The organism is Streptomyces sp. NPDC045695 (genome assembly GCF_056432025.1).
The window spans coordinates 230,687-286,160 of the sequence record NZ_JBWKJU010000010.1 but is presented as its reverse complement, the minus strand read 5'-3'; the positions used below and the strand labels follow the sequence as shown (position 1 = coordinate 286,160).

The window sequence follows — 55,474 nt, the reverse complement described above, 5'->3', positions numbered from 1 at the left end:
GCTATCGCGCGGGCCACTTGGACCGCGGCCAGCGCGTCGGCCCCCGCGTCGTGGGCGTCCTCCAGGGTGACCCCGTACACCCCGCAGACCGCCTCCAGCGTCCGCTTGCCCCGCCGGTAGCGGTCGACGGCGCGGTCGATGGTCAGCGGGTCCACCACGGGCCCGGTCTGCGCCCCGCCCAGCCGGTCGGCCAGTGACGGCAGCCCGTGCCGGGCCAGTTCCGCCGAGAGCAGGGTCAGGTCGAAGGCCGCGTTGTACGCGACGACCACCGCGCCGCGCCGCCAGTGCCCGACCAGCGCCCGCGCGACCTCGTCCGCGACCTCGCGCACCGGGCGGCCCTCGGCGACCGCCCGCTCCGTGCTGATCCCGTGGATCGCCGAGGCCTCGCGCGGGATCGGTATCCCCGGATCCGCGAGCCAGCCGCGCCGCTCGCCGACCACCGCGCCCCGCACCTCGACCAGTGCCGCCGTCACGATCCGCGACTCCCCCGGCTCCGTGCCGGTCGTCTCCAGGTCGAACCCGATCAGCACACCGCCGTGCCAGTCCTCCACCCCGTGCCCCTCCCCCGTACCCACCTCGTCAACGGCTTTCAGCCTGCCACGGGGCACTGACAAGCCGGACGACGCCCCCTCACGACACCGGGCGGGAGTCCTCCCACATCGACTCGAACTCCTCCCGGTACGTCGTGAACAGCCCGTGGTCCGCGTCCTTCGGCACACCGCGCCCGCCCCCTCGCAGCACCAGGACCGGGGACTCCATGCCGCGCGCCCGCCGCAGGTACGACTGGACCACGGCGATGCCCGAGGACTCACCCTCCACCAGGTAGGCGGTGAAGCGGGGCGTCTCGTCGAAGACGTGGATCTCGAACCGGGAGGGGTCGCGCAGGCCCGCCCGGACCCGGCGGACGTGCAGGATGTTCATCTCGACCGAGCGGCTCAGCTCGCCCTTGCGCAGCCCGAGCTCCCGTTCGCGCCGCTTGACCGCGCTGCTCGCCGGGTTCAGGAACAGCAGCCGCACCCGGCAGCCGGCCTCCGTGAGCCGGACGAGTCTTCGGCCCGAGAAGTTCTGGACCAGCAGGTTGAGCCCGATGCCGATGGCGTCGAGCCGCCGCGCGCCCCCGAAGAGGTCCTCCGCCGGGAGCTGGCGCTGGAGCCGCACCCGGTCGGGGTGGACCGAGATGACGTCGGCGTACCGGTCGCCCACCAGGTCCTCGACGGCGTCGATCGGCAGCCGGTCCGCCGAGGGGCTGCCGGCGCCCGCGTCCAGCACCTCCAGCAGCCGCGCCGAGGCCCGCTCCGCCTGCTCCAGCACCGGGCGTGACAGCGCCCGGTTGCGGGAGACGACGTTGCGCGTGACCTCCAGCTCGTCCAGGGCCAGCTCGATCTCGCGCCGGTCGTCGAAGTACGGCTCGAAGCACGGCCAGTGCTGGACCATCAGCTCCCGCAGCTGCGGCAGGGTCAGGAAGCTCAGCACGTTGTCGTCGGCGGTGTCGAGCAGGTAGCCCTTGCGCCGGCTGACCTCGCGCACGGCCACCGCCCGCTGCACCCATTCCTGTCCGGCGGGCCCGGCGGCCGCGACCACCCAGTCGTCGCCGCCGTGCACCGGCTCGTAGATGGGCCGCAGCACCGCCCCGACCACCGACCGCAGCCGTTGTTCGATCAAGTTCAGCCAGATGTACGCACGGCCCGCGCGCTGGGCCCGCGTACGGACCTCGACCCAGGCCTCCGCGCCCCAGTCCAGCTCGGCGCCCGCGGATCCCGGACCCCGCGCGCTGCCGGGCGCCGCCGTACCGCCCGCCAGGGAGACCGCCCCGGCGGCGATCCCCACCGGTGCCCCCTCGGGGGCACTCCCCGGTGCGTCCGCCGGGCCACCCTCGTGACTGCTGTCACCAGGGGGCAGCTCCAGACCTCCCGAGCTCACCCGTGCACCGCCTCCTGCGTCTGGACGCCCGTCTCCAGTGATCACGGAAGGGTACTCCGCGCGTGCGGCCCGCTGCAGCCCGATGGTCCGCACGCCGACTGCCCGTTGACCCATTATCGGATGCCCGGACAGTCCGTTGACCCGCCTATCGGCTCTGCGGGTCACCCGGTAGGACCCCTGCCAAGTCCGCGACTGGCAGCCCTCTTTCGGGGAAGATCTGCCAGTGACGTGGTCCACGCCGGATCAGCCGGGCCATCCGACAACCAGGAAAGAGTCATCGTCTATGCAGGTCTGGCCGGGACAGGCGTATCCGCTCGGTGCCACGTACGACGGCGCCGGCACCAACTTCGCGGTCTATTCGGAGGCCGCCCGACGCATCGAGCTGTGCCTCCTGCACGACGACGGATCCGAGTCGGCCGTGGAGCTGCGCGAGACGGACGCCTTCGTCCGCCACGCGTACCTGCCCGGCATCATGCCGGGCCAGCGCTACGGCTTCCGTGTCCACGGGCCCTACGAGCCCGAGCGCGGACAGCGCTGCAACGCGGCGAAGCTGCTGCTCGACCCGTACGCCCGGGCCATCAGCGGCAGCGTGGCCTGGGGCGAGCAGGTGTACGGCTACCACTTCGGGCGCCCCGATTCGCGCAATGACCTGGACTCCGCCCCGCACACGATGAGTTCGGTCGTGGTGAACCCGTACTTCGACTGGGCCAACGACCGGCCGCCGCGCCACGAATACCACCACACCGTGCTGTACGAGGCCCACGTCAAGGGCCTGACCATGAACCATCCGGACCTTCCCGAGGAGCTGCGCGGCACCTACGGGGCGCTCGCGCACCCCGCGGTCATCGGCCACCTCGTCAAGCTCGGCGTGACGGCGCTGGAGCTGATGCCGGTGCACCAGTTCGTCAACGACCACCGCCTGGTCAACGACGGGCTGAGCAACTACTGGGGCTACAACACCATCGGCTTCTTCGCCCCGCACAACGGCTACGCCTCCGGGGACCGGGGCCAGCAGGTGCTGGAGTTCAAGTCGGCGGTGCGGGCCCTGCACGAGGCCGGGATCGAGGTGATCCTGGACGTGGTCTACAACCACACCGCCGAGGGGAACCACCTCGGCCCCACGCTGTCCTTCCGCGGGCTGGACAACGCCTCGTACTACCGGCTGGCGGACGACCCCCGGCACTACATGGACACCACGGGCACCGGGAACTCGCTGCTGATGCGCTCCCCGCACGTGCTCCAGCTGATCATGGACTCGCTGCGGTACTGGGTCACCGAGATGCACGTGGACGGCTTCCGGTTCGACCTGGCGGCCACGCTGGCCCGCCAGTTCCACGAGGTGGACCGGCTGTCCTCGTTCTTCGACCTGGTCCAGCAGGATCCGGTGGTCAGCCAGGTGAAGCTGATCGCGGAGCCCTGGGACCTGGGCGAGGGCGGCTACCAGGTGGGCAACTTCCCGCCCCTGTGGACCGAGTGGAACGGCAAGTACCGCGACACCGTACGGGACTTGTGGCGCGGGCAGCCGCGCACGCTCGCGGAGTTCGCGGGGCGCCTGACGGGCTCCTCGGACCTCTACCAGGACGACGGGCGGCGCCCGCTGGCGTCGATCAACTTCACCACCTGCCACGACGGTTTCACGCTGAACGACCTGGTCTCGTACAACGAGAAGCACAACGAGGCGAACCGGGAGGGCAACCGGGACGGCGAGAGCCACAACCGTTCCTGGAACTGCGGGGTGGAGGGTCCGACCGAGGACCCGGAGATCCTGGAGCTGCGCGAGCGCCAGATGCGCAACTTCACGGCCACCCTGATGCTGTCGCAGGGGGTGCCCATGCTCAGTCACGGCGACGAGTTCGGCCGCACCCAGGGCGGCAACAACAACGCGTACTGCCAGGACAACGAGCTGTCGTGGGTGCGCTGGCCGGAGCCCGGCAAACCGGCGCCGTCCCTGCTGGAGTTCACCCGGCGGATGGTGTGGCTGCGCCGCGACCACCCGGTGTTCCGGCGGCGCCGGTTCTTCCACGGCCGCCCGGTGGAGGGCACGCACGACGAGCTCTCCGACATCGCCTGGTTCACCCCGCACGGCGAGGAGATGCGGGCGCGGGACTGGCAGGCGCAGCACGCGCGGGCCCTGACCGTGTTCCTCAACGGGGAGGCGATCTCCGAGCCCGGCACGCGCGGGGAGCGGATCACCGACGACTCGTTCCTGCTGATGTTCAACGCCGGCGCGGAGCCTCAGGACTTCACCGTCCCGGCCGGGCACGGCGCGCAGTGGCGGCTGGTGGTGGACACCGCCCGGGCGGACGTACTGCCCCCCGGCACGGGGCCGCAGTACGCGGCCGGTGACCGGGTGGCGCTGACGGGACGGTGTCTGGTGGTGCTTCAGCGCCCGGCGTAGGAGGCGCCGCTCTCCCCGGCCACCGGCGCCGCGGCCCCGCCGGCGGCCGGGCCGGGGAGGGAGGCCTTGACGGTGTGCGTACGGGCGGCGGGCACCCTGGTCACCAGGGCGAGGGTCAGACAGAGCGCGGCCGCCCCCACGGCCACGGCGAAGGCCCCGGCCGGGCCGTACGCCTCGGCGAGGCGCCCGCAGACGACGAGCGCCACGGCCTGCCCGGCCACCAGGCAGCTGGCCGCGAAGGCCATCGACGCGGAGAGGCGGGCCGGCTCCACGGCGCGCTCGGTGAGGGCGAAGGCGGTGATCAGGTGGGGGGCGTAGGCGGCCCCCAGCACGGTGACGACGGCGTACAGCGGCCCCAGGCCGTCGGTGACCAGCAGCGGCGCGGAGAGCACCAGGGCCGCGCCGGTCGCCACCCGCCAGCGCAGCCGCAGGCCGAAGCGGGCGGGCAGCGCGCCGAGGCCGAGGCCGACGACCGCGCTGACGACGCCCATCGCGGAGTAGACGACGGCGGCCTGGTCGGGCACGCCCAGCCGGACGGTGAGCGCGGTGATGCCGGCCTGGCAGGCTCCGAACATGGCGCCCTGGAGGGCGAGCGAGCCGCGTACGGCGTGGACGACGCCCGGGGGCCGGGCCCGGCGCCCCGGGCCCCGGGGCGGCGCGGGCGACCCGGCCGTGACGGCGGCGGTCGGGTGCAGCGCGTAGACGGTGCCGAAGACGGCGACGAGTCCGGCCGCGCCGGCGAGGGCGACGGCAGGGTGCGCGAAGAGCGCGGCGAGCCCCACGAGGGCGGGCCCGAAGACGAACGAGACCTCGTCCAGGGTGCCTTCGAGTGCGTGGACGGCGCCCACGACGCTCTCGTCGGACCCGGCGCGGCGGGCCAGGGCCACGGAGCGGGTGCGGGCGAGCGGCCCGATCAGCGGTACGGAGGCTCCGGTGAGGGCGCCGATCGCGGCGAGCGGGACGGTGGCCAGGTGGCCGAGCGCCCCGGCGACCAGAGCGGCGGTGGCGACGGCGTTGACGGCGGCCGCGGCCAGGACCACGGACCGCTGCCCGTTCCGGTCGGCGAGCCAGCCGAGGACCGGTCCGCAGAGGACTTGGCCCAGGGAGAGGGCGCCCGCGACCACACCGGCGGTGGCGAGGGAGCCGCTGGTCCGGGCGACCAGCAGGAAACTGCCGAACTGTGACATCGCGACGGGCAGTCGGGCGAGGAAGGAGACGAGGGGGAGGAGGGGCCCGGTCAGGGCGATGACTCTTCGATAGGTGTAGACGGTTCCAGCCACTTGATCGACGATAACCGGGTGCAGTCACCCGGATGCATGGGGTAATGGCACGGAATCCGGCAGGCTGGGTACGTACGTTCTCATGAGCCAGCCGCACTCGACCACCGAATCGGAATCTGACCTTCCGGCATCTGTCACCCCCGCGTCGACCTACCGCCTCCAGCTGCGTCCGGAGTTCCCCTTCGCGGCGGCCGAGGCGGCCGTACCGCACCTCGCCTCCCTCGGCGTGTCGCACGTGCACCTCTCCCCCGTCCTGGAGGCCGTCCCCGGATCGGCCCACGGGTACGACGTCACCGACCACTCCCGCGTCCGGGCCGAGCTCGGCGGTGAGCCCGGGCTGCGGTCCCTCGCCGCGGCCGCCCGGGCGCACGGGCTCGGCCTGGTCCTCGACATCGTGCCCAACCACATGGCGGTGCCGACGCCGCTGCGCCTGAACCGGCCGCTGTGGGAGGTGCTCCGGGACGGGCCCGGCTCGCCGTACGCCCGCTGGTTCGACATCGACTGGGAGGCCGGCGGCGGGCAGGTGCTGCTGCCCGTGCTCGCCGGACCGGTGGAGTCCTGCGAGCTGCGGGCCGACGGCGAGGTGCTGCGCTACGGCGAGCAGGAGTTCCCCCTGCGCGAAGGGACCGCGGGGATGGCGCTGCCCGAACTGCTCGCCGCCCAGTGGTACCGGCCGGCCTGGTGGCGCGAGGCCCGCATCGGCCTCAACTACCGCCGCTTCTTCACCATTTCCGATCTGATCGGGGTCCGGGTGGAGGACCCGGAGGTGTTCACGGCCACCCACGCGAAGGTGCTGGAGCTGGTCCGGGACGGGGTCGCGCAGGGACTGCGGATCGACCACGTGGACGGGCTCGCGGACCCGGAGGAGTACCTGCGGCGCCTGCGGGCGGCGGCCGGAGACGGCTGCTGGGTGGTGGTCGAGAAGATTCTCGCCCGCCACGAACGGCTGCCTTCCACATGGCCGGTGGCGGGCACCACCGGATACGACGCGCTCCACCGGGTGGACGGGGTCTTCACCGATCCGGCGGGCGCCGCCGACCTGGCCGACCGGTACGCGAAGTCCACCGGCCTCCCGCCGTGGGCGCAGACCGCCCGGGCCTGTGCGCGGGAGGTGCTCACCGGCGACCTCGCCGCCGAACTGCGGACGCTGGAACGCCTGGCCGGTCCGGAACTGGCCCATGCGGTCCAGGAGTTGCTGATCGCCTACCCCGTCTACCGGCCGTATCCCGGCGAGCCGGAGCCGGACCCGCAGGCCCTGGAGCAGGCCGCCGCGCTGGCCGGTCCGGACGCGGTGGCCAGCGTACGGGAGCTGCTGCTGCGCGATCCGGCCTTCGCGGCCCGCTTCGCCCAGACCTCGGCCGCCCTGCGCGCCAAGTCCCTGGAGGACCGGGCCTTCTACCGGTACGCGCCCCTGCTGTCGGCCACCGAGGTCGGCGGGGCGCCGGGGCAGCCGGCGGTGTCCGCCGCGGAGTTCCACGCGTACTGCGCCGCCCTGGAGCGGGACTGGCCCGCGGCGGGCACGGTGCTGTCCACGCACGACACCAAGCGCAGCGCGGACGTCCGGGCGCGGATCGCGGCGCTGTCGCAGGCGCCGGAGCTGATGGACGCCCCCGCCGGCCCGGACCCCCACCTGGCCTGGGTGGCCCGGCAGACCGCGCTGGGGCTCGGCCCGGTCCCCGACGTCGTGCCCCGGCTGACGCAGGCCCTGCTCAAGTCGGTCCGCGAGGCCGCCCTGCGCACCAGCTGGACCGACCGGAACGAGGACTACGAGGCGGGCGTCCCGGCGTACGCACGGGCCCCCCTGGACCTGCCGCCGGAGCTGGCGCGGGCCGCCCGGGCCAACCTGCTCGGCATGACCGTCCTGCACCTGGCGATGCCGGGCGTCCCGGAGGTCTACCAGGGCGCCGAGACGGAGCACCGGGCCCTGGTCGACCCCGACAACCGGCGTCCGGCCCACTTCCCGCGCCGGGAGCTGGCCCGGCTGGACGCGGGGGCCGCCCCCGACGGCCCGGCCGAGGAGAAGCTGGCCCTCACGGCCGGCCTGCTGCGGCTGCGCCGCGACCGGCCGGAGCTCTTCCGGGGCTACACCCCCGTCCGGGCCAGGGGCCCGGCCGCCGATCACCTGGTGGCCTTCACCCGGGCTCCCGGCCTGCTGGTGGCGGCCACCCGGCTCTCGCACCGGCTGGCCGGTGCGGGCGGCTGGCGCGACACCGTCCTGCCGCTGCCGCCGGGCCGGTGGATCCCGCCGGAGGACGGGCCCCCGCACCGGTCCTACGAAGGCCGGACCCTGCTGTCCGAACTGCTGGCCGCCCGGCCCGTGGCGGTCCTCCTGCGCGAGGAGTAGCCGGGGGCCCACGGCTGCGGCGCCCCCGCGGGGGCGCCCCAGCCGGCCGAGGCCTTGGCCAGGGATTTCCTCCCGAGATTCGGTGAACTGCGGGGCGCGCACAGCAGTAGGGGCCCGGCCCGGCGGGCATGGCATCCCTTGTGACTCTCCTCCGTGACATGCGCTACCCCACACCGCAGGAGCTCGGGCTGTCGGCCCGTGCGCTGGCGGACGAACACCCCGGCGCGGCGCGGCTGCGCCAGGCCGGCACCTCCCGGGCCGGGCAGCCGCTGTGGGTGCTCTCCGTCGCCCCCGTGGGCGCGGGCACCCGCAACGTCCTCGTCGTCGCCGGGGCACACGCCAACGAGCCCGTGGGCGGCGCCACCGCGCTCTCGCTCGCCCGGCGCGTCCTGGGCGACCCGGCGCCGCGGGCGGGCTGCGGCTGGCACTTCCTGCTCTGCGCCGACCCGGACGGCGCGGACCTGCACCGTACGCCCCGCCCGTACTCGCTCCTGGACTACCACCGGAACTTCTTCCGGCCGCCCGGCCCCGAACAGCCCGAGTGGGCGCCGTCTTTACTGCCCCCGGACCGGCTGCCGCCCGAGACCCTGGCCCTGACCGCGCTCATCGACGAGCTGCGGCCCGTCCTCCAGGTCTCCTTGCACGCCACCGATCTCGGCGGCTCCTGGGTCCAGCTCACCCGTGACATACCGGGCCTCGCCGAGCCGTTCGCCAAATCGGCCGCGGAGCTGGGCATCCCGGTGGAGAACGGCGCCTCCGACGCCGCCGGCTGGCCCTCCCCAGGGCCGGGGATCTTCGTGATCCCGCAGCCGGGGAGCGAGGCCGCCGGGGCCTTCCACCCCGAGGACACCCGGCTCAGCACCTGGTACCACGCGCACCGGTACGCGGGCACCACCGCCGTCGTCGAAGTCCCCATGTGGGCCTCCGACCTGGTGGACGATCCGGCCCCGCACCCCGATCCGCGCAGGGCCCTGCGGATGATGGCCGGGCGGCTCACGGCGGACGCCGCGCTCGTCGCCGCCGTGCGGGAACGGATTCGGTCCGGTTCGCTGCCGTACGAGGACCCGGCCGCGGGCCCGCTGCTGCGCGCGGTGGACTGGACGCTCGGCCTGATCCCCCGGATCACCGTCGAGTGGACCGGCGACGGGGCCCCGGCGGACGCCACGGCCGCGTACATCGCCAGCATCGACGCCTTCGGGCGGCGGATGTCGCTGCGCGCCGCCGCGATGCTGCTCCGGGTGCTGCGCGCCCAGGGGCATCCGGCGGCGCCCGGGCTGGACCGGCTGGTCACCGGCTGGTGCGAGGAGTTCGCGGCCCGCTTCGGTGCCCGCTGGGTCCCGGTGGCCACCCAGGTCGAACACCAGGCCCGGACCGTCCTGGCGGCCTACGAACGGCTCGTGGCGGCCGGAGGGTAGGGGGCGTGGCGTGGCTCACGGGGAGAGGCCGTCCCAGAACGCGCACGCGTGTGCGGAGTACGCGTCGACGGGCTGGATCCCGCCCGGTCCCGGAGCCAGCGACTGCACCGGCGGCGCGTGGGGCGACGCCGCGCGGAGGCCGGGCCAGAGCGGGGCGTCGGCGCTGTTCGGGTCGCCGGTGCGGGCGAAGTGCGTCCAGTAGCCGACCATCCGGTCCGAGAGGGCGCGCTGCCCGTCGTTCAGCGGCTGCTCGGTGGGGACGGAGGTGAACAGGAACGGCATCTCGAAGCCGTGCGCCGCACCGTAGGGGAAGCCCGGGTTCGCCGGCAGGCCGGCGAGGACGGGGGCGTCCGGGCCGTTGAACTCATAGCCGTACAGGGGCAGGCCGGGGGCGTGCGCCGCGAGGGCCCGGCCGGCGGCCAGCGTGGTGCACACGAAGGACCGGTCGGTCAGCGCCGCCGCCCAGGCCAGCGCGGGGGAAGGATGCCGCGCTGCCGGATACCGCGCCTCGACGGCCGGGGCCGCAGACCCGAAGGCCTCCGCCAGACGGGCGCGGTAGTCGCCCTCGGTGCTGATCGGGAACGCCGCGAGCGACAGGCCGACGAACATCCGCATCTCGTCGTGGTTGGTGCCCAGGACGACCGGTACGCGGTGGAAGCGTCCTGACGCCAGCGCCCGGCCGGGCGCCTCGGGCAGCAGCCCGTTGCCGAAGGCGGGCCGGTTGAAGGACTGCATCAGCTGCGGGGTGGCGAGACGGTCCGTGCTCTGCCCGCGCAGGCACGCCAGCACCTCGTCCCCGTCGCCCTCCGTGCAGCCCAGCTGCCGGGCGGCCTGCGCACCGGCCGTCTGGACATCGGCCTGTGCGGCGAACGGCTCGTACGCCGGTGTTCCGGGACCGAGCGCCCCGCGCGGGAAGGACGTGAGGCAGGAACCGCTCTGGAGGACGGCCCGCTGGAAGAGTCCGGCGGCCGTCGGCGAGGTGAGGTGTGCACAGATGCTGAGGGCGCCCGCGGACTCACCGAACAGCGTGACGCTGCCCGGATCGCCGCCGAAACGCGCGGCGTTCCCCCGCACCCAGCGCAGGGCGGCCTGCTGGTCCGCCAGGCCGGACGGCGGGGCGGCGCCCAACGCGGAGTGGCCGAAGTAGCCGAAGACGCCCAGCCGGTAGTTGACGGTGACGACGACGGCGTCGCCCTGGACGGCCAGCCGTTCGGCGCTGTAGTCACTGCCGGAACCGCCCAGGAACGCACCGCCGTGCAGCCACACCAGCACGGGCCGCTTCTTCGCGCCCGGCTTCGCCGTCGGCACCGTGACGTTGAGGTAGAGGCAGTCCTCCGAGCCGGTGACCGCGCCCGCGCCGGGGGCCGGCATCTGCACACAGCGTTGGGCCGGCCTCGTGGCGTCCCGGACGCCCTGCCACGCGGCGGCGGGCACGGGGGCACGCCAGCGCAGCGGTCCGGTCGGCGGCGCGGCGTAGGGAATGCCGTCGAAGGTGGTGTACGCGTCGTGGGACAGGCCGCGCACCAGGCCCCGGTCGGTCCGTACGACCGTACCGCCCTGTCTCTCGGAGTCAGGGGTTCCGGGGCCCGCGCCCGCCGCGGGTACGGCGGTGGCCGAGAGCAGGGCCACCGCGCACAGCAAGGTCAGGAGCGCCATGCGGAGTCCGGCTTTCGCGGAGGGAAGCGGCGCGGGTGCTGTCGGGGTCTGGGTCAGGGTCGGGGGCATGTCCACCACCGTTCTCGGGGGTCGGGGAGGGCGCGGGACGCGGCGGTGCGCGGCCGCACGGTCCGGTCGGGCCGGAACGAGATCTGAGCTGCGAGAACGGTCCGGACCGACCCGTCAGTGATCCCTACGCTAGGACCTCCCCCGCACTGGAGGTTCAAGGGACTGTGACGCACGACACGTGGAGCATCGGTGAACTCGCGGCCGGCACGGGCGTGCCCGTCAAGACGCTCCGCTACTACTCGGACAGCGGTCTGCTGCCCGTGGCCTCCCGCAGCACCGGCGGTCACCGCCGCTACGGCCCCGAGGCGTGGGAGCGGATCCGGCTCATCAGACGCCTGCGGGCGCTGGACACCCCGATCGCGACCATCACGCAGGTGGTCACGGGTGAGCGCACGCTCGGCGAGCTGGTGTCGACCGAGCTCGAAGCGGTGCAGGAACGACTCACCGAACTGCGGTGGCGCGAGGCCACGCTCAGGTCACTGGACGACTGCCCGGGCGAGGAACGGCTCCGGCGCCTGGAGACGCTCTCCCGCGTGCAGCGGCTCCCCGAGGCGCACCGCACGCTCACCGACCACTGGTACCGCGAGCTGTCCGCGGCCCTGCCCGAGCGCCGGCTCGACATCATGGTCGCCATGCTGGCCCCCGCCCCGCCGCAGGACCCCGTCCCCGCCACGGCGCTGGCCTACGCCGAGCTGCACCTGCTCATCGCCACGCCCGGTTTCACCCGCTGGACCCAGGACCACGACGAGGAGATGAGGCAGGGCCCGGCCTTCTACGCGGAGATCGACGAAGCCGCCGCCCTGACGGCCGCCGCTGTGGCCCGGGGCCTGCCGCCCTGCGCCGGGGACGCGGTGGACGCGTTCGTGTCCGCCCACGCGCGCGCCCGGCGGGAGTCGGACACCCCCGCCTTCCGCGCACACCTGCACGGGGTGGTGTCCCGGTCGTCCGGCTTCGACCCCCGCCTGCAGCGGTATTGGGGCCTGGTCGCCGCCGCTACGGCCGGGCGGGTGCTGAACATGACGGTGGCGCATCGATGGCTCACCGACGGGCTGTCGCTCTCGATCGCCACAGCGAACGGCCGGGGCGGCTCCGGGGGCCGCGCTCAGGACCCCGCGGGGGTCACGGGCAGGGCGTAGCGGCGCTTGGGGTGGGCGGTGGCGCCGAGCCGGTCGTAGAAGCGGATCGCGCCCTCGTTCCAGTCGGGGGTCTGCCACTGGACCTGGTCCATGCCGAGCTCGCGGGCCAGGCCGGTCACGCCGTCCATCAGGGCGGCGCCGAGGCCGAGGCCGCGGGCGTCCTGCGCCAGGTAGAGGCAGTCCATGTGGAGGTAGTGCCGGGCGTCCCAGAAGGAGAACTCGGCGGAGCAGGAGGCGTATCCGGCGACCACGCCGTCCGGGGTCGCGGCGAGCAGCACCCACAGCCGCGCCTCCTCGGCGAAGAGCTGGGGGCCGAGCCGGCCGGCGAGGTCCGGCGGGCGCGGCGCCGACTTCTCGTACGCGATGTGCTCGTGCATGAGCTCGACCAGGCGGGGCAGGTCCCCGACCCGTGCACGGCGGATGACGCAGGCGTGTTCCATGGCCTCCATCCTGCGCCGTGCCTCCCGGCGGCCAGTCGGCGGGTCCCGCCGGGACCTATCCCGCGGACAGCCGGAAGGTCATCTTCCCGAAGCTGATCTGGTCCCCGTCCCGGACCACCGCGGAGCCCGTCACCCGGCGCCCGTTGACGGCGGTCCCGTTGGTCGAGCCGAGGTCCCTGAGCACCCACACCCCGTCCCGCAGGCTGAGTTCGGCGTGCGCCCGGGAGACGGTCTCGTGGCTGAGCCGCAGCCCGTTGCCGGGGTCGCGCCCGATCCGCAGGGCTCCCGAGCTCGGGTGCGGGAGCAGCAGCTTGGGCAGTTTCTCGGCGGCCCAGGCCTGCCGGACGCCGACGGACACCGCCGAGGCCCGGCCGACCCAGCCGAACAGCCGCCGGGTCCACGGGCTTTCGGCGCCCTGCCTGGCCTGGAGGTCGGCCGTGAGGACGGCGAGGTCCTCAGAGCGGCGGGCGACCAGGGCGAGTTCCATGCGGCGCAAGAAGGTGTCGTGGGACAGCTTGCCGAGGGCGGCCCCTTCCCTGAGCTGGCCCAGCGCCCGGTCGCGCTCGGCGTCGGACAGCCGCGGCGCGGGGAAGGCGGGAATCTCGAAACTCGACGTCACAGGGTGATTGTCGGCCCGTCGGGGCCGGAGTGTCCAGAACTCCCCCGCCGCGCCCGGAATGATGGGCACGATACGCATGCTGGACACCGCCGCAGACGAGGGGACCGTCCGTGCAGTTCGAGGTGTGGGCACCGCTGACCGGTCGGGTCGCCGTGCGACTCGACGACGCCACCTACGAGATGGCGCGCGATCCGGACCGGGACGGCTGGTGGACCGCGCAGGCCCCGGCCGCCGACGGAAGCCGCTACGGGTTCCTGCTGGACGGCGACCCGGACCCGCGGCCCGACCCCCGCGGCCGGCGGCTGCCGGACGGGCCCGACGGCCTGTCGGCGGTGGTCGACTTCGAGGCGCTCGCCCCGCGGCGCACACCGCCGCGCACCACGCTCCAGGACGCCGTCCTGTACGAGCTCCACATCGGCACCTACACCCCCGAGGGCACCTTCGACGCCGCGGCCGCCCGCCTCGGGCACCTCGCCTCCCTCGGCGTCACGCACGTGGAGCTGATGCCCGTCTGCCCCTTCCCCGGCCGGCACGGCTGGGGCTACGACGGGGTGGCGCCCTGGGCGGTGCACGAGCCGTACGGCGGCCCGGCCGGTCTGGCCCGCTTCGTGGACGCCGCGCACGGCGCCGGACTGGGCGTGGTGCTCGACGTGGTCCACAACCACCTCGGCCCGTCCGGCAACCACCTGCCCGCCTTCGGGCCGTACTTCACCGACACCCACCACACCCCCTGGGGGGCTGCGGTGAACCTGGACGCGGCCGGCTCCGACGAGGTGCGCGCGTACCTCCTGGGCAGCGCGCTGGCCTGGCTGCGCGACTACGGGATCGACGGGCTGCGGCTGGACGCCGTGCACGCCCTGGCCGACGACCGGGCGCTGCCCTTCCTGGAGGAGCTGGCCGCGGCCGTCGACGAGCTGGCGGCGGACACCGGCCGGCCGCTGTTCCTGATCGCCGAGTCCGACCGGTGCGACCCGCGCACCACCACCCCCCGCGCGGCCGGCGGCCTGGGCCTGCACGCCCAGTGGAACGACGACTTCCACCACGCCCTGCACTGCGCGCTGACGGGCGAGTCCCATGGGTACTACGCCGACTTCGCCGCCGCCCCGTTCGCCGCCCTCGCCAAGACCATGACGCGGGCCTTCTTCCACGACGGGACCTGGTCCTCCTTCCGCGGCCGCAGCCACGGCCGCCCGGTGGACCGCCGTCGGACCCCGGCCCACCGCTTCGTGGGCTACACCCAGACCCACGACCAGATCGGCAACCGGGCCCTCGGCGACCGGCTCTCCGCCTCGCTCTCCCCCGGCCTCCTGGCCTGCGCCGCGACCGTGGCGCTGACCGGGCCGTTCGTGCCGATGCTGTTCATGGGCGAGGAGTGGGGCGCCGGCACCCCCTGGCAGTACTTCACCGACCACCCGGACCCGGAGCTCGCCGAGGCGGTGCGCAGCGGCCGGCGCCGGGAGTTCGCGGCGCACGGGTGGAAGGCCGTGGAGATCCCGGACCCGCAGGACCCGGCCACCCGGGACCGCTCCTGCCTGGACTGGTCGGAGCCCGAACGGGCGCCGCACGCACGGCTTTTGGACTGGTACCGCACCCTGATCGCGCTGCGTCGCAGCCACCCCGACCTGCGCGACCCGGACCTGGCGGCGGTCCGGGTCGTCCACGACGAGGAGCGGCGCTGGCTCACCTTCCGTCGGGGCGACGTACGGGTGTGCGTGAACCTCTCCCCGGAGCCGGTGACGATCCCACTGGGCCGCAACGGCGTACGGGTACTGGCCCGTTGGGAGCCGTTCGACCCCCCGGCCCAGGACGGACGGATCCGGGTACCGGGTGAGTCGGCGGTGGTCCTGGGCCCGTGACGCCCATGACGCCTGCGACGCCTGCGCCGCCTACCCACGCTATTCGACGATCGCGAGCTCGCGCGGGGCGTTGTTGAGGCGGCGCCCGCCGTCCTCCGTGACCGTCACGATGTCCTCGATCCGGACGCCGAAGCGGCCGGGCAGGTAGATGCCCGGCTCCACGGAGAAGCACATGCCGGGGATGAGGGGCTGCTCCTCGCCCTCGATCATGTACGGCGGCTCGTGGGTGGTGACCCCGATGCCGTGGCCGGTGCGGTGGATGAAGCGGTCGCCGTAGCCGAACTCGGTGATCACCGCACGGGCCGCGCGGTCCACCTCCTGGCAGGCGACGCCCGGCCGTACCGCCGCCACGCCGGCCTGCTGGGCCTCGCGGACGATGTCGTGGACGCGCTGTTCCTCGGCGCTGGGCTCCCCGACGTGCACGGTGCGGGAGATGTCGGAACCGTAGCCGTACCTCAGGCCGCCGAAGTCGAGGACGACCATGTCGCCGTGCCGGATGACCCGCTCGCCGGCCTCGTGGTGCGGATCGGCTCCGTTGGGGCCGGAGCCCACGACGGTGAAGTCGACCTGGGAGTGGCCGTGCGCCCGCAGCAGCCCGGCCAGGTCCTCGGCGACGTCGGTCTCCCGGCGGCCGGCGAAGGGCACGTGGAGGATCTGCGCGTACGCGGCGTCGGCGGCCTCTCCCGCCGCGGCCAGGCGCTCCAGTTCGCGCGCGTCCTTGACCGCACGGAGCATGGGCAGGCAGTCGGTGAGCGGCGCGTACGAGGTGGCCGGCAACTCCCGCTGGAGCCTCAGCAGATGCAGGGCCCAGGTGTTGTCACTCACCCCGAAGCGCCCAGCGGCGTCGAGCAGGGGCGCGGTCACGCCGTACGGGTTCTCGCCGTCGGCCCAGTCCCGCAGGGTGAGCGCGGCGGCGCCGGCGGCCTTGGCCGCGTCCGCCGCCTCCAGCGCGGGCACGACGAGCACCGGGTCCTGCCGGGCGGCCAGCACGAGCAGGGTGAGCCGCTCGGTCTCGGCGGTGGGCCGGTAACCGGTGAGGTGCGTGAGGTCCGGTCCGGGGGCGATCAGCAGCCCGGCCAGGCCCGCGTCGGCGGCGCTCCGCGCGGCCTCGGTCATCCGGGCGGCGTAGTCGTCGGCGGTGAAGGGGGCCGGGCCTTCAGATGTGGCGTCACGTGTCATACCGGCGATCCTGCCGTGAGCCGTGCGGCGAGGGCGGCGGCCGCGCCGGTCGGACGGCCCGGCGAGAGGAGCTCCGTACGGTGCACCAGGCGCGGCGCGGACACCGGGACGGCGACCCCCGCTCCGGCGGCGTCGGCCACCCGGCGCGGCAGCAGGACGAGGCCGTGCCCGGCGGTGGCGAGGGCGCACAGCGCCAGCAGATCGGTGCCCTCGTAGCGCACGGAGGCACGGGCGGCGGTGAGCGGCAGCCCCACGCCGGGGGCGTCGAGCCAGCGCGCGTCGGCGAGGTCGTCCAGCCGGACGGCGGCCCGCCCGGCGAAGGGGTGCCCGGCGGGCAGCAGGACGGCCAGCTCCTCCTGCGCCACGCCCGTCACGGTCAGCGGGGCCACGTCGGGCAGCCGCAGCGGATCGCTGGGCGCGGCCGGACCGTCGACGAGGCCGAGGTCGCAGCCGCCGGTGGCGACGGCGGCGGGCACCTCGGTCGCGGGCAGCACCCGCAGGGTGACCCCGGTGGGCGGCAGCGCGGCGAGCAGCGCGGGGCCGACGGCCAGCGGGGAGGCGGCGAGCGTGACCCGGCCGGGCGGCGCGGCGGCCAGCCGCAGCACGTCGGCGCGGGCGGCGTCGAGCCGCAGCAGCAGCGGCCCGGCGTGTTCGAGCAGCCGTGCGCCGGCCGGGGTCGGCGCGACGGGCCGGCGGGTGAGCAGCTCCGTGCGCAGGTCCCCTTCGAGGGCGGCGATGTGCTGGGAGACGGCGGACTGGGTGTAACCGAGCTCGCGCGCGGCCGCGGAGAAGGAGGAGAGCCTGGCGACGGCGACGAAGGTGCGGAGCAGGTGCGGATCCATGGGCATCAGGATCACTTATCGAAGGTGCAGGGACAATCGTTGGCGCTGAAGGCGGGCGCGCCCCCAGGATGATCTCCATGACCACCGCCGCACCCACTCCAGCCAGCAGCTTCACCACACCGGCCGCGAGGATCGCGAGGATCGCCCTCGTCGGCGACCGCTCCCCGCACGTGAAGTCCCACACCCGCGTCCCGCTCCTCCTCGACGCCCTGGCCTCCCGCGACGGGCTCGTCCTCGACGCCTACTGGATCCCCACCGCCGACGCCACGGCGCAGGCCGCCGCCGGCACCCTGGCCCGCTTCGACGCGGTGTGGGTGCTGCCCGGAAGCCCGTACGCCAGCGAGGCGGGGGCGCTGGCCGCGATCCGGGTGGCCCGCGAGGAGGGCATCCCCTTCCTCGGCACCTGCGGCGGCTTCCAGCACGCCCTGCTGGAGTACGCCCGGACGGTCTGCGGGCTGACCGGGGCCGCGCACGCCGAGAACGACCCCGGGGCCCAGGACCTGCTGATCGCTCCGCTCGCCTGCTCGCTCGTCGGGCACGAGGGCCTCGTACGGGCCGAGCCCGGCTCGCTCGCCGAGTCCGCGCTCGGCGCCGAGCGGTCGATGGAGCGCTACCACTGCAACTACGGGCCCGCGCCCCGCCACCTGCCGGCCCTCACCGCGCACGGCCTGCGCCTGTCGGGGCACGACGAGGACGGGCAGGTGCGCATCGCGGAGCTGCCGGGGCACCCCTTCTTCCTGGCCACGCTGTTCCAGCCCGAGCTGCACGGGGACGGGACGCGGCCGCACCCGATCGTCCGGGCCCTCGCCGTGGCGGCCGTCGCACGCGCCACCCGGCGCACGGAGGGCTCCGGCGACCGGTTCGCCGCCGCCCTCGCCGCCACCTTCGCCGGCAGCCGGTCCGCCGGATAACGCGTCGCGGGACCACCCTTCTGATCGGCTATGCTGTGCTTGCACATCGAACGGGCGGTCCGCCGCCCTTCGTGGTGGGTGTAGCTCAGTTGGTAGAGCACCTGGTTGTGGTCCAGGTGGCCGCGGGTTCAAGTCCCGTCACTCACCCTGTTGATCCCGTGAGGGGTACGAGGTTTCCTCGTACCCCTCACGGGCGTTTCCGGGGTTCCGACGCGCGCAGGAAGGCCTCGACCTCGGTCGCGAGGGCCACCGGGGTCTCGTGCGGCGGGTAGTGGCCGGCGCCGGGGAGGGTGTGGATCCGGCAGTGCGGGTACCAGACCTGCCAGGTGGCGCGCATCACGTCGGCGGTGAGCGCGAGGTCGTACTCCCCGACGAGGACCAGCACCGGGACGGTGTTGCCCTTCACCGCCGGGGACAGGTCGAGCGCCTGCCAGCTCTCGAGGTAGGCGGCGAAGGCCTCGGGGCGGGAGGCCTCCAGGGAGTGGGCGACCATGCGCTCCAGCCAGTAGCGGCTCGCCCGGTGGCCGGTGACCAGGTCGAGGATGGTCCGGCGCTTGCCGGGGTCCTGCGCGGCGCCGTAGAAGAGGGCGTGGGTCGCGTCGTCCATCGCGTAGGGCCCGGCGGGGACCGGGTTGATCCCGACGAGCTTCTCGATCCGCTCGGGGGCCCGGACGAGGACCTGCTGGGCCGCCTTGCCGCCCATGGAGTGGCCGAGCAGGGAGAAGGTGTCCCAGCCGAGCTGATCGGCGAGTTCGAGGACGTCGTCGGCGATCTCGGGCAGGCTGTGGCGGCCGGGGACGTCACGGCGCTCGCCGTAGCCGCGGTAGTCGAGGAAGGCGTACGAGAACCCCTCGGGGTCCAAGTAGTCGAGCACGGAGCCCCAGTTGGCGGTGGTGCCGAACCAGTCGTGCAGGACGATGACGCGGACGGGTCCGGTGCCGATCCGGCGGTGGGCGATGGCCATGCGTTCTCCCTCGGTGACGGGGGGCGGTGCAACCGACGCCGTACGTTCTGCCCGCCGGCCCGGCGGTCACACCTGCCGCCCACCGCGCCCGCGGCCACCGCCCCGCGGACCTCGCGGCCCTCGGAGCGACGGCTGCCGAGCGCGGCGGGAGAGCAGGTCAGACGGTCCTGATCGCCGGGTCGGAGACGCCCGGCGCTCCCGTCTCGACGTGGCCCGCGAAGCGGCGCAGGAAGGTGCTGTCCGCGTCGGAGACGACCTTCACGTCGTACCAGCGGCCCGTGGCGGCCAGGTCCGCCGTGTACGCGGCCGTACCGCCCGCCGCGACCCGCAGGGTCTGGGTCGCACCGCCGTAGGAGTTGGTCACCGTGAGGTTGACCGCGGTGGAGCCGGAGTTGGTCAGGGTCAGCCTGAGGTTTCCGGTGGCCGCGTCGTGGCGGGCCGTGACCTCGGGGCCGGCCTTCTTCGCCGGGCCCTTCCAGGTGCGCAGGAAGCCGTTGGGGCCCCACACCGTCAGGTTGATCTGGTTGCCGGTGGAGCTGCTGGTCGACCAGGTGTCCGAGAGGGTCTTGCCCGCCTCGACCGTGTACGGCCAGGGGCCGTCGGTGCGGTTGCCCGAGGTGCTGTGGAAGTGGGCGCCGAGGGCGGGACCCGACGCGAAGGTCAGGGTGAACTTGCCCGTGGAGGTGGTGGCCCTGCCGTCCACGTACGGCTGGTAGCCCAGCGCGCGGGTCGGCTTGGAGCCCGCCTCCTGCTTCGGCAGCGTGCCGGTCGCCGGCGGGGTCGGGTGGTAGGAGGGGTGGCGCTCCTTGTCCGGCGGGACGTACCCGGCCGTGGACGGCAGCGCGGCGGGCACGGCGTCGGCCCGGGTGAAGTCGAACGCCGAGGTGAGGTCGCCGCACACGGCGCGGCGCCACGGCGAGATGTTGGGCTCCTGCACCCCGAAGCGCTTCTCCATGAAGCGGATCACCGAGGTGTGGTCGAAGGTCTCGGAGCAGACGTAGCCGCCCTTGCTCCACGGGGAGACGACGATCATCGGGACGCGCGGGCCGAGCCCGTAGGGTCCGGCCGCGTAGCCGGCGCCCCCGTTGTAGAGGTCGCCGGTGACGCTCGCCGTGGACAGGCCCCACGCCGAGGAGGCCGGCGGGTACGGCGGCACCACGTGGTCGAAGAAGCCGTCGTTCTCGTCGTAGGTGAGGAACAGGGCGGTCTTCGCCCACACCGCCGGGTTCGCCGTCAGCGCGTCCAGGACCTGCGAGATGTACCAGGCGCCGAAGTTCGTCGGCCAGTTCGAGTGCTCGCTGAAGGCCTCGGGGGCGGCGATCCAGGACACCTGCGGCAGGGAGCCGTTCACCACGTCCGCGCGCAGCCGGTCGAAGTAGCCCTCCCCGGCCTTGACGTCGGTGCCGGTGCGCGCCTTCTCGTACAGGGCGCTGCCGGGCTGGGCGTTGCGGTAGTTGTTGAAGTACAGCAGCGAGTTGTCGCCGTAGTTGCCGCGGAAGGCGTCGTTGATCCAGCCCCAGTGCCCGGCCGCGTTCAGGCCGTCGCCGACGTCCTGGTAGACCTTCCACGAGACCCCGGCGCTCTCCAGTCGCTCGGGGTACGTCTTCCAGCCGTAGCCGGCCTCCTGGTTGCCGAGGACCGGGCCGCCGCCCACGCCGTCGTTGCCCGTGTAACCCGTCCACATGTAGTAGCGGTTGGGGTCGGTGGCGCCGATGAAGGAGCAGTGGTAGGCGTCGCACACGGTGAAGGCGTCGGCGAGGGCGTAGTGGAAGGGGATGTCCTTGCGGGTCATGTACGACATGGTCGTGGCGGTCTTGGCCGGCACCCACTTGTCGTACTTGCCGTTGTTGTAGGCCTGGTGGCCGCCGGCCCAGTCGTGGTCCAGGCCCTCCAGGAACTGCATCCCGAGGTCCTGGACCTGCGGGTTGAAGGGCAGGACGTCCTTGGTCCCGTTGGACTGGTAGAAGACCGGCTTGCCGTTGTCCTGGATGACCGGCCGCGGGTCGCCGAAGCCCCGGACGCCCTTCATCGCGCCGAAGTAGTGGTCGAAGGAGCGGTTCTCCTGCATGAGGACCACGATGTGCTCGATGTCCTGGATCGTTCCGGTGGTGCCCTGCGCCGGGATGGCGGCGGCCCGCGCGATGCTGTCGTTCAGCATCGTGAGGGCGGCCGTGCCGCCGGCTATCTGCAGGAACCTGCGACGGTTGAGTTCTGCCATGGCGTGACGACCTCTGCGGGTGAGGGGGGAGGCGAGGGGGCGCCCCAAGGACAGCGGTCCCGGGGGACCGGACGGAGATCCTTGTCCGACACCTGGCCGTACAGCCGGAGAACGAAAGGTCGCTCCTCCACGGCCCACGCGTCTGGCGAAGACGGTAGGCGAACCACTCACCGCACAACAGCCCCTGTCGGCACGCTCCTTCGAGGTCAGGGGGGCCGGTCGGGGTACTCATCCGGCCCGTGCGCCCATCTGAGCATCCGTACTCATGCCCGCAAGGTGGCGGCTTGTCATCGTGTGGGCATGTCCTTTCAGCCAAGTGAACCGCGGCCGCGCGCCGGGATAACCGCCGTCGGCAGCCTGTTGCCCGACGACGCGCTGTCCTCGGACGCCCTTCAGCGGGAGGTGACGCGCGGCAGTGGTCTGACGCTGCCGCCGAGACTGCTGACGCAGGCGACCGGAATCGTCTCCCGCCGCGTCGCCGCCGAGGGGGTGTACGCCTCCACGCTGGCCGTGGGCGCCGCCCGCCGGGCCCTGGCCCGCGCCGGGCTCGGCCCGCTCGACCTCGACCTGCTGGTCTTCGCCTCCGCCTCCCGGGACATGGTCGAGCCCGCCACCGCGCACATCGTGCAGGAGCGGCTGGGCTCGCGGGCCCACGCCCTGGACGTCACGAACGCCTGCAACAGCTTCGTCAACGGGATCGACCTGGCCCGCTCCATGATCCTCGCCGGGCGGGCGCGGCGGGCCCTGGTGGTCACCGGCGAGACGCCGAGCCGGGCCGTGCGGCGCACGCCCGCCGACCTGGCGGAGTTCCGCAGCGGCTTCGCCGGCTACACCTTCGGCGACGCGGGGGCGGCCGTCGTCGTGGAGGCCGTGGAGCGCGGCGGGATCCTCGACGTGGACACCGAGACCCACTCGGAGCACTGGGAGGTCGGGGGCATCCCGGGCGGCGGGTCCCGGCACCCGCGCGGGGACGCGTACACCTACTTCCGCGGCGACGGCCACGAGCTGCGGGGCGTCTTCGAGAAGGTGGGCACCGCCGTCATCGACCGGACGCTGCACCGCACGGGGATGGACTGGGACGGCTTCGCCAGGGTGCTGGTGCACCAGGTGACGGTGCCGTACCTGGAGCGGTTCGCGGAGCTGACGGGGGTGCCGGCGGAGAAGCTGGTGGTGACCGTGCCCGAGCTCGGCAACGTCGCGAGCGCGAGCATCGGCGTCCAGCTGGACCGGGTGTTCGACGAACTGGAGCCGGGGGAAAAGGTGTTGTTCGTCGGTCTGGGCGGCGGCATCAGCATCATGACGATGGTCTGGGAGAAGTCGTGAGCCGGATGTGGGTAGTGGTGCCCGCGCACGAGGAGGAGGCCCGGCTCGCGGACACGCTGCGGGCCCTCGCGGCCCAACGGGACGCCGACTTCACCCTGTTGGTCGTCGACAACGCCTCGACGGACCGGACCGGGGCGATCGCCCGGGAGTTCGCGGCGGCTGCGCCCTTCCCGGTGGAAGTGATCGAGGAGCCGGAGAAGGGCGTCGGCTCCGCCGTGGACACCGGCTTCCGGTACGCGATCGGCCGGGGCGCGGCCCTTCTCGCCCGCACCGACGCCGACTGCCTTCCAGGGCCCGGCTGGACGGGCGCCGCGCGGGCCGCGCTCACGCACAGTCCCGGACTGGTCTGCGGGCGGATCGTGGCCCGCCGCGACGAACACGGCCCGCTCGGCCGGGCCGGTTTCCGGCTGCTCGTGGCGCTCGCCGCGCTCTTCGGGCGGCTGCGGCCGGCGCACTCACGGCGGGGCGGCTACCGGGCCCCCTACCGCATGCACGCCGGGAACAACATGGCGATCACCGCCGAGCTGTACCTGGCCGTCGGCGGCATGCCCCGGCGTCCCTCGCCGACCGACCGGCTCTTCCTCAACGCCGTACGCCGCCACACCGACCGGATCGCGCACTGCCCGGCGATGGTCGTGGAGAACTCCACGCGGCGCCTGCGGGCCTACGGGCTCGCCGGCACCGCCCGCTGGTACCTCGACCAGGGCAGCGGCCGCCACGGAACGGACCCCCGCTGATGCTCGACCGACTCGACCACGCCCTGCGCAGCCGTCCCGAGCGGCCCGCCGTCCTGGCCGCCACCGCCACCGGCGCCACCCGGGTACGCGCCACCCGCGGCGAACTCGCCGAGCTGGCCGACGCCTTCGCGGCCGCGCTGCACGCGCGCGGGTTGCGCGCCGGGGACACCGTCGGCGTCGCGGTGCGCCCCGGGCCCCGGGCGCTGGCCGTGCTGCTCGCCCTGTGGCGGCTCGGGCTGCGCGGGGCCGTCCTGGACCCGGGCGCGGGGCCCGACGTCCTGCGGGCCCGCCTCGCGCTGGCCCGGCCCTCGCTGGTGCTGGCCGACGCGGCCGCGCAGGCGGTGGCGGGCTGGGCGCGGCCGCTGGCCCGCCGGGCCCGGCTCGCGCTGCCGGACCTGGCCGAGCTGGGTCCGGTGGCCACGGTCGGGCCGCGGCTGCCGGGCTGCGCCCCGGCGCTGGACCTGGCGGCGCCGCGGCTCGGCGTGCCCGCCCGCGCCGAGGTGGACGGTGACGCCGACGCGGTGATCGTGTTCACCTCCGGGACCACCTCGCGGCCGCGCGCCGTCGTGCACACCCGGGCGAGCCTGTCGGCCGGGATGGCGACGGTCTCCTCCCTCTTCGACGCCAGCGGGGACCGGCCCGTGCTCGGCGGCACCTTCTTCGTGCTGGTGCCCTCGCTGACGCGGGGCGCGCCCGTCGCCCTCCCGGCCGGCCACCCGCGCGTGCTGGCCAGGCAGTTGGACCGGCTGCGGCCCCAGGACACCTATCTGACCCCGCCGCGGCTGCGGGACGCCCTGGCCGCGGGTGCCCGCTTCCACGGCCGGGTGTGGACGGGCTCGGCCCCGGCCGGCGCCGGGCTGCTGGAGCGCGTGCGGACCGCGGGCGCGGCCGAGGCCTGGGGGGTGTACGCGCTCACCGAGCTGTTCCCGGCCGCCGCGGTCGAGGCGCGGGAGAAGTCGGCCTTCGACGGCGCGGGCGACCTGGTCGGCGCCCCGCTGCCCGGTGTGCGCGCCCGGACCGACGCGGACGGCCAGCTGCTGCTGGCCGGGGCCGCGGCCCGCCACCGCTACCTGGGCGAGGAGCCCGACCCGTGGGTGCGTACGGGCGACCGGGCGCGCCTGGACGGCGCCGGCCGCATCGTGCTGGGCGGCAGGTGCAAGGACATGGTGCTGCGCCGGGCGGAGAACATCTACCCGGGGCTGTACGAGCCCGCCCTGCACGTGCCCGGGGTGGAGTTGGCCGTGCTCGTCGGGATTCCCGCGGGCGACGGCGACGAACGGCTGGTGGCCGTCGTACAGCCGCAGCGCGGCGCGGACGAACCGGCCCTGCGCGCCGCTCTGGCCGAGCCGGTCGGGCGGATGGGCACGGCTCGCCCGGACGAGGTGCTCCTCGCGCGGATCCCGCTGTCGGGGCGCTCGCGCAAGCCGGACCGCGCGGCGACCGCCGCCCTCGCGGCGCGGCGCCTGGGGGTGCCGGCATGACCGCCGGGTCCCACGCACGGGCGCGCCGCCGCGACCGCCGGGTCTATCTGGGCAGCCATCCCCTGCTGTTCGGGCTGCTCGCCGCCACCCGCGGGCGGCCCGTGCGCCGCCTCGGCGGCACGCTGCTGGTCCACGGGGCGGACGCCTACCGGGAGGCGCTGACGCGGCTGCCGCTCGACCGGACGGCGGCCGGTACGACGGGCGCCGCCGCGCGCTCCGCCCTGCGCGGCGGCGGGGGCGTGCTGTTCGACCAGGAGGGCGGCGGGCACCGGGCGGACCGGCGGGACCTGGCGGGCGGGCTCGGCGCGGCCGGGGTGGAGCAGCTGCGGGCGGGCTGGCAGCCGTTGCTCGTACGCCGCCTGGCGCCGCTGTCGCGGGACGGCGAGGTCGACCTCGTCGACCTGGCGCGCGAGCTCGCCGGGTCGGTGGTGTGCGAACTGCTGGGCTGCGCCGCCGATCCGCGGGACGTGGCGCGGGCCGCCGCCGAGGCCGCGGCCGCCTCCGTACGCAGTCACCTGCCCGGGCCGCGCCGGCCGCGCGCCGAGGCGGCCGCGGCCCGGGCGGCCGACCGGCTGCGGCGGCTCCTGGGCCCGGCCGAGGAGGCGCGGGCCGCGATGGTGGCGGTGGCCGCGGTCAACACCACCGTCGCCGCGCTCCCCCGGGCCGTGGCCTGGTGCGCCGACGCGGGTCTGTGGGGGCAGGCGGCGGACGGGGCGCTGCGGCCGGCGCTGGCCGAGGAGCTGCTGCGGGTCACCGCGGCCTCGCCGCTGCTGCCGCGGGTGGCCGCGGCGGACGGCGCGGTCGGCGGCTGTCCGGTGCGCGGCGGCGAGCGGCTGCTGCTGGTCGCCCGGCATGCGGCGCAGGCGCACCGGCGCGACCCGGACGCCGCCCGGCCCGCCGGCCCGGCCGCGGCCGGGCTGGTGTTCGGGGCCGGGCCGCACGCGTGCCCGGGGGCCCGGCTGGCCCGCGTCCAGCTGGCCGACGTGCTGGCGGCGCTGGCCCCGCACCGGCCGGTGGTGACGCGGGCCCGCGTGGACCGGGGGGCGGCGCTGCCCGGCTGGCGTTCCCTGACCGTCCGGGCGGGCTCGTGAGGGCCCGGGTCGCGGTGACCGGGGCGAGCGGTTTCTGCGGCGGGCACGTGGCCCGGGCGGCCGCCGCGCGCGGGGCGGAGGTGGTCTGCCTGGGCCGCAGGCCCGGCCCGGTGGGGGAACACCGCTTCTGGGACGCCGCGTACGGGGAGCCGGATCTCGCCGGGGCGGACGTGGTCGTGCACTGCGCGGCGGCGGTCGGTGATCCGGCGCCCGGCTCACCGGCGGAGGCACACATGCGCGAGGTCAACGTGGACGGCACCCGGCGGCTGTTCGCGGCCGCCGGCGGGCGGCCCGTGGTCTGGGTGAGCAGCGCCAGCGTCTACGACCCGCGCCTCGACCGGAGCCTGGTCGGCGAGGACCATCCCCGCGCCGGCCACCTCAACGCCTACGGGCGGACCAAGGCGGCGGGCGAGGCCCTGGCCTTGGCCGCGGGGGCGGTGGTGCTGCGGCCCCGGGCCGTCTACGGCCCCGGTGACACCCAGTTGCTGCCCCGGCTGCTCTCCCGGGTCCGGGCCGGGACCCTGCTGCTGCCGGGCCCGGACGTGCGCCTGAGCCTGACGGCGGTGGAGAACCTGACCGAGGCGTGTCTGCTGGCCCCGGGATGGGCTCCGGGGGCGTACAACATCGCCGATGCCGAGCCGTACGCCCGTGACGACGCGGTCCGCGCGGTCCTGCGGGCCCACGGCGTGCGGGCCCGGATCCGCCACCTGCCGCTGGGCGTGGCCCGGGCGGCGGCCCGCGTCGCGCAGGCCGCGGCGAGGGGCGAACCGGCCCTCAGCCGCTACGCGGTGGACCAGCTGGCCCGCCCGGTGGTCCTGGACCTCACCCGGGCCCGGTCGCGGGGCTGGAGTCCGGGCCGGAACCTGGCGGACTACCTGGCGTCGGTGGCCGCGGCCGGCCCGGGGGTCAGCCGCTGACGGCCGCCGGGACCCCGGACCGCACGATGAGCAGGTCCAGGAGCGCGAGGAGGGAGGCGCGGACGTCCGTGCGGGAGCGGGCGTCGAGCATGAGGACGGGCGTGTTCGGATCGCGCAGGTGCAGGGCCGCACCGATCTCCTGCGCGGTGTACGGCTGTTCGCCGTGGAAGCAGTTCGCCGCGACCACGAAGGGCAGTCCGCGGCTCTCGAAGAAGTCGACGGCCGGGAAGCTGCGGTCCAGGCGCCGCGTGTCGACCAGGACGATCGCCCCGAGCGCCCCGGACAGCAGGTCGTCCCACATGAACCAGAAGCGTTCCTGGCCCGGCGTGCCGAACAGGTAGAGGACGACTCCGGCGTCGGTGAGGGTGATCCGGCCGAAGTCCATCGCCACGGTGGTGACCGTCTTGGACTCGATGCCGTCGAGGTCGTCGACGCCGACCCCCGCCGCCGTCAGCCTCTCCTCCGTACGCAGCGGCTCGATCTCGGAGATCGTCTCCACCAGGGTCGTCTTGCCGACTCCGAATCCGCCGGCGACGAGGATCTTGACCGGGGCCGGTTCCTGGGGGGCGGGCGTGTCATATCCGGGCAAGGTTGTCCCTGATTCTCATGAGCAGGTGGACGTTGGTGGTCTCGGCGCCCTCCAGGGGCGGCCGGTGGTGGACCAGCCCGCGGTCGGCGAGTTCGCCGAGGAGCAGCGTCATCGGGGTGAGACGGATGTTCATCCGCGCCGCTATCTCGGCGACCGCACGGCCGCCCGGCGGCGCGCACAGGGCGAGGACGTCCTGCCACTCGGTGGGCAGTCCGGCGTCGGCGTCCGCGGCGACCGCCGCCGTGATCGTGGTGTCCATGGTGAGGACGGTGTGCGGCACGGCCGTACGCCCGTCGGTCAGGGCGTACAGCCGTGTCCGGCGGCCGCTCGCGGGCTGGGGCTCGTCCTGCGGCATCAGGCGTTCGGCACCTGGGCGCGCTCGGGGGTGCCCAGCCACTCGCCGAGCGCCTGGGCGGTCCGTACGGCCTCGCCGCCGAGCTCCCCGAGCCGCGCCTTGCGGGAGGTCACCACGATGAGCGTGCTGCCCTCGCCGCATCCGACGATGCAGAGGTACCGGTCGTCCATCTCGACCAGCTGGCGGATGACGCGGCCGCCGTCGATCTCCCGGGATATCGCCTTCATCGTGGCCGCGATGCCGGAGGCGGCGGCCGCCATCCGCTCGGCCTGGGGCTCGTCCAGCAGGTAGGCGCTGAGTTTGATGCCGTCGTTGGACAGGAGCACCGCTCCCTGGATGCCGGCGATCCTGCTCAGGTTGTTGTCCAGCACGCTGTAGATCATGTCGTTGGATGCCGCGGTGTTCGGTGAAGTAGTCATGGCTGATCCCGTCGGAGCTCTTCTTCCACTGTCTGGGTCCCGTGTTCGTAGTCCGCCCAGGCGTCGGCCACCTCTTCGGGTGTCTCCGTGTCCGGCCGGACGGCGGCCTGCGGTACGCGGGGGGCGCGCAGCTGTTCGGCGATGTGGGTCTGCGGCACGCGCTCGGGGAGGGCCGGTCGCGTGGGACCGTCCGCCGGGGCCGGCCGGACGGCGGGCTCGGGCGCGGGCTCGGGCGCGGGCTCGGGCGCGGGCTCGGGCACGGGCTCGGGCGCGGGCTCGGGGGGCGCGGGCTGGGCCGCGGGCGCCGTCGGACGGCGGCTCGGCAGCCCGGCGGCCGTGTGCAGGACCAGCTCGGGCGCCCGTTCCTCGCACGCGTCCGGGGCGGCGGTCGGCGCGGGCACCGGGGGCGCTGCCGGGGCCGGGGTCGGGGCCGCGGGCGCGGGATCGCGCGGTGCGTCCCCTTCGGTCGCCACCAGCAGCTCCCCGGGGATGATCACCACGGCGGAGGTCCCTCCGTACACCGAGCGGCGCAGGGTGACCGTCGCCCCGAGCTGGTCGGCGAGGTGGCCGACCACGAAGAGCCCGAGCCGGTGCGCGTTCTGCGCCAGGACGGAGTACGGCGGGGCTTGGTGCAGGCGCCCGTTCATCTCCTCGTACCGCTCGGCGCTCACGCGTGGCCCGCGGTCCTCGATCTCCACCGACAGCCCGTCCGCGACCACTTCGGCGCGGATGACCACCTTCGAGCGCGGCGGGGAGAAGCGGGTGGCGTTGTCCAGCAGCTCGGCGAGCAGGTGGCTGACCTGGCTGATCACCCGCGGTTCCACGCTGGTCTCGTCCAGGGCCTGCCGCTCGATGCGCCGGAAGTCCTCGACCTCCGCGGCGGCTTCGCGCAGCAGGTCGGCGATGCGCATGGGCTCGGTGTGCGGGTCGGGGACCTCGCCGCCCGCCAGGATGAGGAGGTTCTCGATCTGCCGCCGCATGCCCACCGTCAGCTGGTCGGACCGCATCAGCTGGGCGAGCAGCGCCTCGTCGTGGCCGAAGGCGTCCTGGATGTCCTCGGTGAGGCTCAGCTGGCGGCTGACCAGGTTTCCGGTGCGCGAGGCGATGCCCGAGGCGAACAGGCCGAACCCGTGGCGCTCGGCCGCGAGCTGGCGGTGCCCGTCGACGGACACGGCCACGGCCCGGGCGAACGCGTCGCTGATGCGGCCGACCTCGTCCCGGTCCCCGCGCACCGCCGGCAGCACCCCGGCGTCGACGGACTGGCCGCGCTGCAGCCGGGAGACGACGTCGGGCAGGGTCTCCTCGGCGACGGTCACCGTCCGTTCGTGCAGGTCGTCCAGGCGGCGGAGCACCGACCGCGTGGTGAACACGACGACGATCACCACGATGAGCAGGCCGCCGCTGCTTCCCCCGACGAGCCAGGCGACCTCGGTCTCCAGCTCCGCGGCCTTGGCATCGCCGCGCGTGAGCACCTTCCGCGCACGGTCGACGTTGAGCGTGGCCATCTGCACCGAGAAGTTGGCGTGCGCGGACCGCCAGCCCGTGACCTCGGCGGGCAGCTTGACGCCGGACGCGGTGTCCGTGTGCCCGGAGATGACCGCGTTCTCGATGTGCGTCTTCTTCTGCCAGTCCGGGGAGGCGACGATCCGCTCGTAGAAGCGCCGGTCCCCGTCGGACAGATAGGGCACGACCCAGGTCTGGTACAGGTGCCGGTGGGCTCCCATGGCACTGACGAACTGGTCGAACCCGGCGGTGTCCAGTTCCCTGGCCGGTCCGGCCAGGGCCAGGAGCGTGTCCTCGCGCGCCAGCATCTCGGTGGCGGAGAGCATGGACACCACGGGCCGGGTCTCCTGGACCAGTTCGGCGTCCTGCGCGTGGCTGAACTCCTGCTGGTACACCTGGATGACCGCGCCGATCACCCCGGTGTAGTAGGCGAGGGTGCTGTCGGCGCCTCCGGTACGGGCGTCCGCGCGCTGGCGGTAGGCGGCCAGGCCGTCGAGCCACCGGTTCACCTCACCGAAGGAGGCGTGCGCATCACCCGCCAGCCGGCGGAATTCGGCCGCGGCCCGGTCCGCGGCCTCCCGGCGGATGCGCAGCTCGTCCTCGGCCCCCGCGGTGCCCGCCCACCGCGCGGCGGTCGCCGTCCGCTCGGCCTGCATGTCGACCATGAGCGTGTAGAGCGGTGCGCCGATCCGTTCGGCGGCCGCGACATCGGCCCGCAGGTGGTTCGACTGCTCCAGCAACCGCCCCGCGGTGACGGCCACTTGGGCGCCCATCGCCACGGTGGGAAGCACGGCCAGCCAGATGAGCAGGGTGCGCAGGCGTACGGTGCGCCGCCGACGGGTCGTCGACTGCCCTGCTGCGTCTTCGGGTTCTATGGGAGACATCGGACCTCGGGGACGGGGATGGCCGGGGGCCGATCATAACCAGCCATGACGAGGAAACAGATAGGTGTCTTCCGCGATCAAAGCGTGCTATTGGCGGCGGACCGGAACAGGCGAGAGACCTGATCGGAATCGAACCGCGACGTCCCCGACACGTCCCCGACACCAGAACGGGCCCTCCCCACCGGCCCGGGTGGGAAGGGCCCGACGGTGCGCGGGGTCAGCCCTCGTCGGAGGCCGGGGTCAGGCGCAGCGAGATCGAGTTGATGCAGTACCGCTGGTCCGTGGGCGTGGGGTAGCCCTCGCCCTCGAAGACGTGGCCCAGGTGGGAGCCGCACGTCGCGCAGCGGACCTCGGTGCGGACCATGCCGTGCGAGGTGTCGGCGATCAGCTCGACCGCGTCGGTGTCCTTCGGGTCGAAGAAGGACGGCCAGCCGCAGTGCGACTCGAACTTCTCCGAGGAGCGGAACAGCTCGGCCCCGCAGCCCCGGCAGGAGTAGACGCCCTCCGTCTTGGTGTCCGTGTACTCACCGCGGAAGGCGGGCTCCGTGCCGGCGAGGCGCAGCACCTGGTACTCGGACGGGGTCAGCTCCGCCTGCCACTGCTCGTCCGTCTTCTCGACCTCGTACGCCATGACGTCCCGCTCCCTCAGTTCGACAGGCGGGCGAGGATCTGCGGTCCCAGATCCGTGACGTCGCCCGCCCCCATGGTGAGAACGAGATCACCGGGCTTGGCCATTCCCGCGATGACGTCGGCGACGGCTTCCTTGGAGTGCTCGGCGGTGACGTCGGCTCCGGCCGCGCGGGCGGCGGCGATGATGAGCTCGCTGGTGACGCCCGGGATCGGGTCCTCGCGTGCCGGGTAGACGTCCAAGACCACGGAGGCGTCGGCGAGGGCCAGCGCCTGGCCCATCTCCTTGCCCAGCTCCTGGGTGCGGGAGAAGAGGTGCGGCTGGAAGACGACCAGGATCCGCTCGTCCCCGGCGGCTCCGCGGATGGCCTCCAGGTCGGCGGTCATCTCGGTGGGGTGGTGCGCGTAGGAGTCGATGACCTGGACGCCCGCGGCCTCGCCCTTGAGCTGGAGGCGGCGCTTGACGCCGGTGTACTTGCCGAGCGCGGAGGCGAGGTTGTGCGCCGGGATGCCGAGGGCCACACCGGCGGCGAGGGCCGCGACGGCGTTGTGCGCGTAGTGGCGGCCGGGCACCGAGACGGTGAAGGTGAGCATCCGCCCGTCCAGGACGACCGTGACCTCGCTGGTCAGCCCGCGCGGGGTGATCTTCGTGATCCGGACGTCGGCCTCGGGCTCCTCGCCGTAGGTGACGACGTTGAGGCCCTCACGGCCGGCGACGCGGCGGGCGATCTCGGCCGCGCCCTCCTGGCCGTGGGCGACGACCAGGGTGCCGCCGGGCACGACCTTGCCGACGAAGGTCTCGAAGGACTCGTAGATCTCCTCGATCGACGCGTAGTTCGCGTGGTGGTCGAGCTCCGCGTTGAGGATGATCGCGACCTGCGGGCTGTACTTGTGGAAGGTGCGGTCGCTTTCGTCCGCCTCGGCCACGAAGACGTCGCCCTCGCCGTGGTGGGCGTTGGAGCCGGGGGCGTCCAGGTCGCCGCCGATGGCGTACGAGGGGTCCAGGCCCAGGGCCGAGAGGGACACCGCCAGCATCGAGGTGGTGGTGGTCTTGCCGTGCGTACCGGCGACGGCGATCGGGCGCAGCCCGTCCATCAGGGCGGCGAGGGCGTCGGAGCGGTGCACGACGGGGATGCCGAGCTCGGCCGCGCGGGCCAGCTCGGGGTTGTCGGCGCGGATGGCACTGGAGACGACCACGCAGGTGGAGTCGGCGGCGAGGTTGCCGGCCGCGTGCCCGCCGTGGACCGTGGCGCCGTGGGCGCGCAGCGCCTGGGCGGTCTCGGAGTCACCACGGGTGTCGCTGCCGGCGACCCGTGCGCCGCGCTGGGCCAGGATCTTCGCGATGCCGGACATCCCGGCGCCGCCGATGCCGATGAAGTGGGGCCGTTCCATGGCGGTCGGCAGGCCGGGCTTCATTCAGGTCGCTCCAGGATCGTGGGTGGCGGTGGTGCTTTCGGGCTCTGACGCCCCAAGCCTATTCGTTGTGGGCGAAGAGCTTGAGCACGGGAACGCCGACCTTGTGGCGCGCCCGGGAGGCCCAGTCCCGGTGGAAGAACTCCTCCACGAAGTGCGGAGCGGTCAGAACGATCACCTCGTCGGCGCCGGTCTCCTCCACGACCGCCTTCAGCTTGTCGAGCGGGTGGTGCTCGACGATCTGCCCGGTGGCGCTGGCGCCCTTCTGGCGCAGGGCGTTCAGGGAGTGCGCGAGGGCGTGCGCCGCGGGGCCGAGGGCCGCCTCCCCCTCGGGCTCGTCGGCCTCGCGGATGGCCTCGGGCAGTTCACCGAGCGCTACGTCGTCGATGGCGCGCAGCAGTCGGTCCTGGTCGCCCCGGGGCTGCATGAGGACGACGAACGAGACCTGGTCGTCCCCGTGCAGGGTGGTGACGAAGTCCACGTCCACCGCGGTCAGGGGCTGCTCGATCATCAATACGCTCGTGAACACGGACGCCCTCTCCTTCATGGGCCGAGGCCGGCTGGCCGGCCCCCTGCGGAAACCATTCCGCCCCGCTGTGGCGCGGGACGTTGCGCAGTTATGTGTGCCCAGGTTCGTGCCCGATGGAAGCTGAGCGGAACGAGAAATTCCGCTTCTTTTCAGATCCGACGGTAGCTCGTGAAGAGGAACCCGGCCTCTTCCAGTACGCAGGCGGGCGCGAGCCGGTGCGGAACCGTGACGGAGGGGCCGCCGGCGATCCGCTGGGCGTCACCCGCCGTGAGCATCGGGGAGATCGTCAGGCACAGCTCGTCCAGGGCGTCGGCGGCCACGATCTGGCCCAGCAGCCGGGGCCCGCCCTCGGTGAGCTGGCGGCGCAGCCCCCGGGCGGCGAGCTCCCGCACGGCCCGGGCCGTGTCCACGGCCGTGCCCTCGCCCGCCACCACGACCTCGACGCCGGCCTTGAGGGCCTCGGCCACCCGCCCTGCGGGCGCGGCGGCCCCGGTGACCACCAGGGTCGGCACCAGCGGGGAGGTGAAGAGGGGGAGGGAGAAGTCCAGGTCCAGGCTGGCGGTGACCACGGCGATGGCCGGGGCCGGGCCCTGTCCGGCGGCCTCGCGGCGCGCCGCGAAGGCCTCCCGGGCGCGGGCCGGGCGGTAGCCCTCCTGACGAACCGTTTCCGCGCCGACGACCACCACGTCGGCCAGCGCCCGCAGGGTGCCGAAGATCCGCATGTCGGTCTCGCCGGAGATGGGCTGCGAGCGGCCGTCGTGCTGGGCGGCCCCGTCCAGGGTGGACACCATGTTGGCCCGCAGCCAGTGCCCGTCGGCCCCGAGCGGGGGGTAGGCGTAGGCCTCCGCGATCTCGTCCAGCGACCACTCCCGGTCGGCGGGGTCCTGGGACGGGGCTGATGTCTGATCGGTCACAGGGAACAGGCGTCGCATCGGTGCAGTGTGCCACGCCCCGTAGAGTTAAGAGCTGTGTCAACATCACTCTCCACCTCTGGTCACACCACCGGGCGGCCTCCGATAGCCGACGCGGGCCCGCAGGCCCTGTGTGCGCGCGAGCCGCGAGTGCCCGCCGAACGGCTGGTGGCCGAGATGGTGCCGCCGCCGCGGTTCGACTCGGTGCGCTTCGACACGTACGACCCGGACCCCACCCAGCCGAGCCAGCGCGAGGCCGTCACCGTGCTGAGCGGCTTCGCCGCCGGGCTCGGCGGGGCGCACGCGAGCGGCGCGGGCAAGAAGCGCTGGTTCTCCAAGAAGCCGGCGGCCCCCGCCGGCCCGCGCGGGGTCTACCTCGACGGCGGCTACGGCGTCGGCAAGACCCACCTGCTCGCCTCCCTGTGGCACGCCACCCCGGCCGAGCCCGCGCTCAAGGCCTTCGGCACCTTCGTGGAGCTGACGAACCTGGTCGGCGCGCTCGGCTTCCAGCAGACCGTGGCGACCCTGGGCGGGCACCGGCTGCTGTGCATCGACGAGTTCGAGCTGGACGACCCGGGCGACACCGTACTGGTGTCCTCGCTGCTCAGCCGCCTGGTCGAGCAGGGCGTGGCGCTGGCCGCCACCTCCAACACGCTGCCCGGCAAGCTCGGCGAGGGCCGCTTCGCCGCCGCCGACTTCCTGCGGGAGATCCAAGGGCTCTCGGCGCACTTCCGGCCGCTGCGCATCGACGGCCAGGACTACCGCCACCGCGGCCTGCCCGAGGCTCCGGCGCCGTTCTCCGACGAGCAGGTCACCAAGGCCGCGTACGCGACCGAGGGCGCGAGCCTGGACGACTTCCCCGGTCTGCTGGAACACCTGGCCCGGGTGCACCCGAGCCGCTACGGCGCGCTGACCGACGGGATCTCGGCGGTCTGCCTGACCGACGTCGGCCCGGTGCCGGACCAGTCAACGGCGCTGCGGCTGGTGGTGCTGGCCGACCGGCTGTACGACCGCGAGATCCCGGTGCTCGCCTCGGGAGTCCCCTTCGACCGGCTGTTCAGCGAGGAGATGCTGAACGGCGGCTACCGCAAGAAGTACTTCCGCGCCATCTCGCGGCTCACCGCGCTGGCACGCGACGCGAAACCCCTGGTGTCCCAGTAGGTTTGGGGACGCCGGCCCCTCGCGGGGCCGGCCGTTCCCACTTCTACGAAGGGATCCACCATGGCCGCCACACGCAACGCACACGCCGTCTGGGAAGGCGACCTGTTCGAGGGCAAGGGCGAAGTCACCCTTGACTCGTCCGGTCTCGGCAGCTACGCGGTCTCCTGGCCCGCGCGCACCGACGAGGCGGCGAACGGGCGGACCAGCCCGGAGGAGCTCATCGCCGCCGCGCACTCCAGCTGCTTCAACATGGCCTTCTCGAACGTACTGGCGAAGGCGGGCAACCCGCCGGTCAAGCTGACCACCTCGGCCGCCGTCACCTTCGTACCGGGCAAGGGCATCACCGGCGTCCACCTCACCACCGAGGGCGAGGTGCCCGGCCTGGACGCCGACGCCTTCACCGCCGCGGCCGAGGACGCCAAGAAGAACTGCCCGGTCAGCCAGGCCCTGACGGGCACGACCATCACCCTGAGCGCCAAGCTCGTCTGATCGCGTGCGGCTCCGGCGGGGCACGCCCCGCCGGAGCGCGCCGCGTGGTACCACGGGCCGGTACATCTCGTACATCTCCTGTTCCGTCGCGGGGAGTTGCCGATGTCCGTCACCCGACGCAGCCTGCTCGCAGCCGGCACGATCGCCTTCAGCGGGGCGCTCGGCGCCCTCTTCCCCACGGACTCCCGCGCCGCCCGGCCGAGGCGGGGATACGGCCCGCTGCTGCCCGATCCGCGCGGACTGCTCGATCTGCCCGAAGGTTTCTCCTACCGGGTGCTCTCCCGGGCGGGAGACCCGCTGCGCTCCGGCGAGGGCCCCGTCCCCGACCACTGCGACGGCATGGCCGCCTTCGACGCCGGCGGCGGCCGCGTACGGCTGGTGCGCAACCACGAGAACCGCCCCACCGCCGCGCTGCGGGTGCCCGCCGTGGCGGGGCTGACCTACGACCCCGGGGCCCTGGGCGGCTGCACCGCCCTGGAGCTCGACCCGGCGGGCTCCGTCACCGGTGAGCGGGTCGCCCTCGCCGGCACCGCCGTCAACTGCGCGGGCGGCCGTACCCCGTGGGACACCTGGCTGAGCTGCGAGGAGACCGAGGACCGGGCCGGCACCTCGGGATACACCCGCGACCACGGCTACGTCTTCGAGGTGGATCCCGCCGACCCGCACCGCTGCGGCGCGGTCCCGCTCACCGCGATGGGCCGCTTCGCGCACGAGGCGGTCGCCGTGGACCCGTACCGCGGGGTCGTCTACGAGACCGAGGACGCCTTCGTCCACCCGTTCGGGCTGTTCTACCGGTTCCTGCCGCAGCGGCCCCTCGGGGGGCGCGGCTCGCTGCGGGCGGGGGGCCGGCTGGAGGCCCTGCGGGTGCCCGGTCTGGCGGACCTGTCGGTGGTGGACGAGCCGGGGGCGCAGTTCCCGGCCGAGTGGGTCCCCGTACCGGACCCCGCGGCGGCCGGGACCCCGATCCGGCACCAGGACTTCGGGCCCGGCGGGATCACCCACGCGCAGAAGCTGGAGGGCTGCTACTGGGGCGACGGCGGGGTCCACTTCGTCTCCAGCTTCGCCCGCCGCGGCGAGGGCGCCGGGGCCGACCACCACGGGCAGGTGTGGTTCTACGACCCGCGCAGCGGGCGGCTGCGGCTCGACGTCGTCTTCGGCCCGGCCGCCGACGTGCGGCTGCCCGGGGACTCCCCCGACAACATCTGCCTCGCCCCGGACGGCGGCCTGATGGTGTGCGAGGACGGCGGCGGGGCCCAGTACGTCTTCGGCGTGACCGTGGACGGCGAGGTCTATCCGGTGGCGCGCGGCGCGCAGGACATCGGGCAGCCGGGCGCGCCGGAGTTCGGGGAGTTCGCCGGGGTCACGTTCTCGCCGGACGGGCGGACGATGTTTGTGAACGCGTACGCCCCCGGGACGACGTTCGCGGTGACGGGACCCTGGCACTGACCCCGCGACCCTGTGGCCCTTGTGGCCCTGTGTGATCGTCGGGAACGCGGGAAGGCGGGTAGGCGGGTAGGCGGGCGCACGGAAGGCGGGAATGGTCCCGGGGGCGTCTCGGGAACCGACGAGAGGGGGCAGCACGTGGCCGGGAAGCGGACTTCGGCACGACCCCCCGCGGCGGACCGGGCCGCGGGCCAGGACCAGGGCACGGCCGTGGGCAGGCCGCTGCGCGAGCTGTTGCGGGTCCCGGCCGGCGAGCGCCCGGACCTCGGGCGGATGGACGCGGCGGCGACCCCCGCCGGCCCCCGGGACAAGGCCGCCGGGCGCACGGCCACCGCCGCGATGGCGCCCCGGCTCGCCTCGCTCCAGGAGCGGCTCTACGCGGCCAGCACCGCCGGTGACCGCCGCCGTCTCCTGCTCGTCCTTCAGGGCATGGACACCAGCGGCAAGGGCGGCACGGTCAAGCACGTGATGGGCCCCTTCAATCCCTCCGGGTGCCGCGTCAAGGCGTTCAAGGCGCCCACCCCCGAGGAGCGGAAGCACTCCTTCCTCTGGCGGATCAGGAGGGCCCTCCCCCAGCCGGGTGAGATCGGCATCTTCGACCGCTCCCACTACGAGGACGTCCTCATCGGCCGCGTCCGCGAGCTGGCGCCGCGCAGGGAGCTGGCCCACCGGTACACCCAGATCAACCGGTTCGAGGAGTCCCTCGCGCAGGAGGGCGTGACCGTGATCAAGGTGTTCCTGCACATCAGCTACGAGGAGCAGCGCGAGCGGCTCCTGGCCCGGCTGGACAACCCCGACAAGTACTGGAAGTTCGATCCGGGCGACATCGAGGAGCGCGGCGCGTGGCCCGCGTACCAGGAGGCGTACGAGCGGGTGCTGGAGCGCTGCTCCACCGACGCCGCGCCCTGGTTCATCGTCCCCGCGGACCGCAAGTGGTACCGCGACTGGGCCGTCAGCAGGCTGCTGCTGGAGCACTTGGAGGACATGGGCCCGCAGTACCCGCCGGCCGACTTCGATGTCGAGGAGTGCCGTAGCCGACTACTTGCCACATAGTCATATATTTTGCGTTCGTGACCCTTTCTGTGCGCAAAGCTGCGGTCGCGGCCGCTCTCACCGCCGCCCTCAGTGCCGTCCTCGCCGGGTGCGGCGGCGGCGCCGGCACCTCGGACGCCGGCCGCGAGGCCCGTCCGGGCACCCCGGCGGCGTCCGCCCCCGCGGCCGCCGCAGCCTCACCGTCCCCTTCGGTGTCCGCCTCCACCTCCGCCTCCGCCTCCCCGCAGGCCGGTGCGCCCGGCAAGCCCCCCACCATGGCGCCCGGACCGAACGGCCTGACCCCGGTGTTCGAACGGACGAAGCAGCAGGGCGACAAGACCGTCGCACTGACCTTCGACGCCGACATGACCTCCGACCAGGGACCGCGGGCCGCGGGCGGGGAGCACTTCGACAACCCGCAGCTGATCGCGACCCTGCGCCGGCTCCAGGTACCCTCGACGATCTTCATGACGGGCCGCTGGGCGGAGGAGTACCCGGACCAGGCGAAGTCCATCGGCACCGACCCGAACTTCGAGATCGCGAACCACTCGTACAGCCACCACGCCTTCACCTCCCCCTGCTACGGGCTGCCCGCGCTCGACCCCGCCGCCGCCCGCGCGGACGTGGACCGGGCCTTCGCGGCCTTCCGCACGGCCGGCGCGGTCAACACCGTCCCGTACTTCCGCTTCCCCGGCGGCTGCTACGACGACGAGGCGCTGCGCGCCCTGTCCACGGCCAAGGTCACGGCCGTCCAGTGGGACGTCGTCAGCGGGGACGCCTTCGCCAAGGACCCGGGCGCGGTGGCCGAGCAGGTGCTCGCCGGCGTGAAGCCCGGCTCGGTGGTGGTCATGCACTGCACGCGCAGCGCCGCCCCCGTCACCGAGCAGGCGATCCAGAAGATCGTCCCCGAACTGCGCAAGCGCGGCTACCGCTTCGTGAAGGTCTCCGAACTCATCGGAAAGTAACCCGGCCCCCGGCCGGGGGCGGGGGGGCCTGTCCCCTCATCCGTCGGCGAGGATGCGGGTGACCGTGACCCGGACGGTGACGGGTCCCGGTGAGCCCTCTCGGATCAGGTGAGTGGAGACTGCGGCCCGCACGTGTTCCCTCACCTGGCGGGCGACGTCGACCACCCGGCCGCCCTCGTGCAGGACGCACCGGACTTCCACGTGCCAGCCACTTCCCGAGACGGGTTCGACCCGGATCCCGGGTCCGGCGGGCCGGGGGGCGGCGCCCACGCCGTGCCGTACGCGGAAGGCCGCGGCGGCGAGGCGGTCGGCGAGGACGGGCTGGAGGGCCGCCACGCCGGGAACGCCGAAGGCGGCGCGGGCTGCGGTTTCACGGACGTCGGCGCCCGGGGCCGGGGTCATCGCCCGGTCGCTGCGGGCGCGTCGTCCCGGGGCGCGTGGAGGGGATCGAGCAGGGAGCTGATGTCCAGGTCGACCTCCGTGACGGCCAGGCCGAGCGTGTGCTGCGCGGCGTGGAGGACAGCTCGGCGTACGCGCGCGGCCCGCTCCCGCAAGGGGCGGTCGAGTGTGGTGGCCAGCGTCATGACGACGTGAACGGCGCTGTCGTCGGAGGTGGGGGTCAGGCGGCAGCTGACGGCGCGGACGCCGGGCACGGTGTCCGCGGCGCGGCGCAGGACCTTCGCGGCGGCGCTTTCGGCGATGCGCAGGTCGTGGTCGGGGTCGTCCAGCGGCAGCGACGCGCCGAGCCGTACCTCGGCCCGCACCGCGTTGATGACACGGTTGGCGAGGCCGTGCCCGTCCGGTTGCTCCTCGGCGCGCAGGGACCGGGTGGCCTGGTCGAGGGCGCGCAGCCCTTCGACGGCCTGTCGGCAGTGGGGGCAGCCGCCGGTGTGTGCGTCCGGCGCCGCGGCGCCGGGGCTGCGGGCCTGTCGCCAGGCGTCGAGGAGGGGGCGGCCGCAGGGCAGCAGTTCGCTGCCGGCGAGCAGCTCCGCTTCCGAGAGCGCCGTGGTGTCCGCCCTGCGGGCGCTCGCGGGCGTCGGGCCGCCGCCCGAGGTGGGGTGCGGGTCGTCTAGCGCCATGGGCGCATCGCCTCCGTCAGAGCACGTCTTGCACGAAAGAGTCTGCCGCGCACGGCTGTTTCGCTGCTGCCCGTCACCTGGGCGATCTCGTCGTAGTGCAGGCCGTGCAGTTCGCGCAGGACCCAGCAGGCCCGCAGCTCGGGGGTGAGTTCTGCCAGTGCCTGGGTCAGGGCGGCCGTCGTGGCGTCCGTTTCGGCCACGCGCGGCGGCGCGCTGCCCGCGTCCGGGGCGACGGGCTCCGGGACGGCGTCCAAGGGGAGCGCGGCAGGCCGCCGGCGCAGTGCGTTGAGACAGCGGTTGGTGACGATGCGGTACATCCAGGTGCCGAACCCGGCGCCGTGGCGGAATTCGGGCAGCTGCCGCCAGGCGCTGAGGAAGGCGTCCTGAACGGCGTCCTCGGCATCCGGGCGGTTGCCCAGCAGATGGTACGCGAGGGCCGTCAGCCGGCCGCTGTGCCGGCGTACCAGGACGGCGAACGCGTCGTCGTCCCCCTCTGCGGCCCGTACGGCCAGAAGTTCGTCCGGCAGAGCGCCGCTGGACCGTTCCGGGGCGGCCCGGACATCGGCGGCCGACCGCGGAGCGTCCTGGCGCGGGTGTGCCGCGCCTGGTGGCATGGGGGGCCCGGTCCGCTCGCGCATCCGCCGCCCGCTTCCTGTCGGAAACCGTCGTCTCGGCCTTCGCACGTACTCCTCGATCATAGGTGCGTCCGTGAGCGGCGTGAGGAATGTGCCCGCGGAGTGTCTGAACCTTCGGGGGCACCGCCCGGCGCCCCCGAAGGACATCCTTGGGAGGTCCTCATGTCGGACAGCATCAGTTCGCCTTCAGGTCCGAGCCAGCAGGGCGGCATGAGCACGCTGCAGGGCCGCAGCGGCGTCGGGGCCCCGCCGGAGACGCGGGGGCGTACCACCATCGCCGACAGCGTCGTCGAGAAGATCGCGGGGATGGCCACCCGGGAGGTACCGGGCATCCACAGCCTCGGTGCCGGGATGAGCCGCACCCTGGGCGCCGTTCGGGACAAGGTTCCGGGAGGACGCCCCAGCGTGAGCAGGGGCGTGAAGGTCGAGGTGGGCGAACGCCAGACAGCCGTGGACCTGGACGTGGTCGTGGAGTACGGCGTGTCCATCGTCGACATCGCCGGCGACGTCCGCACCAACGTGATCACGGCCGTGGAGCGCATGACCGGCCTGGACGTGGTCGAGGTGAACATCACCGTCGACGACGTTCACCTGCCCGACGAGGAGGAGGAAGCCGAGGAGGGCGAGAGCCGCGTCCAGTGACGGGGCGCAGCCCGGCCGCCCGCCGTCCGCGGTCGGCCGCAGAAACCGATCGACGTGAGATTTCAGGTGAGTGAGATGAGCGCAGCACTGGTGGGCCTGCTGGCCGGAATGGCCTTGGGTTTCGCTGCCTTCTTCGGCGGGTTCTGGGCCTTCCTGCTGGTGGCGGTCCTGGGCGCCGTGGGCCTGGTGGTCGGCCTCATGCTCCAGGGCGACCTTGAGATGTCGGACTTCAGCCGGTCTCGGGACCGGCAGTGACCTCGCAGCCCGCCCCTGGGCTGCCCGGGGACGCCGCGGACACCAGGCAGGCGCTGCCCCCGGCGGCCGAACGTGGCGCGACGGTCATCCCGGACAAGGTGGTGGCCCGCATCGCGGCCCGCGCCGCACGCGAGGCCCTGCACCGGCAAGCGGGCACGACGCATACGGGACTGACCGCTCCGCGCGCCTCGGCCGCCGTCGCCGGCGGATCCGCACGGCTCGGGCTGACCCTGGACCTGCCCTACCCGGCCGACCTCGCCGGCGCCGCCGGCGAGGTGCAGCACTACGTCGGTGAGCGCGTGGCCCAGCTGACCGGCATGAACGTCACCGAGGTCGCGCTGACCATCGAGCGCCTGGTGACCTCTGACGGATCCGAGCACGGACGTGTGCAGTGAGCCCGAGCGGGCACCCACCGGGAAGGAGAGCCGGCATGACACGGGACCAAGACCCCAAGGCCGGCAGGGAGCAGACCCTGGGGAGCGGCGAGACCACGTCCCGCACGGTGGACCTGTTGGTCAAGCAGCCTCCCGACGCGCCGGACCGCGAGCACGGCAACGACACGCGCGGCGGCCCGCGTCCTTCGCGCCGCCCCTGGTCCGCACGCCGGATACCCGCTGCGCTGGCAGCCCTGGTCGTCGGGGCGGCCGCCGGGATCCTGCTGGTCGACGTCGTCAGGGTGCGCGCGGGCGGATCCGCCGCCGCCTGGCGCACGCGCCTCGCCGACGAGCTGGCCACCCGCCCTCTGGACGACATCTGGATCCGGGTGGGAGCGGCCCTCCTCGCCGCCGTCGGCCTCTGGCTGATCGTCCTGGCACTGACCCCCGGCCTGCGTCGTCATCTGCCCCTCAGAACACCCGACGACCGGGTACAGGCCGTCCTGGACCGCGACGCCGCCGCTCTCATGCTGCGCGACGCCGCCCTGCGCGTCCCCGGCGTCAGTGCCGCCAGGGTCCGGGTGGGACGACACCGCATCGCGGCGCGCGCGGAGGTCCGCTTCCGTGCCCAAGCCGACGTCAAGGCCGATCTGCTGACGGCGCTGCGCGAGCAGCGCGACCGGCTCGCCCTGGCCCGCCCGCCACGTCTCGGCGTCCGGGTCCGGCCACGCCGCCCGTGACCGGCCGGGGAGAAGAGGGGACGGATCCCATGAAGAGGAAGTCCGCAGTCAACCGGGTTCTGCTGGCCGTGACGGGCATCGTCCTGTTCGGCGCCGGTCTGCTGATGCTGGCGGGTGGCTTCGACCTCTACCGGCGGTGGAACCTGCGCCCTCCTGACGACTGGCCGCTCAGCACCCCGCACGCCGTGCTGCTCGGCGAAGCCGACCGCACCCGCTGGACGGACGAGGGCTGGTGGTGGCCCGTGGTGATCGCCGCCCTGGTGGTCGTCCTGCTGCTCGCGCTGTGGTGGCTGCTCGCACAGCTGCGCCGCAGGCACCCCGGCCCCATACCCGTGGGAGGACCACCTGCGACGGACGGCGTGGAACTGCGTGAGAGCGCGCTCAGCGACGCCCTGGCCGCCGATGTCCGCCGCCAGCCCGGCGTGCGGGACGCACGGGTGCGGATGACCGGCCGCGCCGACCGCCCGGAGGCGCACGTCGACCTCACGCTCACCCCCGACAGCGAGCCCGGTCCCGTACTGCAGGCCCTGTGCGAAGGCCCGGTGGAACGCGCACGCCGGTCCACCGGCCGGGCACGCCTGTGCGCACGGACCCGCCTGCGGGTCGCACCCCACAAGCCGCACCGCGCCCAGTAGCGGCTAGCGCGACCCGGGGAGCGCCGCCGGCCTGGCACCGCCTAGCCGGAGCAGGCCGTGCGCTGCGCTTCCTGCCATTCGCACACCGGGCAGAGCACCACGCCCGGTGTCGCGACGCCGTACTCGGTGGGCTGGGCGCACTGCACGCAGTCGGCGTACGGCGGTCCCGGCGCCCGCCCGGCGGGGGCGGCGGGGGCGGGGCAGTACGAGGGGGTCTCGGGCGACTGGTCCATGGGGACGAGCCTACGCCCGCCCGTGGCACGGGCACCGCGCAATCATGCCTGTCCGGACACTGGTAGGAAACTTTCCTTCCTGTTAGTGTCCCGCTCGGCGGCTTGGCGCGGTGCCCGACCCCGTGGGCATGACGCGCTCAGTGAGAGCTCTGACCCGGCCGCCGTGGCGCTGCCCCTGCCCGGCGACGGGCGGGGGCGCGGCGCCCCGCGCCAGAGTCCAGCTCTCGCCGCCCCCCTCAAGGGAGTCCAGGTATGCGCCTGAACGCTTCCGCTCCACCCCCCGCGCTCCGCCGCGGACTTCGGTCCCTCCTCCTCGTCGCCACCGCCGTGTTCGCCCTCGTCGGCGGCCTCCTCCTCGCCTGGCCCGAACGGGCCGGGGCCGCCACCGACCCCCTCATATCGCGCGGGAGGCCCGCCACCGCGTCCTCCACCGAGACCTCGTCGCTGGGCGCGAAGAACGCCTTCGACGGCAACCCGGCCACCCGCTGGGCCAGCGCCGAGGGCGCGGACCCGCAGTGGATCCGGGTCGACCTCGGTGCCTCGGCCACCGTCTCCCGCGTGCGGCTGACCTGGGAGGCGGCCTACGCGCGGGCCTACCGCGTGGAGGTGTCCGCCGACGGCGCCACCTGGACCGCGCTCGCCACCGAGACCGCGGGCAACGGCGGCGTCGACGACTGGACCGGCCTCGCCGGGAAGGGCCGCTACCTGCGGATCCACGGAACCGCGCGCGGCACCGCGTACGGCTACTCGCTCTTCGAGGCCGAGGTGTACGGGGTCGTCGACGGCGGCCCGCCGCCCGGCGGCGCGTTCACGGTGGTCGCGGCCGGTGACATCGCCGCTCAGTGCACCGCGTCCGACAGCGGCTGCGCGCACCCCAAGACCGCCGCGCTCGCCCGGAGCATCGACCCGAAGTTCTACCTGACGATGGGTGACAACCAGTACGACGACGCCCGGCTCTCCGACTTCCGCGCCTACTACGACAAGACCTGGGGCGCCTTCAAGGCGAAGACCCGCCCGGTCCCGGGCAACCACGAGACGTACGATCCGGCCGGCCCGCTCGCCGGGTACAAGGCGTACTTCGGCAGCGTCGCCTACCCCCAGGGCAAGAGCTACTACAGCTACGACGAGGGCAACTGGCACTTCATCGCCCTCGACTCCAACTCCTTCGACCAGGCCGCCCAGCTCGACTGGCTCAAGGCCGACCTCGCCGCCAACGGCAAGCAGTGCATCGCCGCCTACTGGCACCACCCGCTGTTCTCCTCCGGCGGGCACGGCAACGACCCGGTCTCCAAGCCGGTGTGGAAGATCCTGTACGCCGCGAAGGCCGACCTCGTGCTGAACGGGCACGACCACCACTACGAGCGGTTCGCCCCGCAGGACCCGGACGGGCGGGCGCGGGCCGACGGGATCGTGGAGATCGTCGGCGGGATGGGCGGCGCCGAGCCCTACCCGATCGAGGACGTCCAGCCCAACAGCCAGAAGCGGATCAGCGGCCCCTACGGCGTGGTGAAGCTCGACTTCACCGACTCCGGCTTCGGGTGGACGTACGTCGCCGCCGACGGGCAGGTCAAGGACACCAGTCCGAAGTACAGCTGCCACTGATGTACCTGGCCGCCAACGGCCGCTCGGACGCGCCGCCCGCCCCCCAGGGGGTCCGGCGGCGCGTCCCCGCCGCCGTCCTCGCGCTCGGCGCGGTCAGCCTCGTCACAGACGTCTCCTCGGAGATGGTCACGGCGGTGCTGCCGCTCTACCTGGTCCTGGACCTCGGCCTGTCGCCCCTCCAGTTCGGCTTCCTGGACGGCATGTTCAACGGCGCGACCGCGCTCGTACGGCTGCTCGGCGGACGCCTCGCCGACCGCGGCGGCCGCCACAAGCGGGTCGCCGGCGCCGGGTACCTGCTCTCCGCGCTCTCCCGGCTCGGGCTGCTCCTCGTCGGCGGCGCCACCGCCGGGATCGCCGCCGCGCTCGCCGCGGACCGGTTGGGCAAGGGTGTCCGTACGGCCCCGCGCGACGCGCTGATCTCGCTCAGCGGCCCCCCGGAGTCGCTCGGCCGGTCCTTCGGCGTGCACCGGGCCATGGACACCACGGGCGCCCTGCTCGGGCCGCTCGCCGCGTTCGCCGTGCTGTGGGCGACCGCCGACGCCTACGACGCGGTGTTCGCCGTCAGCTTCTGCGTCGGCCTGCTGGGCGTGCTCCTGCTCGTCGTGTACGTCCCGTCGGCGCCCGGCGCGGCCAGGCCCGCGGCCCGGCCCGGGTCCCCCGGTCCCGCCACCAAGCCCGCCGCCACCGCAGCGCCCGGTCCCGCGTTCGCCGCGCTGCGCGACCCCGCCTTCCGCCGCGTCCTGTACGCCGCGGCCCTGCTCGGCGCCACCACCATCGGCGACGCCTTCGTCTACCTGCTGCTCCTGCGCGCTCTGGAACTGCCCCCCGTCCTGTTCACGCTGCTGCCGCTCGGCGCCGCCGCCGTCTACCTGCTGCTCGCCGTGCCCCTGGGCCGGATCGCCGACCGCACCGGCCGGCGGACGGCCTTCCTGTGCGGCCACGGCGCCCTGCTCGGCGCGTACGCGGTACTGCTCGCCCCCGTCTCATGGGCCGGCCTCGTGGGCGTCCTGGCCTTGCTGGGGGTCTTCTACGCCGCCACCGACGGCGTCCTGATGGCGCTGGCCGCGCCCGTACTGCCCACGCACGGCCGGGCGGGCGGCCTCGCGCTGCTGCAGACCGGCCAGGCACTGGCCCGCCTCCTCGGCGCGGCCGGATTCGGGGCGGCGTGGACCCTCTGGGGGCCGCGGCCCGCGCTGGGGGCGGCGGCGCTCGCGCTGGCCGGGGCGCTCGCGGCCGCCTGGCGCGTCATGCCCGCCCTCACCACCCCGGCCGCGCCCGCCCGCAAACCCACCCCCGCACCCCCCACGGAGTCGTCGTGAATCTCAGGTCGCGGCCGCTGCGGCTCGCCCTCGTCCTCACCGCCGTGCTGCTGCTCGCGGGCGGCTCCCTGGGCTACGTCCTGCACGCGCGGCACCGCGAACGGCCGCCGGGGCCGGCCGCGGCCGACGCCTCGTTCAGCCTCGAAGAACCGGGCCTCTACTTCCAGGACCCGGCCACCGGGCGGGTCGCCCGCCAGGCCGGCGAGCAGGTGCCGCGCGTGCCGGGCGGTCCTTCCTGCGACCGCTTCCACACCGCCGGGGAGCACGCCCTGTGCCTGCGCAGGCTGCCCGGCGTCCCGGCCCGCACCGAGGCCCTCGTACTCGACCGGCGCCTGCGGGAGGTCCGCCGGGTGACCGTACCGGGCATCCCCAACCGGGCCCGCGTCTCCGCCTCGGGGCAGGTGCTCTCGTGGACGACCTTCACGACCGGCGACTCCTACGCCACCACCGCGTTCTCCACCCGGACCGCGATCCTGGACCTGCGCACCGGCTACCTGGTCAAGTCGATCGAGCAGATCCCGCTGACCTTGGACGGAGCCCGCCACCACGACTCCGACGTCAACTACTGGGGCGTGACCTTCGCCCGCGACGACAACCGCTTCTACGCCACCGTCTCCACCGGGGGCCGCACCCACCTCGTCGAGGGCGACCTGCGCACCTGGTCGGCGAAGGCGCTGCGCGAGAACGTCGAATGCCCCTCGCTGTCCCCGGACGACACCCGCATCGCCTTCAAGAAGAAGGTCTCGGACGACCCCCGGTCCCCCTGGCGGCTCCACGTCCTCGACCTGGCGACGATGCGCGAACACCCCGTGAGCGAGCCGCACAGCGTCGACGACCAGGCCGCCTGGCTGGACTCCGCGACCCTCGGTTACGCCCTCCCGGGCCGCGACGGCCGCGCGAGCGACGTCTGGTCGGTCCCGGCGGACGGCACGGGAGCCCCCCGCCTCGTCGTGGCGGGGGGCTCGTCCCCGGCGAACGTCCCGTGACCGGGCTGCGGATTCAGTGCGCCGGCGTGGTCTCCACGACCTCGCTCGGGCGGACGATGACGAAGCCCTCGCCGCTCAGCTTCAGCTGGACGGCCTCGCCGGAGCCGCCGCGGATCATCGAGCCGACCGACTGGGAGCGGTGCAGGCCCGTCTCCAGCTGCGCGCTCCAGCCGACGACCGCGTCCGTGTCGACGAAGACCGGGGACTGCGCGGTGACCGGGATGATGATCGGGTTGCCGTCGCAGACCACGGCGAGCTTGCCGGTGCCGGTGAAGACGCTGTTGAAGAGACCGCCGCCGGTCATGCCGGCGCCCTTCACCATCTTGATCTCGTAGGACAGGCTCGGGTCGAAGCAGAGCACGTTGCGGCCGTTGATGGTCAGCGAGTCGCCCGGCTCGAAGTCGATGATGAAGCAGTTGCCCGCCTGGTGGGCGAACCAGGCCTCGCCCTGGCCGCGTACGGACATGAGCGCCAGGCCCTCGCCCGTGACGGCGCGCTTGAGCATGCCGCCGATGCCCTGGCCCTTGCGCTCGAACTGGAGGTTGCCGCGGAAGGCCACCATCGAACCCTGGCGGGCCAGCATCTCGCCGTTGACCGCGTACTTCACCGACTTGGCGTTCTGCAGGGTCATGCCGGGGGCGACGGCCGCCTGGGCCAGGTTCTCGGACGCGAAAAGATCACTCTTCATGGTTCCGATCTTCGCGCGGGGCGGGCCCCCGGGGCGTCATCCTCAAGGCGGACCCTGGCATCCTTGGCGGGATGAGCAGCCAGCACACGCACCCCACCACCGACGTTCCCGCGGTCGGGGCGGACAGCCCGTTCCGGCAGGAGCACGCCCTGCGCGACGAGACCCCGCAGTTCGTCCTGCCGCTGGTGGTGAGGATCGAGAAGACCGAGCCGCCCGCCCGGACGGACGCCCTGGAGACGGCGGCCCGCGCCGTACTGGTCCTGCTCACCGACGAGCGGGCGCAAGGCGACGGCGAATGGGCCGGCGCGGTCCGCGACTGGCAGGACGCCCGCATCCGCAAGGTGGTCCGGCGGGCGCGCGGCGCGGAGTGGCGCAAGGCGCAGACCCTTCCGGGTGTCACCGTGCACGGCGCCGGCGCCGAGGTGCGGGTCTTCCCGCCCGTGCCGCTGGACGGCTGGCCCAAGGAGCTGGCCAAGCTCCAGGTGTCGGGCACCGACCTGGACGACCCGGACCCGGTCCCCGCGGTCACCGAGCCGGGTCTGCCCGTCCTGTGGCTCAACCCCGCGCTCGACATGTCCGCCGGCAAGGCGATGGCGCAGGCCGGGCACGCGGCGCAGCTGGCCTGGTGGGAGCTGACCCAGGCGCAGCGCACGGCGTGGCAGGCCGACGGTTTCCGGCTGGCCGTGCGGACGGCCGCGCGCGAGCGGTGGGCGGAGCTGAGCGGGAGCGGGCTGCCGGTGGTCCGGGACGCCGGGTTCACCGAGATCGCGCCGGGGAGCGCGACGGTGGTCGCCGACCATCCGGCCCTGCGGGCCCGGCTCTGACGGATTCCCGGGGCCGCCGGGAACCTCAAATGTTGCTCTGAACGTCCCCTCCCGCGGTTGGCCGGGCTCCGCCGGGGCCATGACATCGGCACACGGTGCGGAGAGAGGGGGCGAGGGGACATGAAGCCCATGGCACACCTGGGGGTGGGCATCGGCTGGCGGCCGGAGATCGCGGACGCGGTCGAGCGGCTGCCCGGCCTGGACTGGGTCGAGGTGGTGGCCGAGAACATCTGCCCGGGCCACCTGCCCGAGGCCCTGCTGCGGCTGCGGGAGCGCGGCACGCGCGTCGTGCCGCACGGGGTCTCGCTTGGCATCGGCGGCGCCGACCGGCCGGACCCGCAGAAGCTGGCGGCGCTGGCCGAGCGGGCGGTGGCGCTGGGGGCGCCGCTGGTCACCGAGCACATCGCCTTCGTAAGGACCTCCTCGCCGGCGCTGGAGGCCGGGCACCTGCTGCCGGTGCCGCGGACCCGCGACGCGCTGGACGTGCTGTGCGAGAACGTACGGATCGCGCAGGACGCGCTGCCCGTGCCCCTGGCGCTGGAGAACATCGCGGCGCTGTTCTCGTGGCCGGACGAGGAGCTGACGGAGGGGCAGTTCCTCACGGAGCTCGTCGAGCGGACCGGTGTCCGGCTGCTCATCGACGTGGCCAACCTGCACACCAACCGGGTCAACCGGGGCGAGGACCCGGCCGCCGTCCTGGACGCGATCCCGCTGGAGGCGCTCGCGTACGTGCACGTGGCGGGCGGCGTCGAGCGGGGCGGCGTCTGGCACGACACCCACGCCCACCCGGTACCGCCGGTGGTGCTCGACCTTCTGGCCGCACTGCGCTCCCGGGTGGACCCGCCGGGGGTCCTCCTGGAGCGGGACGACGACTTCCCGCCGGAGGCGGAGCTCGCGGCGGAACTGGAGGCGATCCGGGCGGTGGTGACGGCGGGCGGCACGACGAAGTCCGACGGCACCGCGGCGCGGGCCGCCGGGCCGCAGGCCGCGGCGCAGCAGGACGCCCGGCCGGAGCCCCCCGGCGCCACCGAGGCCGCCCGGACCCGGGTGGCGCTCGGGCAGGCCGCGCTGCTGTCGGCCCTGGTGGCCGGGACCCCCGTGCCCGAGGGGTTCGACCGCCCGCGCATCCGGGTGCAGGCCCGGGCGCTCGCCGCCAAGCGGGCCGATGTGGTGGCCAGGCTGGCACCGGAACTGCCCGTGATCCTGGGCGGCCGGGACCCGTACCGCGAGGCCTTCCTCGGCTATGCCAAGGGCCGCCCCATGACCGCCGGCTACCGCCGGGACGCGCTGGACTTCGCCGAACACCTGCTGGTCCGCGACCTGCCGGCCGACCCGGCCGCCCGTCGCCGTCTCACGACCTGGTGGCGGGACCGATCCGGGGCCACACCGCCCCGCCGGATCGTGCGCTGGGCCCGGGCGCTCGCGGGGAGGGCGGCATGAACCTCCTCGCCCTCATGGTCTGGATCTCCGTGATCGTCTCCAGCGTCCTCCTGCTGCGCGGGCTGCGCCGCTCGCGGCCCCCGTCGTACGGACCGGCGTCCCGCTTCCACGACCTGACGGAGGCCGCCTTCGTGGTGGGCGGCCCCGCCACCGTCGTGGACGCCGCGCTGGTCTCGATGCTCGGCGACGGCCGGCTGACGGTCGGCGGCCCGGGCATCGTCGAGGTACGGCCCGGGGCGCGGGCCTTCGACCCCGTCGAGCGCGCCGTCCTGCACGCCCACCGCGAGGGCCGCTCGGGGTGGCTGTACCAGGTGCGCTACGCCGCCATGCTCGACCCGGCCGTCCAGGAGGTCGGGGACGCCGTGGCCGCCCGCGGGCTGGTCTCCCCGCGCGGCGCCGGGCGGACCTGGCGGCGCTGGGGGCTGGTCCAGCTCACCGTGTGCGCGGTCCTGCTGCCGGTGTCACTGGTGCTGACCGCCATGGAGTACGGCCTGGACCCGGGCTACCACGTGCCGTTCATCCTGAAGGTGCTGTTCCCGCTGCTGGGCGGGATCGTCGTGGGCGCCCTCTGCGCGGCCAAGGCCCGCAGCCGGGTCACGCCGGCAGGGCAACGGGCCCTGCTCGCGATGCGCGCCCAGTACATGAACGACGGGACCCCGCACGTGCAGACCGCGCTGTTCGGGCTGCGGGGCCTGCGGGACCCGTACCTGCGCCAGCTGCTGGTGCCCGCGGCACGCAGTACGCGGCTGGCCGCGGCCCAGTCCCGGTCCCACTCCTCGGGTGCCGAGGTGGCGGCGGTGGTCTGGTGCGCATCGAGCGACGGGGGCGGCGGTGCGAGCTGCGGATCCTCGGGAGGCGGATGCTCCTCGGGCTCCGGCTGCGGCTCGGGCGGCTCCAGCTGCGGTTCTTCCGGGAGCAGCTGCGGAGGCAGCAGTTCCAGCTGCGGAGGCAGTAGCTCCAGCTGTGGCAGCAGCAGTTCGAGCTGCGGCAGTTCGTCCAGCTCGTGACGGGTGGACCGTCATGTGGGCGCCGCATCCGGAGCCCGCACCGGTGTCGCTGGACGACCGGGCAGCAAGCGCCCGCAGGGCGCTGCTGCCGCCAGTCGTCTGAACTTCCGGGCGGGATCTCCGGCTGCGTCGTTTCGGGGGCAGGGCCTCCCGATCCACCGGAGGGGGTCACCTGACGGTGTGGTCTTCCTCCGGTCCTTCCCCCCAGGGGAGGTATCAGGCGAGCCCGGCCACCAGATCGGCGACGGACTTGCGGCGCCCGGTGTAGAAGGGCACCTCTTCGCGCACGTGCATACGGGCCTCGGAGGCCCGCAGGTGACGCATCAGGTCGACGATGCGGTACAGCTCGTCCGCCTCGAAGGCCAGCAGCCACTCATAATCGCCCAGCGAGAAGGAGGCGACGGTGTTGGCGCGCACGTCGGGGTAGCCGCGGGCCATCTTGCCGTGGTCGGCGAGCATGCGGCGGCGGTCCTCGTCGGGCAGCAGGTACCAGTCGTAGCTGCGGACGAAGGGGTACACGCTGACGTAGTCGCGCGCGACCTCGTCGGCCAGGAAGGCCGGGATGTGCGACTTGTTGAACTCGGCCGGGCGGTGCAGGGCCATGTTCGACCACACCGGCTCCATCGCGCGGCCCAGCTTGGTGCGGCGGAACAGGTTGTACGCGGTCTGCAGCTCGTCCGCCGTCTCGGCGTGCCACCAGATCATGATGTCGGCGTCGGCGCGCAGGCCGGAGACGTCATAGGTGCCGCGGACGGTGATGTCCTTGGCGGCCAGCTGGTCGAACAGCTCCTGGACCTCGTCGGCGAAACCGGCGCGGTCCTCGGGGAGTACGTCCTTCAGCTTGAAGACGGACCACAGGGTGTAGCGGATGACCTCGTTGAGGTCCTTCGCCTTCTTCCCCGCGTTGGGAATCTTCTCTGGTGCAGTCATGTTCCTATTGTCCCGTGCCCTGATCAGTGGTCTGTGCCAGGGGTGCCCTCTGCGCACCGAGCCCGTCGATCACCGCGTCCACGGCCTTGCCGGCGCTCGCGATGCACGCCGGGATGCCCACCCCGTCGTAGAGCGCGCCGCACACCGCGAGGCCCGGCAGCGCGGCGACGGCGCCGCGGATCCGGGCCACCCGGCCGAGGTGCCCGACGGGGTACTGGGGCAGCCCGCCCTCCCAGCGGGTGACGGTGGAGGCGACCGGCCGGGCCGCGAGGCCGACGGCCTCGCCGAGGTCGGCGAGGGAGACGTCGACGAGCTCGCCGTCCTCGCGCCGCAGGTCCGCCTCGTCGGCGTACCGGCCCACGGAGGTGCGCAGCAGGAAGAGCTCGGGATCCGCCCCCGCCCAGGCCCACTTGTTGCTGGAGAAGGTGGACGCCTTGATGGTGCGGCCGTCCACGGGCGGTACGAGGAACCCGCTGGCGCCGCCCTCGCGGACGGCGGCCGGCAGGTCGCGGCGGCGGAAGGCCATCGTGATCAGCGCCATGGAGGCGTACGCGACGCCGCGCAGTTCGGCCGCGGCGGCGGGCGCGAGGGCGTCGAGCAGCCGGGCGGCCGGCCCGGCCGGGGTGGCCAGGACGACGCCGTCGGCCTCGAAGACCTCGGCGTCGGCCACGATCCGCCAGCCTTCAGCCGTACGGAGGACCTCGCGGACGGGGGCGCCCGTGACGAGGCGCGCTCCGGCCGAGCGGCAGGCCTCGGCCACCGCGAGCGGGAGCCGTCCGATGCCGCCGTCGAGGCCGGCGAAGACCGGACCGGCCTGCTGGGGCTGCGCCTCGGCCCTGCGCTGGAGCTCCCGTACGCCGTCGCCCAGCAGCGCGTGCGTGCGGGCGGCCTCGAACAGCTGGGGCACGGCGGCCCGCATGGAGATGCGGTAGGCGTCGCCCGCGTAGACCCCGCCGAGCAGCGGTTCCACGAGCCGGTCGACGACCTCGCGGCCGAGGCGGGCGGCGACGTACTCACCGACCGCGACGTCCTCGCCGATCTCGGCGGGCGGCAGCTCGCGCTCGGCCTCGATGCGGGCCAGGCCCTCCGGGGAGAGCACCCCGGAGGCGGCGAGCGGCGCCAGGTCCCCGGGGACCCCCATGACGTGCCCGCGCGGCATCGGCCGCAGGGCGCCGCGGGTCCACAGGTGCGCGGTGGCGGTGGCGGGCGGCTGCAGCGCGTCGCCGAGGCCCACGGCCTTGGCCAGGGCCACGGCTTCGGGGCGGCGGGCGAGCATGGATTCGGCGCCCAGGTCGACCCTGGCCCCGGCGAGCTCACCGGCGTACAGCTTGCCGCCGAGGCGCGGTCCGGCCTCCAGCAGTGTGACGCGGACGCCTTCGGCGAGCAGCCGGTGGGCTGCCGCGAGGCCCGCGATGCCGCCGCCGATGACGACGACGTGCCGGCCCCGGCCCGGTCGATCCGTACGCATGTCCGCTTCGTGCATGGACACATCGTCTCAGACCGATCTCCGAGGCCGGAACGTGACCGCATCGGGACCGGGCCGGGACCGGCGAAGCGAAACCCGCGAGGGGACGGGCGGCGTCGAAACGGCAACACCAGCCGACCTTCGGGGGTTTACACGATGCGTGCACTGCTCGGACACCGATCCGCGGCGGCCCTGACCGCCCTCTCTCTGACGGGTGCGCTCGCGCTCACCGGCTGCGGCTCGGGCGCGGACGGGGGCCGGTCCGCCTCCGGCGACAAGGCGGTGGTCGCGCCGCAGGAGGGCGCCGCCCAGCACGGCGCGGCCGCGGGCGACGCCGCGCAGGGCAAGCCGGGGGCGGCCGCGGCGGCCCCGGCGCCCGCTGACAAGAACGCGCAGCCGCCCGCGGCCGTGGTCCGCCCGAACGTCATCCGTACGGCGACGCTCGGCATCGAGACGACCGACGCGCAGAAGACCCTCGCGGCGGCCCGCACGGCGGCCGACGGGGCGGGCGGGTACGTCGGCAACGAGTCCACCAAACGCGGCGGGGACGGCCGGATGACCTCCACGCTGACCCTGCGGGTCCCCGCTGACCGCTACGACTCCGTCCTCACGGCGATGGAGGGCAGCGGCAAGCTCCTGCACCGCAAGGTCGACGCGCAGGACGTCACCGAGAAGGTCGCCGACATCGGCAGCCGCGTCGCTTCGCAGCAGGCCAGCGTGGAGCGGGTGCGGGAGATGATGGGCAAGGCCTCGGCGCTGAGCGAGGTGGTGATGCTGGAGAGCGAGCTGAGCCGGCGCCAGTCGGACCTGGAATCGCTGCTGGCGCAGCAGTCGGCGCTCAAGGACCGGACCTCGATGGGCACGATCACGCTGGAGGTCTCCGAGCCGGCCCCGGAGCCGGCGGCGAAGGAGGAGGAGAAGGAGCCCACCTTCCTCGGCGCCCTGCACGGCGGCTGGGAGGTCTTCACGACGCTCGTGCGCTACCTGGTGGTGGCGGTGGGCGCGCTGCTGCCGTTCGCGCTGACGGCCGCACTGCTGGGGCTGGGGTTCCGGCTGTACCGCAGGTTCCGTCCGGCGGCCCCGAAGGCGGGCACGGTCCCGAAGGCAGGAACGGTCCCGGGGCGGGCCCCGGTGCCGGCGGCCCGGCCGGCGGAGACCGCGGACACCGGGGAGCAGATCCAGGACTGAACGCGCGTTCGCACGTAGCGTGTTCGTCATCCGATGGACGGCGGCGAAGGGGCGGTGCGGGCGATGACGGCGACGAGGACGACGAAGCCGACGGAACGGCTGGTGGTGGTCGGCGGGGACGCGGCGGGGATGTCCGCCGCGTCACAGGCCCGCAGGCTCAAGGGGCCGGCGGAGCTGGAGATCGTCGCCTTCGAGCGCGGCCACTTCACCTCCTACTCCGCGTGCGGGATCCCTTACTGGATCGGCGGCCTGGTCGGCGAGCGCGACGACCTGATCGCCCGCAGCCCCGAGGAGCACCGCGCCCGCCACATCGACC

General features: G+C 74.3%; 54 protein-coding genes and 1 tRNA gene (2 of these 55 cut by a window edge). 30 read left to right on the top strand and 25 right to left on the bottom strand.

Going from position 1 to position 55,474, the window contains the following annotated elements; translation table 11 throughout:
• Together AC07DU_RS20005 and AC07DU_RS20000 are read right to left on the bottom strand one after the other, a co-directional pair.
• Positions 1-551 carry the 5' portion of a 3'-5' exonuclease gene (locus AC07DU_RS20005; protein WP_360896135.1) on the bottom strand. Its footprint begins 175 nt before the window's first position, so the window shows 551 of its 726 coding nt (coding positions 1-551); the start codon lies at positions 549-551; its stop codon lies off the left edge, out of view.
• A 79-nt stretch (positions 552-630) separates the two neighbouring features.
• The gene (locus AC07DU_RS20000; protein ID WP_360896138.1) at positions 631-1,920 is read right to left on the bottom strand and encodes an SAV2148 family HEPN domain-containing protein; all 1,290 of its coding nucleotides are present in this window, start codon (positions 1,918-1,920) and stop codon (positions 631-633) included.
• A 283-nt stretch (positions 1,921-2,203) separates the two neighbouring features.
• Between AC07DU_RS20000 and glgX the strand changes: the two genes are divergently transcribed.
• Entirely contained in the window at positions 2,204-4,318 is a 2,115-nt protein-coding gene (gene glgX, locus AC07DU_RS19995; protein ID WP_360896141.1) for a glycogen debranching protein GlgX, read from the top strand.
• Here glgX and AC07DU_RS19990 read toward each other — a convergent pair.
• Complete coding sequence (locus tag AC07DU_RS19990) at positions 4,303-5,598, bottom strand: MFS transporter (RefSeq protein ID WP_479112671.1); 1,296 nt, start codon at positions 5,596-5,598, stop codon at positions 4,303-4,305. The two genes, glgX and AC07DU_RS19990, sit on opposite strands and share 16 nt — an antisense overlap.
• An 82-nt stretch (positions 5,599-5,680) precedes the next feature.
• Here AC07DU_RS19990 and treY point away from each other — a divergent pair, with 82 nt between their 5' ends.
• Both treY and AC07DU_RS19980 read left to right on the top strand, forming a co-directional pair.
• Positions 5,681-7,942 carry a malto-oligosyltrehalose synthase gene (gene treY, locus AC07DU_RS19985; protein WP_479112669.1) on the top strand — a complete coding sequence of 754 codons (2,262 nt, stop codon included), beginning with the start codon at positions 5,681-5,683 and terminating at the stop codon, positions 7,940-7,942.
• Positions 7,943-8,082: 140 nt separating this feature from the next.
• Positions 8,083-9,357 (top strand): M14 family zinc carboxypeptidase, encoded by a 1,275-nt coding sequence (locus AC07DU_RS19980; protein ID WP_479112667.1) that lies wholly within the window; start codon positions 8,083-8,085, stop codon positions 9,355-9,357.
• Positions 9,358-9,372: 15 nt separating this feature from the next.
• Here the strand turns inward: AC07DU_RS19980 and AC07DU_RS19975 are convergent, their stop codons facing one another.
• Positions 9,373-11,082, bottom strand: coding sequence for a carboxylesterase/lipase family protein (locus AC07DU_RS19975; protein ID WP_479112665.1), 1,710 nt, complete (start codon positions 11,080-11,082; stop codon positions 9,373-9,375).
• A 164-nt stretch (positions 11,083-11,246) separates the two neighbouring features.
• Here AC07DU_RS19975 and AC07DU_RS19970 point away from each other — a divergent pair, with 164 nt between their 5' ends.
• Positions 11,247-12,218, top strand: a complete 972-nt coding sequence (locus AC07DU_RS19970; RefSeq protein WP_479112663.1) for a MerR family transcriptional regulator — start codon at positions 11,247-11,249, stop codon at positions 12,216-12,218.
• Here the strand turns inward: AC07DU_RS19970 and AC07DU_RS19965 are convergent.
• Positions 12,185-12,658: an N-acetyltransferase family protein gene (locus tag AC07DU_RS19965; RefSeq protein ID WP_479112661.1), complete on the bottom strand. Its 474-nt coding sequence runs from the start codon at positions 12,656-12,658 to the stop codon at positions 12,185-12,187. The genes AC07DU_RS19970 and AC07DU_RS19965 overlap by 34 nt on opposite strands.
• Before the next feature lie 55 nt (positions 12,659-12,713).
• Positions 12,714-13,277 (bottom strand): DUF1707 and FHA domain-containing protein, encoded by a 564-nt coding sequence (locus tag AC07DU_RS19960; protein WP_360896162.1) that lies wholly within the window; start codon positions 13,275-13,277, stop codon positions 12,714-12,716.
• Between the two features lie 110 nt (positions 13,278-13,387).
• On the opposite strand from AC07DU_RS19960, the gene treZ reads away from it, so the two are divergent.
• Entirely contained in the window at positions 13,388-15,133 is a 1,746-nt protein-coding gene (gene treZ, locus AC07DU_RS19955) for a malto-oligosyltrehalose trehalohydrolase (RefSeq protein ID WP_479112659.1), read from the top strand.
• A gap of 39 nt (positions 15,134-15,172) precedes the next feature.
• On the opposite strand, the gene AC07DU_RS19950 is transcribed toward treZ, so the two are convergent.
• Together AC07DU_RS19950 and AC07DU_RS19945 are read right to left on the bottom strand one after the other, a co-directional pair.
• Entirely contained in the window at positions 15,173-16,312 is a 1,140-nt protein-coding gene (locus tag AC07DU_RS19950) for a M24 family metallopeptidase (protein ID WP_479112657.1), read from the bottom strand.
• Positions 16,309-17,154: a LysR family transcriptional regulator gene (locus AC07DU_RS19945; protein ID WP_360896363.1), complete on the bottom strand. Its 846-nt coding sequence runs from the start codon at positions 17,152-17,154 to the stop codon at positions 16,309-16,311. The genes AC07DU_RS19950 and AC07DU_RS19945 overlap by 4 nt, the downstream gene beginning before the upstream one ends.
• 77 nt (positions 17,155-17,231) lie before the next feature.
• Between AC07DU_RS19945 and AC07DU_RS19940 the strand changes: the two genes are divergently transcribed.
• The gene (locus AC07DU_RS19940; RefSeq protein WP_479031962.1) at positions 17,232-18,065 is read left to right on the top strand and encodes a CTP synthase C-terminal region-related (seleno)protein; all 834 of its coding nucleotides are present in this window, start codon (positions 17,232-17,234) and stop codon (positions 18,063-18,065) included.
• A gap of 74 nt (positions 18,066-18,139) precedes the next feature.
• Positions 18,140-18,212, top strand: a tRNA-His gene (locus tag AC07DU_RS19935).
• Between the two features lie 40 nt (positions 18,213-18,252).
• Here the strand turns inward: AC07DU_RS19935 and AC07DU_RS19930 are convergent.
• Together AC07DU_RS19930 and AC07DU_RS19925 are read right to left on the bottom strand one after the other, a co-directional pair.
• Positions 18,253-19,029 (bottom strand): alpha/beta fold hydrolase, encoded by a 777-nt coding sequence (locus AC07DU_RS19930; protein WP_479112655.1) that lies wholly within the window; start codon positions 19,027-19,029, stop codon positions 18,253-18,255.
• A gap of 157 nt (positions 19,030-19,186) precedes the next feature.
• Positions 19,187-21,247: a phosphocholine-specific phospholipase C gene (locus AC07DU_RS19925; RefSeq protein ID WP_360896177.1), complete on the bottom strand. Its 2,061-nt coding sequence runs from the start codon at positions 21,245-21,247 to the stop codon at positions 19,187-19,189.
• A gap of 300 nt (positions 21,248-21,547) precedes the next feature.
• Between AC07DU_RS19925 and AC07DU_RS19920 the strand changes: the two genes are divergently transcribed.
• Genes AC07DU_RS19920 through AC07DU_RS19900 form a run of 5 tightly spaced genes read left to right on the top strand, consistent with a single transcriptional unit; the run spans position 21,548 to position 26,796 of the window.
• On the top strand, positions 21,548-22,570 hold the full coding sequence (locus tag AC07DU_RS19920; RefSeq protein WP_479112653.1) for a 3-oxoacyl-ACP synthase III family protein: 1,023 nt from the start codon (positions 21,548-21,550) through the stop codon (positions 22,568-22,570).
• A gap of 5 nt (positions 22,571-22,575) precedes the next feature.
• On the top strand, positions 22,576-23,307 hold the full coding sequence (locus tag AC07DU_RS19915; protein ID WP_360896366.1) for a glycosyltransferase family A protein: 732 nt from the start codon (positions 22,576-22,578) through the stop codon (positions 23,305-23,307).
• The gene (locus AC07DU_RS19910) at positions 23,307-24,788 is read left to right on the top strand and encodes an AMP-binding protein (protein ID WP_479112651.1); all 1,482 of its coding nucleotides are present in this window, start codon (positions 23,307-23,309) and stop codon (positions 24,786-24,788) included. Before AC07DU_RS19915 ends, AC07DU_RS19910 begins: the two co-directional genes overlap by 1 nt.
• Positions 24,785-25,879 (top strand): cytochrome P450 family protein, encoded by a 1,095-nt coding sequence (locus tag AC07DU_RS19905; protein ID WP_479112649.1) that lies wholly within the window; start codon positions 24,785-24,787, stop codon positions 25,877-25,879. Before AC07DU_RS19910 ends, AC07DU_RS19905 begins: the two co-directional genes overlap by 4 nt.
• Positions 25,876-26,796, top strand: coding sequence for an NAD-dependent epimerase/dehydratase family protein (locus AC07DU_RS19900; protein WP_479112647.1), 921 nt, complete (start codon positions 25,876-25,878; stop codon positions 26,794-26,796). Before AC07DU_RS19905 ends, AC07DU_RS19900 begins: the two co-directional genes overlap by 4 nt.
• Here AC07DU_RS19900 and AC07DU_RS19895 read toward each other — a convergent pair.
• From AC07DU_RS19895 to AC07DU_RS19860, 8 genes are all read right to left on the bottom strand, one after another.
• Entirely contained in the window at positions 26,786-27,385 is a 600-nt protein-coding gene (locus tag AC07DU_RS19895) for a GTP-binding protein (protein WP_360896191.1), read from the bottom strand. The genes AC07DU_RS19900 and AC07DU_RS19895 overlap by 11 nt on opposite strands.
• Positions 27,372-27,740, bottom strand: a complete 369-nt coding sequence (locus AC07DU_RS19890) for a DUF742 domain-containing protein (protein ID WP_360896194.1) — start codon at positions 27,738-27,740, stop codon at positions 27,372-27,374. Before AC07DU_RS19890 ends, AC07DU_RS19895 begins: the two co-directional genes overlap by 14 nt.
• Entirely contained in the window at positions 27,740-28,159 is a 420-nt protein-coding gene (locus AC07DU_RS19885; RefSeq protein ID WP_360896197.1) for a roadblock/LC7 domain-containing protein, read from the bottom strand. The genes AC07DU_RS19890 and AC07DU_RS19885 overlap by 1 nt, the downstream gene beginning before the upstream one ends.
• Positions 28,156-30,546: a sensor histidine kinase gene (locus AC07DU_RS19880; protein WP_479112645.1), complete on the bottom strand. Its 2,391-nt coding sequence runs from the start codon at positions 30,544-30,546 to the stop codon at positions 28,156-28,158. Before AC07DU_RS19880 ends, AC07DU_RS19885 begins: the two co-directional genes overlap by 4 nt.
• Positions 30,547-30,763: 217 nt before the next feature.
• Positions 30,764-31,177, bottom strand: coding sequence for a peptide-methionine (R)-S-oxide reductase MsrB (gene msrB, locus AC07DU_RS19875; protein ID WP_479031985.1), 414 nt, complete (start codon positions 31,175-31,177; stop codon positions 30,764-30,766).
• Between the two features lie 14 nt (positions 31,178-31,191).
• Positions 31,192-32,589 (bottom strand): UDP-N-acetylmuramate--L-alanine ligase, encoded by a 1,398-nt coding sequence (gene murC, locus AC07DU_RS19870; RefSeq protein ID WP_360896206.1) that lies wholly within the window; start codon positions 32,587-32,589, stop codon positions 31,192-31,194.
• A gap of 58 nt (positions 32,590-32,647) precedes the next feature.
• Positions 32,648-33,115, bottom strand: a complete 468-nt coding sequence (locus AC07DU_RS19865) for an indole-3-glycerol phosphate synthase (RefSeq protein ID WP_360896209.1) — start codon at positions 33,113-33,115, stop codon at positions 32,648-32,650.
• 149 nt (positions 33,116-33,264) lie between these two features.
• Positions 33,265-34,047 carry a pyrimidine reductase family protein gene (locus tag AC07DU_RS19860; RefSeq protein ID WP_360896212.1) on the bottom strand — a complete coding sequence of 261 codons (783 nt, stop codon included), beginning with the start codon at positions 34,045-34,047 and terminating at the stop codon, positions 33,265-33,267.
• 84 nt (positions 34,048-34,131) lie between these two features.
• Here AC07DU_RS19860 and zapE point away from each other — a divergent pair, with 84 nt between their 5' ends.
• The 5 genes from zapE to AC07DU_RS19835 all read left to right on the top strand — a co-directional run bounded on the left by zapE (position 34,132) and on the right by AC07DU_RS19835 (position 39,116).
• A complete protein-coding gene (gene zapE, locus AC07DU_RS19855) occupies positions 34,132-35,187 on the top strand; it encodes a cell division protein ZapE (RefSeq protein WP_392056552.1) in 1,056 nt (351 codons plus the stop codon).
• Positions 35,188-35,247: 60 nt separating this feature from the next.
• Positions 35,248-35,676 (top strand): OsmC family protein, encoded by a 429-nt coding sequence (locus tag AC07DU_RS19850; RefSeq protein ID WP_360896218.1) that lies wholly within the window; start codon positions 35,248-35,250, stop codon positions 35,674-35,676.
• Between the two features lie 102 nt (positions 35,677-35,778).
• Positions 35,779-37,122: an alkaline phosphatase PhoX gene (locus tag AC07DU_RS19845; RefSeq protein ID WP_479112643.1), complete on the top strand. Its 1,344-nt coding sequence runs from the start codon at positions 35,779-35,781 to the stop codon at positions 37,120-37,122.
• Between the two features lie 207 nt (positions 37,123-37,329).
• Entirely contained in the window at positions 37,330-38,172 is an 843-nt protein-coding gene (locus tag AC07DU_RS19840; protein WP_479112679.1) for a PPK2 family polyphosphate kinase, read from the top strand.
• A 17-nt stretch (positions 38,173-38,189) separates the two neighbouring features.
• Positions 38,190-39,116 carry a polysaccharide deacetylase family protein gene (locus AC07DU_RS19835; protein ID WP_479112641.1) on the top strand — a complete coding sequence of 309 codons (927 nt, stop codon included), beginning with the start codon at positions 38,190-38,192 and terminating at the stop codon, positions 39,114-39,116.
• A gap of 36 nt (positions 39,117-39,152) precedes the next feature.
• On the opposite strand, the gene AC07DU_RS19830 is transcribed toward AC07DU_RS19835, so the two are convergent.
• Genes AC07DU_RS19830 through AC07DU_RS19820 form a run of 3 tightly spaced genes read right to left on the bottom strand, consistent with a single transcriptional unit; the run spans position 39,153 to position 40,809 of the window.
• Positions 39,153-39,518 (bottom strand): Asp23/Gls24 family envelope stress response protein, encoded by a 366-nt coding sequence (locus AC07DU_RS19830; protein ID WP_479031998.1) that lies wholly within the window; start codon positions 39,516-39,518, stop codon positions 39,153-39,155.
• Positions 39,515-40,195, bottom strand: a complete 681-nt coding sequence (locus AC07DU_RS19825; protein ID WP_479112639.1) for a hypothetical protein — start codon at positions 40,193-40,195, stop codon at positions 39,515-39,517. Before AC07DU_RS19825 ends, AC07DU_RS19830 begins: the two co-directional genes overlap by 4 nt.
• Entirely contained in the window at positions 40,186-40,809 is a 624-nt protein-coding gene (locus AC07DU_RS19820; RefSeq protein ID WP_479112637.1) for an RNA polymerase sigma factor, read from the bottom strand. Before AC07DU_RS19820 ends, AC07DU_RS19825 begins: the two co-directional genes overlap by 10 nt.
• A gap of 183 nt (positions 40,810-40,992) precedes the next feature.
• On the opposite strand from AC07DU_RS19820, the gene AC07DU_RS19815 reads away from it, so the two are divergent.
• The 5 genes from AC07DU_RS19815 (at position 40,993) to amaP (ending at position 43,476) form a co-directional block, all read left to right on the top strand.
• The gene (locus tag AC07DU_RS19815) at positions 40,993-41,472 is read left to right on the top strand and encodes an Asp23/Gls24 family envelope stress response protein (protein ID WP_479032006.1); all 480 of its coding nucleotides are present in this window, start codon (positions 40,993-40,995) and stop codon (positions 41,470-41,472) included.
• Between the two features lie 75 nt (positions 41,473-41,547).
• Entirely contained in the window at positions 41,548-41,727 is a 180-nt protein-coding gene (locus AC07DU_RS19810; RefSeq protein ID WP_360896240.1) for a hypothetical protein, read from the top strand.
• Entirely contained in the window at positions 41,724-42,122 is a 399-nt protein-coding gene (locus tag AC07DU_RS19805) for an Asp23/Gls24 family envelope stress response protein (protein ID WP_479032009.1), read from the top strand. Before AC07DU_RS19810 ends, AC07DU_RS19805 begins: the two co-directional genes overlap by 4 nt.
• 35 nt (positions 42,123-42,157) lie before the next feature.
• Positions 42,158-42,841: a DUF6286 domain-containing protein gene (locus AC07DU_RS19800; RefSeq protein ID WP_479032012.1), complete on the top strand. Its 684-nt coding sequence runs from the start codon at positions 42,158-42,160 to the stop codon at positions 42,839-42,841.
• A 29-nt stretch (positions 42,842-42,870) separates the two neighbouring features.
• The gene (amaP, locus tag AC07DU_RS19795) at positions 42,871-43,476 is read left to right on the top strand and encodes an alkaline shock response membrane anchor protein AmaP (protein ID WP_479032015.1); all 606 of its coding nucleotides are present in this window, start codon (positions 42,871-42,873) and stop codon (positions 43,474-43,476) included.
• A gap of 41 nt (positions 43,477-43,517) precedes the next feature.
• Here amaP and AC07DU_RS19790 read toward each other — a convergent pair whose 3' ends face one another.
• Positions 43,518-43,709, bottom strand: a complete 192-nt coding sequence (locus tag AC07DU_RS19790) for a hypothetical protein (protein WP_479112635.1) — start codon at positions 43,707-43,709, stop codon at positions 43,518-43,520.
• Positions 43,710-43,961: 252 nt separating this feature from the next.
• Here AC07DU_RS19790 and AC07DU_RS19785 point away from each other — a divergent pair, with 252 nt between their 5' ends.
• Genes AC07DU_RS19785 through AC07DU_RS19775 form a run of 3 tightly spaced genes read left to right on the top strand, consistent with a single transcriptional unit; the run spans position 43,962 to position 47,616 of the window.
• Entirely contained in the window at positions 43,962-45,311 is a 1,350-nt protein-coding gene (locus tag AC07DU_RS19785) for a discoidin domain-containing protein (protein WP_479112633.1), read from the top strand.
• Positions 45,311-46,630, top strand: coding sequence for an MFS transporter (locus AC07DU_RS19780; protein ID WP_479112631.1), 1,320 nt, complete (start codon positions 45,311-45,313; stop codon positions 46,628-46,630). Before AC07DU_RS19785 ends, AC07DU_RS19780 begins: the two co-directional genes overlap by 1 nt.
• Positions 46,627-47,616 carry a TolB family protein gene (locus AC07DU_RS19775; RefSeq protein ID WP_479112629.1) on the top strand — a complete coding sequence of 330 codons (990 nt, stop codon included), beginning with the start codon at positions 46,627-46,629 and terminating at the stop codon, positions 47,614-47,616. Before AC07DU_RS19780 ends, AC07DU_RS19775 begins: the two co-directional genes overlap by 4 nt.
• 13 nt (positions 47,617-47,629) lie before the next feature.
• On the opposite strand, the gene AC07DU_RS19770 is transcribed toward AC07DU_RS19775, so the two are convergent.
• Positions 47,630-48,304: an AIM24 family protein gene (locus AC07DU_RS19770; RefSeq protein WP_360896264.1), complete on the bottom strand. Its 675-nt coding sequence runs from the start codon at positions 48,302-48,304 to the stop codon at positions 47,630-47,632.
• 71 nt (positions 48,305-48,375) lie between these two features.
• Between AC07DU_RS19770 and AC07DU_RS19765 the strand changes: the two genes are divergently transcribed.
• The 3 genes from AC07DU_RS19765 (at position 48,376) to AC07DU_RS19755 (ending at position 51,575) form a co-directional block, all read left to right on the top strand.
• A complete protein-coding gene (locus tag AC07DU_RS19765) occupies positions 48,376-49,128 on the top strand; it encodes an aminoacyl-tRNA hydrolase (protein WP_479112627.1) in 753 nt (250 codons plus the stop codon).
• 129 nt (positions 49,129-49,257) lie between these two features.
• A complete protein-coding gene (locus AC07DU_RS19760) occupies positions 49,258-50,568 on the top strand; it encodes an MbnB/TglH/ChrH family RiPP precursor modification enzyme (RefSeq protein ID WP_479032522.1) in 1,311 nt (436 codons plus the stop codon).
• Positions 50,565-51,575, top strand: coding sequence for a TIGR04222 domain-containing membrane protein (locus AC07DU_RS19755; protein ID WP_479112625.1), 1,011 nt, complete (start codon positions 50,565-50,567; stop codon positions 51,573-51,575). The genes AC07DU_RS19760 and AC07DU_RS19755 overlap by 4 nt, the downstream gene beginning before the upstream one ends.
• Before the next feature lie 216 nt (positions 51,576-51,791).
• On the opposite strand, the gene hemQ is transcribed toward AC07DU_RS19755, so the two are convergent.
• Positions 51,792-52,505 (bottom strand): hydrogen peroxide-dependent heme synthase, encoded by a 714-nt coding sequence (gene hemQ, locus AC07DU_RS19750; protein WP_030032685.1) that lies wholly within the window; start codon positions 52,503-52,505, stop codon positions 51,792-51,794.
• 4 nt (positions 52,506-52,509) lie between these two features.
• The gene (gene hemG, locus AC07DU_RS19745) at positions 52,510-53,988 is read right to left on the bottom strand and encodes a protoporphyrinogen oxidase (protein ID WP_479032033.1); all 1,479 of its coding nucleotides are present in this window, start codon (positions 53,986-53,988) and stop codon (positions 52,510-52,512) included.
• A gap of 138 nt (positions 53,989-54,126) precedes the next feature.
• Between hemG and AC07DU_RS19740 the strand changes: the two genes are divergently transcribed.
• A complete protein-coding gene (locus AC07DU_RS19740; RefSeq protein ID WP_479112623.1) occupies positions 54,127-55,158 on the top strand; it encodes a DUF4349 domain-containing protein in 1,032 nt (343 codons plus the stop codon).
• 63 nt (positions 55,159-55,221) lie between these two features.
• Positions 55,222-55,474, top strand: the 5' end (the start) of a protein-coding gene (locus AC07DU_RS19735; RefSeq protein WP_479112621.1) for an FAD-dependent oxidoreductase. Its footprint extends 1,169 nt past the window's final position; only the first 253 of its 1,422 coding nucleotides appear in the window; its start codon is at positions 55,222-55,224; the stop codon falls past the right edge of the window.

Bases quoted from the DNA above. Each gene is read 5' to 3' on its own strand.
- msrB (WP_479031985.1), bottom strand. From the start codon at position 31,177: ATGGCGTACGAGGTCGAGAAGACGGACGAGCAGTGGCAGGCGGAGCTG.
- AC07DU_RS19830 (WP_479031998.1), bottom strand. From the start codon at position 39,518: ATGACCCCGGCCCCGGGCGCCGACGTCCGTGAAACCGCAGCCCGCGCC.
- AC07DU_RS19890 (WP_360896194.1), bottom strand. From the start codon at position 27,740: ATGCCGCAGGACGAGCCCCAGCCCGCGAGCGGCCGCCGGACACGGCTG.
- AC07DU_RS19915 (WP_360896366.1), top strand. From the start codon at position 22,576: ATGTGGGTAGTGGTGCCCGCGCACGAGGAGGAGGCCCGGCTCGCGGAC.
- AC07DU_RS19920 (WP_479112653.1), top strand. From the start codon at position 21,548: ATGTCCTTTCAGCCAAGTGAACCGCGGCCGCGCGCCGGGATAACCGCC.
- AC07DU_RS19925 (WP_360896177.1), bottom strand. From the start codon at position 21,247: ATGGCAGAACTCAACCGTCGCAGGTTCCTGCAGATAGCCGGCGGCACG.
- AC07DU_RS19755 (WP_479112625.1), top strand. From the start codon at position 50,565: ATGAACCTCCTCGCCCTCATGGTCTGGATCTCCGTGATCGTCTCCAGC.
- hemG (WP_479032033.1), bottom strand. From the start codon at position 53,988: ATGCACGAAGCGGACATGCGTACGGATCGACCGGGCCGGGGCCGGCAC.
- AC07DU_RS19945 (WP_360896363.1), bottom strand. From the start codon at position 17,154: ATGGATCCGCACCTGCTCCGCACCTTCGTCGCCGTCGCCAGGCTCTCC.
- murC (WP_360896206.1), bottom strand. From the start codon at position 32,589: ATGAAGCCCGGCCTGCCGACCGCCATGGAACGGCCCCACTTCATCGGC.
- AC07DU_RS19965 (WP_479112661.1), bottom strand. From the start codon at position 12,658: ATGGAACACGCCTGCGTCATCCGCCGTGCACGGGTCGGGGACCTGCCC.
- amaP (WP_479032015.1), top strand. From the start codon at position 42,871: ATGAAGAGGAAGTCCGCAGTCAACCGGGTTCTGCTGGCCGTGACGGGC.
- AC07DU_RS19765 (WP_479112627.1), top strand. From the start codon at position 48,376: ATGAGCAGCCAGCACACGCACCCCACCACCGACGTTCCCGCGGTCGGG.
- AC07DU_RS19880 (WP_479112645.1), bottom strand. From the start codon at position 30,546: ATGTCTCCCATAGAACCCGAAGACGCAGCAGGGCAGTCGACGACCCGT.
- AC07DU_RS19905 (WP_479112649.1), top strand. From the start codon at position 24,785: ATGACCGCCGGGTCCCACGCACGGGCGCGCCGCCGCGACCGCCGGGTC.
- AC07DU_RS19790 (WP_479112635.1), bottom strand. From the start codon at position 43,709: ATGGACCAGTCGCCCGAGACCCCCTCGTACTGCCCCGCCCCCGCCGCC.
- AC07DU_RS19885 (WP_360896197.1), bottom strand. From the start codon at position 28,159: ATGACTACTTCACCGAACACCGCGGCATCCAACGACATGATCTACAGC.
- AC07DU_RS19825 (WP_479112639.1), bottom strand. From the start codon at position 40,195: ATGGCGCTAGACGACCCGCACCCCACCTCGGGCGGCGGCCCGACGCCC.
- glgX (WP_360896141.1), top strand. From the start codon at position 2,204: ATGCAGGTCTGGCCGGGACAGGCGTATCCGCTCGGTGCCACGTACGAC.
- AC07DU_RS19785 (WP_479112633.1), top strand. From the start codon at position 43,962: ATGCGCCTGAACGCTTCCGCTCCACCCCCCGCGCTCCGCCGCGGACTT.
- AC07DU_RS19950 (WP_479112657.1), bottom strand. From the start codon at position 16,312: ATGACACGTGACGCCACATCTGAAGGCCCGGCCCCCTTCACCGCCGAC.
- AC07DU_RS19860 (WP_360896212.1), bottom strand. From the start codon at position 34,047: ATGCGACGCCTGTTCCCTGTGACCGATCAGACATCAGCCCCGTCCCAG.
- treY (WP_479112669.1), top strand. From the start codon at position 5,681: ATGAGCCAGCCGCACTCGACCACCGAATCGGAATCTGACCTTCCGGCA.
- AC07DU_RS19845 (WP_479112643.1), top strand. From the start codon at position 35,779: ATGTCCGTCACCCGACGCAGCCTGCTCGCAGCCGGCACGATCGCCTTC.
- AC07DU_RS19740 (WP_479112623.1), top strand. From the start codon at position 54,127: ATGCGTGCACTGCTCGGACACCGATCCGCGGCGGCCCTGACCGCCCTC.
- AC07DU_RS19810 (WP_360896240.1), top strand. From the start codon at position 41,548: ATGAGCGCAGCACTGGTGGGCCTGCTGGCCGGAATGGCCTTGGGTTTC.
- AC07DU_RS19940 (WP_479031962.1), top strand. From the start codon at position 17,232: ATGACCACCGCCGCACCCACTCCAGCCAGCAGCTTCACCACACCGGCC.
- AC07DU_RS19760 (WP_479032522.1), top strand. From the start codon at position 49,258: ATGGCACACCTGGGGGTGGGCATCGGCTGGCGGCCGGAGATCGCGGAC.
- AC07DU_RS19910 (WP_479112651.1), top strand. From the start codon at position 23,307: ATGCTCGACCGACTCGACCACGCCCTGCGCAGCCGTCCCGAGCGGCCC.
- AC07DU_RS19975 (WP_479112665.1), bottom strand. From the start codon at position 11,082: ATGCCCCCGACCCTGACCCAGACCCCGACAGCACCCGCGCCGCTTCCC.
- AC07DU_RS19815 (WP_479032006.1), top strand. From the start codon at position 40,993: ATGTCGGACAGCATCAGTTCGCCTTCAGGTCCGAGCCAGCAGGGCGGC.
- AC07DU_RS19780 (WP_479112631.1), top strand. From the start codon at position 45,311: ATGTACCTGGCCGCCAACGGCCGCTCGGACGCGCCGCCCGCCCCCCAG.
- AC07DU_RS19770 (WP_360896264.1), bottom strand. From the start codon at position 48,304: ATGAAGAGTGATCTTTTCGCGTCCGAGAACCTGGCCCAGGCGGCCGTC.
- AC07DU_RS19800 (WP_479032012.1), top strand. From the start codon at position 42,158: ATGACACGGGACCAAGACCCCAAGGCCGGCAGGGAGCAGACCCTGGGG.
- AC07DU_RS19930 (WP_479112655.1), bottom strand. From the start codon at position 19,029: ATGGCCATCGCCCACCGCCGGATCGGCACCGGACCCGTCCGCGTCATC.
- hemQ (WP_030032685.1), bottom strand. From the start codon at position 52,505: ATGACTGCACCAGAGAAGATTCCCAACGCGGGGAAGAAGGCGAAGGAC.
- AC07DU_RS19850 (WP_360896218.1), top strand. From the start codon at position 35,248: ATGGCCGCCACACGCAACGCACACGCCGTCTGGGAAGGCGACCTGTTC.
- AC07DU_RS19820 (WP_479112637.1), bottom strand. From the start codon at position 40,809: ATGCCACCAGGCGCGGCACACCCGCGCCAGGACGCTCCGCGGTCGGCC.